We start from the raw sequence: 57,671 nt of genomic DNA, 5'->3' as shown, positions 1-57,671 counted from the left end.
CGGCCCATAAAGATAAGGTGCCCAGAAGCTTGCTGCCGGGAGATAATCAGCTAGGTAGCTTTAAGGTAAAGGTTTAATAGAGAGCCCAGATCATGAGCGATGAAAATAAGGTAGATAATTCAGCTGAGCAGGCACCGCTACAGGCGGCGGCCTTAAGTTATAACGGCGCCGATGCTCCCATATTAACCGCCAAAGGGGAAGCCTTGCTGGCAGAGGAGATAGTCTCGCTGGCCAAAGAAGCGGGGATCTATATTCATAAAGATCCCAATTTAAGTCATTTCCTGCAAAAACTGGAGTTAGGCGAAGCGATCCCCAAAGAACTCTACCTGTTGATCGCCGAATTGATCGCCTTTGTCTATATGCTCGATGGTAAGTTCCCCGAGCGCTGGGATAATATACACCAGAAAATTATCGAAGAGGCCTAGGCTTTTAGCTTCAGCCGTTTAGCTATATGCGTTTAGTTTTAGCCGCTTAGCCTTTACTGTGTAGCCTTAACAGCAGCTCAGCCTCCGCCTTAGGCAGCTCACACTCACGAATAAGCTCATCAACATTGGCGCCCAACTCTACCATTTTCATCGCTCGGGTATACAGGCGCGCCTGAGGCTCCTGCTGACTGGCTTCATCGATACGCGCTTCCTGTTTAGCCAGTTGTTTCTCTAAAGCCTGCATACGCCGGCCAACGCCTATGGTGCCGGTACGAAGTTCTTGTAACTCATGCTTTAGCCCTTCCCTTTGGCTTGCATCGTCTTCGAGCGCAGAGGAGAGTTCATCGATTCTGGCTTTTAACTTAGCCATCTGTTTTTGCTGATATAACACCAAAGCTAAGCAGGCAATTATATACAATAACGCCGCGATCAAAATGTCATCGCCAATCATAATAAACCTTCACCTAAGCCATAACCCCAAAATCATAGTCAGAAGCCAAGCTTCTAGAGCATTGAGAGCTCACTCCATTCATCATCGGACAGGAGTTTATCCAGATCCACTAAGATCAGCAGCTCATTCTCCCTGTTACTCACGCCCTGAATAAACTTGGCGCTCTCCTCTGTGCCCACATTCGGCGCGTTGTCGATATCTGAGCTGTGCAGGTACACCACCTCGGCGACACTGTCGACCAAAATACCAATCACCTGCTTTTCCGCCTCTATGATAACGATGCGGGTTGCGTCATTAATGTCGGCGCTGCCCAATCCAAAGCGTGAGCGCGTGTCGATAACAGTGACTACATTACCACGTAAATTAATGATGCCTAATACATAATCAGGTGCACCAGGGACAGGGGCTATCTCGGTATAACGTAAGACTTCCTGCACCTGCATCACATTAATGCCGTAGGTTTCATTGTCTAAACGAAATGTCACCCATTGCAATACCTGATCATCTTTACTTGCAGCTACCGCCGCTGCGTTTCTTGCGTCTGCCATAACAACCTCAGTCGATGGGATCCTGACTACCCAGTCCCGAATTTAATCTTGCAATGAGTGCAGGCACATTCAAGATGCCGCACATCTGCTGTTTCACTATCCCTGCAAGCCAGGGACGCTTACCCGCTTTACTGCGCCAATTCACCTGTGACTTCTCCATTTTGACCGAATTGACCAAAGATTCACAGGCTAGGCCCCAATTACTGCCCTCTAACATCACAATATATTGATAATCAATAGATTCTGCTAGCTCATCATTATATTTTTCTGGCATCACCCAGGCACAAGTATTGACAATATTGAGCTGAGAATCCCTGTGGGTCTGCACCCCATGGAACCACTTAGGCCGCCCCATAATGTAATTCACTCGCTCTATCTGCACTATGCCGCCCAGACTCACCAAGGGCACAGCCAGAGTCAGACCGGCCACCTTGAAAAACAGCACCTGAAAGGTCTCATCCAGCTCATCATAAACACTGGTAATTGGCGCTGATGCCTCAGCTTCAAGCACAGCAGCGAGGCCAGTCTCCGGCTGCTCAACTGGCGCTGGATCGTCAACATTTTCAGGCTCAACTTTCCGTGGTTCCAGTATTTGCGGCGTTACTATTTCTGGCACGACTTCTTCTGGCACTGCTATTTTTTGTGTTTCTGCTTTTGGCGTTTCTGCTTTTGGAAACGCTACAGCGGCCTGCGACTGCATTTCTGCGACGGGGGCCAGTAACTGTGCCAGCGCCGCTTGCTGCAAACCGTTCGCGCCAGGTGCAGTGTGGAGCAGTTCTGGGCGAGCCTCCGGCTGCACCTCTTTCTCCTCGGCGAGCAAGAGGGAGAAATAATCATAGATAGCCGCATCAACCGAATTTGACATGATCAAACTCCTTTGACAGCAGATCATCCAACAGACGCTCGTAGGCCTTCACCCCACGGGAGTATGGCGCAAAATGGGACACAGGCAGGTGCGCTAAACTGGCGTCTCTGAATTTGGTGTCTACCGGGATCACATCGGGCCAAAGCAGCCTACCATAGGTTTGCGCCAAGCTGGTCAGCGCCATAGGCGACGCCTTAGTTCGCTTATCGAACATGGTCGGCACTATGGTGTAGCTATATTTCAGCTTCTTCGAGTGACCCATCATATTCATGGTTTTCACCATTCTATCCAGCCCTTTTATGGCTAAAAACTCGGTCTGCACCGGAATAACAATATGCTGACTCGCCGCCAAGGAATTAACCATCAAGACCCCAAGCACAGGCGGACAATCTATGAGGGCGACATCATACTGCCCTTCAAGCAGGGTCAAGATCCGCTTTAATACCAGACCCATCCCCTCTTTGCCCGCCAAGGTGCGATCCAGTGTCGCCAGAGCCATGGTGGCGGGCAGAAGATCTATGCCTTCGATCTTGGTCGGCACTATATGGGCAAGAATGCTGTTCAGCGTCAAACTCTGATGCTGTATAAAAAGGTCATACAGGGAGCCGGGCACCTGCTCAGAATCTATCCCTAAGTAATAACCTAATGAGGCATGGGGATCTGTGTCTATCATCAGCACCCGCTTATTACGCTGAGCCAATAGCCCGGCGAGACTGACCACTGTCGTCGTCTTTCCGACTCCCCCTTTCTGATTGGCTATGGTCCAGATCTTCACCCTAACATCCTCAAAAATGTGCACTTACCTCTCAAGGTAACTGCACTGCTAATTCATTAATTTGGAAAACAATTTTCAACAAACTGGATTCAACAAACTGGATTCAACAAAACTGTATTAACAAAACTGGGGGCAACAAAATGGCGCGTCAGATTATTGAACATCCCGGGTCGTCACAAGCACGCCGCCATTGGCAAGACGGATGATTTTTACTCCCATCTCATCTTCCGATATCGTCACGCTGCTGAGATCTTTATCGGCCGCTTCTGGATTTACTGCACCTTTGGATGACGCAATGCGATTATCCCCTGATGGACTGCTGCCTTTTGTGCTGTCTGGATCGATCACAACCTTTGTCTGTCTACCGGGTTTAGCCTGTTTTATCAGGTTGGCCGCCGCCTCAGGGTGAGCTTCTAACCAGCTGGCTAGCGCCTTTGCCTGTTCATCGGGCACCATCAAGAGCACCTGACTACTCTGCAATTTGCTAACCTTCTCCTTAAGCACACTGACCTCATGTCGCTGCTCAAGATAGAGCAGACCTGTGGACACAGAACAGAGCAATAAAAAGAAGATAGTCAGCATTACTATTGTGCTGCTGCCGGTCTGCCTTTTCGTTACTGTGCTAACCACGGCCACTCTCTTTGATTATCGATTCGGCCATCTCCCCTAAGGCAATCGAGTGGCTGGACAATCCCGCCGATGTCACGGCCTGGGGCATGCCATACACCACACTGCTGGCTTCATCTTGTGCCCAAATCGTTGCACCGGCATTTTTCAGCATGCGCGCGCCCTCTCGTCCATCGGCGCCCATTCCCGTGAGCACCACGGCCAAGGCATCACCGCCAACCAATTTCGAGGCGGAGGCAAAGGTGATATCGACACAGGGTTTGTAATTCATATCGCTGCTACCGGCGATCACCTTGATGCGACCATGGCTGCCGCCACGCTCCAGCATCATCTGCATTCCGCCCGGTGCCAGGTAAGCACAGCCTGGGCGCAATAGATCACCATGTTGCGCCTCTTTCACTTCGATGGCGCATAGACTATTCAGGCGGGAAGCAAATGCCGGCGTAAATGCGGCAGGCATGTGCTGAATTAGCAAAATCGGCAGAGGATAGTTAGCTGGCAGCTCGGTCAAAATCCGCTGCAATGCCACTGGTCCCCCAGTGGATGTGCCAATCAGCAGCAATTTATAGTGTTTGCCGCTCGCTCGGCGCGGCGCGCTCGAGCCAACACTTGCAGCGGAGCCCTCTACTCTGGATAGGCTCACCTTTCTCTCCTGAGCTGCACGTGTACTCAAACTGCAGGCATCGGGTCTCACTCCAGGGGCATCGGGCCGGGCTCTGGGGGCGATCGAGCGAAACACTCGCCTGTGGCCTAAGGCTTTAACCCTTTGCTGCAACAGCAAGATAGCGTCATCTTTATTGGTGGCAATATCCTCAAAGCGTTTGGGCAGAAAATCCAACGCGCCCGCTTCCAAGGCATCGAGTGTCGCCCTGGCGCCGTCGTGGGTTAATGAGGAGAACATCAGAATAGGCACAGGCGAGTTAGCCATGATTTGGCGCACAGCCGTGATCCCATCCATCACTGGCATCTCTATATCCATGGTGATCACCTGGGGCTTAAGCTCTGCCGCCAGTTTCACTGCCTCCATGCCATTAACGGCCGTAGCCACCACTTCCAGATCCGGATCAGCATTAATGATTTCACTGACTCTGCGACGAAAAAAACTTGAGTCATCAACAACTAAAACTTTAATTCCCATTCACATTCCTATCGCAGCACTGCAAATTACGCTGCCATCGCTTCCCTGCTAGCGTTTGTTTTTCGCGTATTGTTTGTTTTTTGCATAGTGTTTTAACAGACCCGGTACATCCAAAATCAATGCAATACCGCCATCTGAGGTGATAGTCGCCCCCGCCATACCCGGCGTGCCATGGAGCAAGGTGCCCAGCGGCTTTATCACCACTTCCTCTTGCCCAATCAGCGCGTCCACCACAAAACCTATGTGCATGGTGCCAAGCTGCACTATCACCACATGACCCTGTTTCTTCTCACTAGTCTCAACAGAGGAGCGACCGCGACTCAGCCAACGCTCCAGATAGAAGAGTGGCACCGCTTTTTCGCGCACTATGACAGTTAATTGGCCATCGACCACATTGGTCTTGGTCAAATCGAGGTTGAAGATCTCATTGACGCAGGACAAAGGCAGCGCAAACACTTGACTGGCCACTTCCACCATCAGAGTCGGCATAATCGCCAGTGTCAGCGGCACCTTGATCTCCAGCCGGGTTCCACGCCCAAGCTCAGAGTCAATATGTATGCTACCGTTAAGTTGAGTAATACGGGTTTTCACCACATCCATACCCACACCACGACCCGAGATATCTGAGATCTCCACCTTAGTGGAGAAACCGGGCGCGAAAATAAGGTTATAGGCATCTTCATCGGCCATACGCGCCGCCGCATCCTCATCGAGCACGCCTCGGCTAATGGCGATTTTTTTAAGTTTTTCAGGATCCATACCCGCACCATCGTCCTCGATGATCAGCAGAATATGATCCCCTTCCTGGCTGGCCGACAGAGTAATAGTGCCGCTGGGCGACTTGCCCTTGGCCTCACGCTCGCCGGGCAGCTCGATACCATGGTCCACCGAGTTACGCACCAGATGCACTAAGGGATCGGCAAGGGCCTCGACCAGATTTTTATCGAGATCCGTCTCTTCGCCTATCATGCGCAGTTCTATCTCTTTGTTCAGACTGCGGGCAAGATCGCGAACCACACGCGGGAAACGGCCAAACACCTTTTTAATCGGCTGCATGCGGGTCTTCATCACGGCGCCCTGTAGATCCGCCGTTACCAGATCCAGGTTCGCCAATGCCTTGGACATATCCTCATCATCGCGGGAGATCCCAAGACTGAGTAGACGATTACGCACTAATACCAGCTCGCCCACCATGTTCATTATCTGATCCAGACGCGCCGTATCCACCCGAACTGTGGTTTCCCCCTGTGGCATGCTGTTTCCAGTGCTCTTAGTGGCTAGGTTCGGCTTCGCCTCTGGGGCGACACTGAGCTTTACGGCTTCAGGCTTTGAGGCTGGCTTTGACTCAGCAGGCTGTGATTCGACGGGCTTTAATGCAAGCGGCTGCGCCGTTTGTGCCTTACCCGGCCCGACGCCTGTTCCATGAAGCTCATCGAGCAGCTGCTCGAATTCATCGTCAGTTATCTCATCGCTGTCGGCACTTGGCTTATTTGATTTAGTTGACTTAGTTGCCGTATTTTGTGTATTTGCCGTGTTTTGTGTATTTGACATATTTAGCTGCTGAGCCGAAACCGCATCGCTCGCCGCAGGCTGCTGCGCCGCTGAGGCAGATGAATTAAAGCTGCCCACGCCGTGTAGTTCATCGAGCAGGGACTCAAACTCATCGTCTGTAATATCATCACTACCGGCGTTTGTGGATGAAGCACCAGAGGCTGTCGCTTTCTTATCGCCAGCAGGACTATTGGCAACAGTGTGTTTAAAGGCGCCTACCCCATGAAGTTCATCAAGCAGGGATTCAAACTCATCATCACTGATCTCATCCCCCCCATCATTACTGGCGCTATCGGCCGCGAAGGCTTGGGTCTGATAACCCGCAGAAGGCCCTTTACCCGCGCCGTGCAGTGCATCTAACAGGGCTTCAAATTCGACCTGGTCAATTTCATCGATATCTCCCTCTTTAGGCTCTGAAACGGGCGCGATATCTGACGGAGAAGCTCCGATTTCAGGCAGATTATCTATGCTGTTGACAGAAGCAATGTCGTCGGCAAAAGCCGATGAAGGCGAAACACTACTCTCGCTTGCTGAGGCTAACGGCGCACCAGAGCTGAGTAATTTGAGATTAGCTAACAGCGCATCATCTGCGGAACTCTGCTCCTGACCACTCTGGGTCTGAGCAAACATAGAGTTAACCGCATCCACAGCTTGTAAGATGATATCCATCAATTCGGCGGTCACATGGCGTTTACCCGTGCGTAGCAGGTCGAAGGTATTTTCTGCCTCGTGGCAGACGTCCACCATGGGGCTCAGACCTAAGAAACCAGCGCCGCCTTTTACCGTATGAAAGCCGCGGAAAATAGCATTCAGCAGATCGCTGTTATCTGGATCATTCTCCAGCATCACCAGCTGTTCTGACAACTGTTCGAGGATTTCCCCCGCTTCAATCAAAAAGTCCTGCAGTATCTCTTCATCAAGATCAAACGACATTAACTTGACTCCTTCCTAGAAACCCAGACTCGAGAGCAAATCATCGACTTCATCCTGACCTGTGACGACGTCATTACGCTGACTTGGATTTAAAATGGGCCCCTCAGCCATGAGTGTCTTATTAGGGTCGAAGGCATTTTCTGCTTCCGTTTGCTCGCCAAACATTGTCAGCATGGAGACTAGGCTGGTTTCGACCTCACGCACCAGCTCGATGACGCGGCGGATCATCTGCCCGGTAAGATCCTGAAAATCCTGCGCCAGTAAGATGTTACTGAGCAGCTCTTTCAAGCGGTTGGAATCGGCTTCGCTGCGCTCGATAAACTGCTGCATATCGTGGCAAAGCACCTTAAATTCATCTAACTGAATATCGCGGCGCATCAACCTGTCCCAGGCGGGTTTGACCGCTAGGATATTGTTGGTTAAGGCATCGGCAAGGGGAAGGGATTCTTCGACGGCATCCATGGTTTTATTGGCTGCCTGCTCTGTCATGTCGATCACATAATTGAGGCGTTCCTTCGCATCTGGAAGTTCGCTGCTCGTCAGCTCAATAAGGCGCTCATCCACCTGAAAGTCCACTATGGCGCTGTGAAGCTGACGGGTTAGGCGCCCAACCTCATCAAACAGCTCTGTCTGGATTGGACTGGATATTTCTCTTATTATTTCATCAGCTTGGGACTGTTGATTATCTTCGAGTAAGGCCACCAATTGTTTGGCCTGCGCTAAACTGATCAGTCCTGAAGTTTCTGCCTGCATAGCCCAACCTTAATTTAACCGAGACGCTCGAAGATTTTGTCTAATTTCTCTTTTAGTGTCGCTGCTGTAAAAGGTTTGACGACATAGCCATTTACGCCAGCCTGGGCCGCGGCAATGATCTGTTCTCTCTTCGCCTCTGCAGTCACCATAAGTACCGGGATATGTTTCAGCTTCTCGTCTGCGCGAATCGCCTTTAACAGATCTATCCCCTGCATACCTGGCATATTCCAGTCGGTAACAACAAAATCAAAATCGCCTTTTTGCAACATGGGCAAGGCCGTTGTGCCGTCATCGGCTTCCTGGGTGTTGTTAAACCCTAAGTCTCTTAACAAGTTCTTGATGATACGTCTCATTGTTGAAAAATCATCAACAACAAGAATCTTCATATTCTTGTCCAAGGTTTCCTCCGCGGAGCTATTATTATTCTGCTCATGTGAACGTTATATGCTAGTCCAGTGCTTGAGCTTGCCTTTCAGTCTCAGCATCGCCTGACTCAATATCTGGCTGACACGTGACTCGCTCACCTCAAGCACCGCCCCTATCTCTTTTAAATTCAACCCTTCGTCATAATACAATGACAGCACCAAGCTATCCCTCTCGGGCAACAACTTGATGGCTTCAACCAAAGCGAGCTGAAACTCATCTTCGGCTAGGGACTCAAAAGCATCATCCTGATGCTCGCCCTCCTGACTCAATGTATCGGCCGATACACCAAGATCTTCAATACCAATTACCTTACCCACGGCGATATCATTCAGTATGTGATAATACTCATCCAATGAAACCTCTAGACGCGCGGCAATTTCATGATCTTTTGCATCCCGACCTAAGGCTTGTTCCAACTCATCGATCACTTCCGCCACGCGTCTCTGATTGCGATGCACAGAGCGCGGCACCCAATCGCCACGGCGGATCTCATCTAACATGGACCCGCGAATGCGAATGCCGGCAAAGGTCTCAAACTTGGCCCCTTTGCTGCCATCGAATTTACTTGAAGCTTCGAGTAACCCCATCATGCCCGCCTGGATAAGATCATCCAGCTGAACAGAGGCGGGTAAGCGGGCTAACAGATGATGAGCGATCCTTTTTACCAGCGGTGCATACTGTTCTACGATAGACGTCTTATTATCTAAACAGGTATAGGCCGCGGCTTTATTCACTCGAACGCTCCTGTGAAGGACGCTGCACCAAACGCTCGACGAAAAACTCTAAATGCCCGCCGGGCTGCTGCGGAATGGGCCAGCTGATGATTTTATTGGCTAATCCATGATAAGCGATTGAGGCCGGTGACTTAGGGAAAGCCTCGACGATAAGCTTTTGTTTACGCACTGACTTTCTTAAGTTTTCGTCAAATGGAATGGTGGCAACCAGTTCCAATGCCACATCGAGGAATCTGTCCGTCACCTTGCTCAGTTTGGCAAACAGTTCCATCCCTTCGCGCAGGCTTCTGACCATGTTGGCCACAATTTTAAAGCGGAACACCCCATGGTCGCGGCTTAAGATTTTAATCAGGGCATAGGCGTCTGTGATAGAAGTCGGCTCGTCACACACCACAATAAGCACATCCTGAGACGCACGGGAGAAGCTCAGCACCATATCGGAAATGCCCGCCGCCGTATCGACAATCAGTACATCGAACTGGGTACGCATCTCGCTAAATGCCCGGATAAGACCCGCATGCTGCGCCTGGGTCAACTCAACCATGGCCTGAGTACCAGATGTCGCCGGAATAATGCCTATCCCTTTTGGACCTCTGACAATAATATCGTCAAGCTCAGACTCGCCCGAGAGCAAGTGTGACAAGTTGCGCTCGGCGCGAATGCCCAGCATCACATCCACGTTAGCCAAACCCAGATCCGCATCGAGTACCAGCACTCGCTTGCCCTTCTCTGCCAGTGATACAGCCGTGTTGATCGACACACTCGTCTTACCCACACCGCCTTTACCACCTGTAACGGCTATGACTTTGACTTTTTCATTATTTGGTTGATTCATCATACGTAAACCACTTGCTTGATCGCGACTCATTACTTTACTCAAAATGCGTAGGCCTGCTCACGAGGCGCTGTGTTATTTATTGTTGGCGTTTTCTTTTCGAGTACCGACAGTGCCTGATTGGCTAACGCAAGCGTATCTGCGACCTGCATATCTTCAGGCACCCTTTGTCCATCTGTGATGTAGCTGAGCGGTAATCCATTTTCGATTAACACACTCAATGCTGGCGCAAGTGCGACAGACTCATCTAATTTAGTTAAAATCGCCCCGGATAATGGGATGCGGGTGAATTGTTTAACCGTATCTTCCAGTACGCGTCTTTGACTCGTTGCAGACAGTACCAGATAACTGCGAATAGGTAATCTGCTATTTGCAGTCAAATCATCTAATTGCTTAAACAGTCGCATATCGCGCTGTCCCATACCTGCGGTATCGATTAAGACCAGTTTGCGGTTGCGAAGCTGATATAAAACCTGCTCCAACTCTTCAAAATCATTAGCTTGCTTAACAGGACATCCCATTATTTTGCCATAGGTAGCCAACTGCTCATAGGCTCCAATGCGATAATGGTCGGTTGTAATGAGCGCAACTTGATCTGAACCATGATAAGCGACAAATCGCGCCGCTAATTTGGCAATACTGGTGGTTTTTCCAACACCTGTGGGACCGACAAAGGCAACCACGCCGCCCTGACGCACTATGTCATCGCCCTGATTGTCCAGCAAATTGGCCAGACTCTGGGGCAATGTCTTAACCAGCTCGGCAGGCGAATACTGTTCGCTGAGCCCGGATAAACGGCTGGCGATTTCAGGCGAAAACTCCGCCTCAAGCAGACGACTCTCCAGCATGGCGCCGATAGGATCCAGACGCGACTTCTGATCTGTGATTAACGAGGTTAACTGATGGGTCAGCAGGTCGCGCAAGGACGAGAGCTCTTCACGCATCGAGTCCAGTTCGCTGCTTAGCTGAGGCGCTTTGTCGCGCTTGTTGATGCTGGGTGTCATAGACTCGACACTCGCAGGTCTGCTCCCAGATGATGCAGGCGATGCTGGTGACGATGCTGGAGCTTGGAGCCCTTTGGCCCATTCGGGCATCTCCAGCTCGTCGTTGCCACGACCTATCTGCTGGTTGATGCGATTTTGTTGACGCTCCAGTAGCGCCTGCAGCGAGTCGGCAGCTGGCGGCGCCGCTTTTTTTGACTCTGTTTTTATCGGCTCTTTCTTTACCGGCTTTTGCCCCAAGGAGACCTGTTCATCGGCCAGATCCAAAAAGTGAGTTACGCCGTTATTGCTTGTTGCTTGCTCCGGCTTTTTGGGCTCGTCATAGTCGATAGCCGCCACAATTTCGATGCCGCCTGTCACCTTTTTATTAGACATGATCACAGCATCATTGCCTAAGGTTTCTTTCACCTGGGCCAGTGCTGAGCGCATATCCTTGGCTAAAAAACGTTTAATTTTCAAACTAATACCCCTACTGACCCACTGCCGATACTATGCGGATCTGTTTTTCATCAGGCACTTCCTGATATGAGATCACCCGTAAACTTGGAATGGTATGCTTAACGAAACGCGACAGCGTCGAACGTAGCATGCCTGATGTCAACAAGATGGCGGGTTGACCGACCATCTCCTGACGCTGTGATGCTTCAATCAGTGACTTTTGCATCCTCTCGGCAAGGCTAGGTTCGATATTCGGCCCCTCACCTCCCGTTGCCTGCATAGACTGATGCAACATCTGTTCCAGTTCTGGCGCCAAAGTTATGACAGGGATTTCTGCCTCTGGACCGCTGATCTCCTGAACTATCATGCGCTTGAGCGCGATACGTACTGCAGCGGTCAAGACTTCGGTATCATTACTCTTGGGCCCATATTCCAGCAGAGTCTGGACTATGGTCTTAAGATCGCGAATAGACACGCCTTCGTTTAGCAGGTTCTGCATCACTTTCACCACAGTGCCAAGTGACATCACATCTGGAATAAAGCCTGCCACCAGCTTAGGCGAGTGTTTCTCCAGCATATCCATCAGCTGCTGCACCTCTTCATAACCCAGCAGCTTAGAGGCGTTATTGGTCAGGAGTTGGCTCAGGTGGGTCGCCACCACAGTCGCGGCGTCCACCACTGTATAACCTAAGGTCTGGGCATGTTCGCGCATCTCGGGCGCAATCCACACAGCTTCGAGCCCGAAGGCGGGGTCTTTGGTCTCTATGCCATCGAGCTTGCCATAGACCTGACCCGGGTTTATCGCCAGTTCACAGTCATGGCGGATCTCTGCCTCACCGGAGGAGACCCCCATCAGGGAGATGCGGTAGCTGTTGGGAGAGAGATCCAAGTTGTCGCGGATATGTACTGCGGGCACCAAAAACCCCAGCTCCTGAGATAACTTCTTACGCACCCCTTTAATACGGCTGAGCAGTTCACCGCCCTGGCCTTTATCCACCAGCGGAATGAGTCGATAGCCCACCTCAAGACCGATAGTGTCAACATGCTGCACATCGTCCCAGCTCAGCTCTTTTGGCTTAGCCTCTTCAGGTGTCACTGGGGAATGGGTCGCCGCTTCAAGGGCGCGCTGACGGTCTTTCTCTTTCTTATGGTGGATATAGTAAGCGCCACCGGCTGTGATAAGACCAAAGGTTAAGAAGGCAAAATGGGGCATGCCGGGGACTATGCCCATGATAAGCAGCACACCGGCAGCAATAGTGAGGGATTTAGGACTGCTGAACATCTGGGTCATCACCATCTGACCCATGTCGCCCGATTCGTTCTGTCTGGTCACCATCAGAGCAGCGGCGATAGAGAGCAAGAGCCCAGGAATTTGCGCCACTAAACCGTCACCTATGGTCAGCAGGGTATAGATCTCAACGGCCGAGGAAAAGCTCAAACCATGCTGCACCATGCCTATGACAAAACCGCCCAGGATATTAATAACCAAGATCATGATCCCGGCGATAGCATCCCCTTTCACAAATTTCGAGGCACCGTCCATCGCGCCATAAAAGTCGGCTTCACGGGTCACTTCGGCGCGCCGGGCTCTGGCTTGATCCTGATTGAGCACCCCGGCATTGAGATCGGCATCGATGGCCATCTGTTTACCCGGCATGGCATCTAAGGTAAAGCGAGCACTCACCTCTGAGATACGCCCAGCCCCCTTGGTCACCACGGCAAAGTTAATGATGATCAGGATTAAAAACACCACTAAACCGACGGCGTAGTTACCGCCAATCACCACAGAGCCGAAAGCTTCAATCACCTTACCGGCAGCGTCGCCGCCATTATGACCTTCGAGTAACACGATCCGGGTCGAGGCGACATTCAGTGCCAGCCGCAGCAGAGTCGCCACCAGTAGCACAGTCGGAAAAGCCGCAAAATCCAGGGGACGATCCGAGTAGATAGCGACCAAGAGCACCACTAAAGCCAGGGCAATATTGAAAGAGAACAGAATATCCAGCAGGAAGGCCGGCATAGGCAGCACTATCATGGCTAGCGCCGCCAGTACCAGAATAGGCGTGCCTATCCCTTTAAAACTGCCTGGTTTTATCTGCTTAAATTGACCTAAGCTTGCTTTTACATCCATCAATACACACGCCTGAACTTTGACATCTGCAGGCTCAAAAGCAAAAGCCAGGCCAACCTAGGAACACCAAGGTTTAGCTGATGATTTTTACAGCAAATTTGCAGTAAAACTTAATGTTTTAACTCGTCAGGAATGGGCTGATTAACAGGAATTGGCGTTGGGCGCTTACCACCCTTCTTCTGATATTGGCGCAGCTGGAACACATAAGCCAGCACCTGAGCCACGGCGGTAAACAGCCCTTCGGGGATCTCTTGTTCTATCTTGGTAGTATGATAAATCGCACGAGCAAGTGGCGGCGCCGAGACGATGGCGACATCGTGCTCTCGGGCTGTCTCACGGATCTTAAAGGCGACCTCATCCACCCCTTTTGCCACCACATAGGGGGCCGCCGCCTTAGTGACATCATATTTTACCGCTACGGCGTAATGTTCTGGGTTTACCACTATCACATCGGCGTTGGGCACTTCGCTCATCATGCGCCGCTGGGCCATCTCACGCTGCATCTGGCGCACCCTGCCTTTTACCTCGGGCTGCCCCTCGGTATCTTTATATTCATCCTTGATCTCCTGCTTGGTCATACGCAGCTGTTTGTTGTGGTTCCAGATCTGATAGGGCACATCGATAACGACTATCACCACAGTCGATGAGCAGAGAATAATGAACATCCAGATCAGGAGATCCAAGGCGTTATAGACATTACCCGGCAGATGCCCAGCCGACAGGGTTAAAATATCAGTAAAGTAGAAGCTCAGCAGCAGGTAGGCCATAATCGCCACCACAGAAAACTTGGCAATCCCCTTGGTCAGTTCCACCAGTGCCTGCACACCAAACATTCGCTTAAAACCACTCTTGGGGCTCATCTTGCTGGCCTTAGGCATAAAAGCCTTGGTGGAGAAGGCGATCCCCCCTATGACGATATTGCCAAGAAACGCCACCAGAGCCAAAAATCCCACCAGACTGAGGATCGGCAGCGCCAGCTCGCTAAGCACCAGCCACCACACATTGAGTAGCGAGTTGGTATCGAAAATGGCCGCCCTGTCCTGGGTGAACATTCGGGTCATCACATCGATAAGGGCGCGACCAATATCAGGACCGATAAGGGCAAATCCGATCGCCGATGACATAAGCACAGCCGAGGTACCCAGCTCTTTTGAGCGAGCCACCTGCCCCTTTTCACGCGCCTGTTCCTGTCGCCTGGGGGTGGCCTCTTCTGTCTTCTCCTGACTGCTCTCGTTTTCAGCCATTGGATGCTCCCATCGGCATTAAACCAAAACAGTCTCGACGACTGTCACACTTAACTGTCATCAGAAGCTCCCATCGGCACGACATTGCAACTGAGCTATGTCGCAGAGCAGCAATTGCGCCGAACGCCAGACCTCATCGAAATGGGCCATGATAGGGGTCAGGGTCAGCCAAAGAATGATCAGGCCACTGACCATGGTCACAGGAAAGCCGATGGCAAAGATGTTCAGCTGAGGTGCGGCGCGGGTCATCACCCCAAAGGAGAGGTTAATCAAGAGTAAAGCGACTATGGCAGAGATAGACATGGTCAGCGCGGCGCCAAACATATAGGCGCCCCATTCGGCCAGGGTGCGATAACTGGCAATCGCCAGCCCCTGACTGGACACAGGAATGGTCTCGAAACTCGCCACCAGCATGCGGATCAACACCAGATGGCCATCCACCGCCAAGAAGATCATAGTGGTCAGCAGCAGAAAGAAGTTACCCACCACAGGTGTTTGCTGGCCTGAGGCGGGGTCCACCATGGAGGCAAAACCTAAGCTGGTCTGCATACCAATTATCTGCCCCGTCAGCACGAAGGTTTGCATGACAAGCAAAGTGACAAAGCCCATGGCGGCCCCTATCACCACCTGCTGAGCCGTCACAAACACGGCGGCAAAAGAGAAGAGCTCAGTATCAGTATTGACAGGCAGTACGGGAGCGATGGCGACAGTGATGGCAACCGACAGCAGCAGGCGCACCCGGGTCGGTGTGGTGGTGGCGCCAAACACCGCCATCACCATCAGCATGCTAGAGACGCGAAACAGCGGCCACAGGTAGGCCGAGAGCGTCTGCATCAGGGTCGACATCAGGATCTCCATCTGGCTTTAGCCTGCCTTTAGCCTACGACCGAGGGGATCAAATTTACCATCTCCATGAAAAACTCCATCATGGTCTGCACCAACAGATGCCCTAAAAACATCAAGGCCAGCAAGGTAGTCAACAGGCGTGGCAGAAAGCTTAAGGTCTGCTCGTTAATCGAGGTCGCCGCCTGAAATACTGCCACGATAAGGCCGACCACCAGACCGGGCACGATTATCATAGACACTATAGTGACTATGACTGTCAGGGCATTACGGAAAATATCGACTAGGGCTTCGGGAGACATAGGCTAACTCCCGAAACTGTTAGCCAGGGTGCCCATGACCAGAGTCCAGCCATCCACCAGCACGAACAACATGATCTTAAAGGGAAGCGAGACAATCATGGGCGAGAGCATCATCATACCCATGGCCATCAGGATACTGGCGATCACCAAATCCAGCACCAGAAATGGCACAAACAGCATAAAACCTATCTGAAACGCGGTTTTCAGCTCGCTGGTGATAAAGGCGGGAATAAGCACTTGCATAGGCGCCGCCTCGGGGGAGGGAATATTGTCATAGCCAGCGATATCGATAAAGGTTTGCAGATCCGTGATCCGCGTCTGAGCCAGCATAAATGCCTTTAACGGCTCCTTCCCCACCTCATAGGCCTGCTCTATGGTCAAGCCATCATTCATATAGGGCTGGACCGCGCTATCGTAGATCTTGGTGAACACAGGCGACATGATGAAGAAGGTCATAAACATACTCAGACCAATCAACACCTGATTCGAGGGTGTCTGCTGCAGACCTATGGCCTGACGCAGAATCGACAACACCACGATAATACGGGTAAAGGAGGTGAGCATGATCACCATGGCTGGCAGGAAACTCAACGCCGTCATCAGCAGCAAGATCTGCATGGTGACCGAATACTGGGTTTCGCCATCCGGACCTGTGGTGACTGTGACCGCAGGTAAGATCCCATCTTGCGCCCAGGCAAGCTCTGGCAGCATGGTACAGAAGATCAAGCCAATTAAGGCGAATGGAATGTTTATCTTCATGATTTATTTTTCGTCGCCGCGCAAAGCTTCGGCTCTATCTTCTGAAGGATTCAGGGTGGGCTCGATTTGGGTTCGAGTATTTCTTTCCGGTTGAGAATAGGCCTGTTGAGGCGCTGCCTGTTGAGAACGGGCCTGCTGCAACCGGCTGGCAAAGGCACTGGATTCCACATTAACCGGGATATCTAGCTTATCGATCAGATTTACCTGCTGCGCGGTCACCCCAAGCAGATACTGCTGATCGCCCACTTGCGCCAGCACCAGTTTCTCCTTCTGTCCAAGGGGAGTCACAGCTAATGTTTTCAGCACGCTGTGATTGTTCTGCACTAGCTTTAGCCGTTTTAGCAGATAGGCCAGCAGGAAGATCAGCGCCAGGACGACAATCAAGCCGCCCAGCATATTGGACATAGTGCTCAACGCCGAACCTTGTTCGGCCGCAGTTTGTAGCTGTGCCGTTGAACCCTGTGTCGTTAAGCTCTGAGTCGTTGAGCTCTGAGTGAGTGTGTCACTGCTCAAGCTGGCCGTTGCCGGTGCCGTTGCTAGTGATATCAAGGCTGAAATCGCCATCAATAAGGCTCCCTATTTCAGCTTCTTGATCCGTTCGGTCTGGCTGATCACATCCGTCAGACGAATACCAAACTTATCGTTAACCACGACCACTTCACCGTGGGCAATCAGAGTGCCATTGACCATCACATCCAAAGGTTCACCGGCCACCCTGTCCAGCTCTACCACAGAGCCCTGGTTGAGTTGCAGCAGGTTACGAATATTGATAAAGCTGCGCCCTACTTCCATAGAGATGGTCACAGGAATATCCATGATAGTGTCAAGCTTGGCCGCCTCATCAGCGCTTAAGGGCGTTGAACTGTCTTTAAGTTCATCCAGCTCGACCGCGTGGGCCTCTTCTAACGCCTGTTCGGCCATGGCCGCAGCCCAATCATCACCTAAATCTTCTGTGCTCATCGTTTTACCTTTCACACTCAATTAAATTAAATATTGCTAAATTCGCGGGCCTTGCCCTTGCGGCGTACTAATTGCAACTCGGTTTTCACCGTTTCGGGTCTGGGGATCTTCTCCCGCACATTCAGCGCCAGGTTATCGCCGCTGCGACCCAATTTACATCTGTAGGTGGGCAGATCTTCCACCCTCAGCACTATGTGCTCTGGCATCTCCACCGGAATAATATCCCCAGCCTTTAATGCCATTACCTCTTTTAGAGAAACCTGTTTTTCCACCACAGTCACATCTAGGCCAACCTCGACATCCATGATCTCATCCCTCAGAGCCTGAGACCAACGCATGTCGGTATCCTGTGTGTCGCTCTGCACACCAGCGTCGAGCAGTTCACGAATGGGCTCAATCATGGAGTAAGGCAGTGTGATATGGAAATCCCCGCCGCCGCCATCAACTTCGATATGGAAAGAGCAGACCACCACCACCTCAGTGGGGCTGACTATGTTGGCCATGGCTGGGTTCACCTCAGAGTCGATATAGTCAAACTCGACATCCATCACGGGTGACCAGGCTTCTTTGTAATCTTCAAAAATGATCTTCAGCAGCAGCTGTATAATGCGACGCTCAGTTGGGGTAAATTCACGGCCTTCAATTTTGGCGTGAAAGCGTCCGTCACCCCCGAAGAAGTTGTCCACCAAGATAAACACCAAGCGGGCTTCCATGGTGATCAGTGCCGTGCCTTTTAACGGACTAAAACGCACCATATTCAGGCTGGTTGGCACAAACAGGGTATGGACATATTCGCCAAACTTAAGCATCTGCACGCCGTTGATCGACACCTCGGCGCTGCGGCGCATCATGTTAAACATGCTAATTCGCAGATGACGGGCGAAACGCTCATTGACAATTTCCAGCGTCGGCATGCGTCCACGGACGATACGATCCTGAGAAGAGAAATCATAGGCGCGCGCATCTAAGCTGCTACCTATCTCTTCCTCTTCAACATCATCGACGCCATGCAGCAGCGCATCAATTTCGTCTTGGCTTAATAGATCACTCACAATATCGCCCTATCTGCTAAATAATGAGATGCCATCATTGCATCACAAATCCGGTAAATAACACTTTCTCAACCACTCTTCTGCCAGTCACAGACTGCAGCGTATTTTGCACGCTCAGCAGAGCCAAATGCCTTAGCTCATCCTTGCCCGCCAAAGAGCTTAACGCCTGAACATTCGCGCCACTAAAGGTGGTTAACAGGCTATCTTCGATAAGCGGAATATGCTTTTTAATCAGCACATCATCATCGCTTCCGCGCACCATTAACTGCACCCGTATCTCCACTAATCGCGAGCGATCGGCGCCAGGCAGGTTAAACAGAAAGGGTCTTGGCATTCCCACATAGAAGGCTTCGCGGCTATCATTGACCTTAGCGTCTTGCGCCTGGGTAGCTGCTCGAGCCGCTTTACGCTCATCTGCATCATTTCCCAAAAAGAACCATAGACCGACAGCGATGCAAGAAAGCACGGCAAATGCGATACCGATAAAGATGATTAAGACTTTGCGGCTCTTTGCCACCTTGGTTTCTTCTAATAATAATGCGGGTTCTACTGCCATATCTCTTTCCTATCATGACTCGTGCTCATGATGATGCGCAATTCTGTTTTCAGAGCCTGTTTTCAAGGCCTATTTTCAGGCTATGTTTCAGCCCTAAGCCAAAGTGCCCCATAGGGTACCTGCTTATGCGTAATAATCTATACCCGAGCGGTAACTTGTTGCCTGATCCGACATAATTAAAGGCTCTTCTGCCGATATTTCATCCAGCTCTCTGTCACCAAGCCCAGCTAAGGTGTTTGTACCAGCCTCATCGCCGTTGGCGTTTGCCTCTCCGTGACCGCCATGGGATACATGACTGTCACTCAGTTGCAATCCCTGCTCACTTAACATCTCCCGCAATCTGGGCATGGCCTGCTCAACCAAGTCCCGGGTCTGATGTTGAGTCACATGAAACTGCACCTGAGTCTGATCTCCCTGTACCTGAATGCGTACCATCATCTGCCCAAGCTCGGGCGGGTCGAGCCGGATCTCAGCATGCTGCACCCCTTGATTCACCATGGTGATCAGCTGCTGGCGCATCACAGGAGAGAACTTGTGGATCATCTCCTGCATCTGTAGCGCCGCTTCCCCCTGAGGCTTTAACGACAACTGATATTGTGCTGGCGCCTCGTTACGGATAAGGGTCAAACCGCCGACACTTTGGCCCGCTTTATGGGTGTTATCCCCAAGCTCAGCGCCAGATTCACCGCCACGGAGTTCAGCTACATTGTTTAGCGCCACACTCAGTCTGGCATCGCTGAGATTAACCTTTTGCTGCAGCTCGGCCTTATTGAGCTGGGTATCCAGGTTAGCGTTAGAGGCTATCTTGTGACTAACACCAGTCTGTTCATCGCCTGGCTGACCATCGCCTCTCTGTATATTGCCTGACTGACCATTGCCAGCCTGGGACACCATCTTTTGCAGCCCTGACTTGTCCAGTGCTATCTTGTCCTGCACTATTTTTTCATGAGAGTTAGCCCCATCGACTAACTGAGATGCTGCCGCTTTTTCGATACTGCCTCTGTCGCTCTTGCTCGTCATCGGATGCTGATTTAACCAGGCCTCGGCAAGCTGAATTAAGTTAACCAGCTCATCGGTTACCTCACCTGTTTGAGTCAGATTGTCAGCATCACTAAAAAACGCCCCGGCTTCACTTAACAGCGCCTCAAGCATCTCTGCTGGCAAGGCATTCAGCTGCTCAGTTTGCAATCCAGAGAGGTTAACCAAGGAGTCAATCTCTTCGGGTGTTAATTGGGCTAATAGGCTGTGAGAAGAGGCGTGTTTACTATTTAGTTCGGCATGGACTAGCTCGAAATGGACTAGCTCGGCATTGACTTGGTCCACATGAGCTTGGTCGGCCTGGGCTTGGTCGAGATGAGCTTGGTTGGAGTGAGCTAGCTCGTCATTAAGCGGCAACTCCTCGCCGCCTGCGGCAAACTCCTGTTTATCACCTTGCTGTTCCTGATGTAACTGATTGGCGAAGTTGATTTGTTGCAGCACATAAGCGACTTCCTGTTCGCTCTTTGCCTGTTCGCCCTCAATCTGAGCATTATCGTTAGTAAGAAGGCGAGTATTGACCTCTGAGTCCTGCTCGATAGCGGGCTTTTCAGATGACCCATTTTGATTTGCAGCTGGCTTATCCGCTGAAGATAACTTATCCGCTGAAGATAGCTGTGCCAAGGCAGAGGAAAACGCCGAGCCGTTAGAAGCCCCTGTTTCCTTTGCGCTCAGTTCAGAACCCCCCTTTTGATGGGCTCCCATTTTCACCTTATCGCTGCCTGTTTCCATGACAGGTAACAACACTGAATTCATTTGCGCCATACTTCTCCCGACACAAAACAAGGCCATGGCAGGCGTTGTCAGCGTCAATTATTCGCTGTCTCATTGAGATAATCTTGTTTACAGCAAATAAAATGCCAAGTATGAACAAACTGACTATGAACAAATCATGCAACCAGATGAGATTGTTTGCCAGAAGAGAAAAATGATGGACAAAGCGATGATGGACTTTAACCAAGGCAGGAAAAATTAAGATAGATTTATCCTGCCTTGAATACAGCGACAAACAGATTCAAATATGACTGAATATTAGGGCGTGTTTATCTTTGCTGTTTAATTTTTGTTCGAGACAAAAGTATTTTAATCGCGGCATGAGCTATGGCGCCTAGTCATCTAAGCAAATCAGCTCATAACAAAGAGTAAAATGCTTTTAACCGAACCCGCAGGGCAGCGTTTGTTGTCATTTCTACGGCGTTAGCACTTTTTCATGTGGAATAACCACACATCAAAAGTGCTTGCTTGTATAAATTTCCAACAAACTGCTGCAAAAACAAACTTGAAAGATAAACACGCCCTACTTGTATTACCCTATTTCGGATGTTTAGTGTTCGTTGCATTTACCGATATGAACTCGCCATCAAAATAGGAGAACACCAGAGTAAGAGTGACATACTCGGTAAGGGTTTCAAATGTAGATGAACGTGTTTCGGAGCAACCGCCCGTCTGACAAGGCGCAGGAGGGACATCTGCATATTTCATTTCCTGAGTCACAGGATCGATTGTTATCGCTTCTCTGTTTTCTTGTGCTACTGTTTGATGAGCCTCATCCGCAGCATGTGTGATTGTGAAAAGTGAACTGAAAGCAAGCCCTACCATGGCAGTCAATATTAGATTAGTTAGCTTCATATAAATCCCTTATGAGTTTATTAAAATTCGATTAATCCATTAAATTACAAAATGTAACCCATTAAAGATATCCAATTCCTTTTACATGTCAATCTTGTGCGTCAGTGACGAGACAGCCACACCTTAACGCCCTGGCTTTCTAAAAAACTGCTGCATGGCAAACTCATCGATCAGCTTTTGTTCCTGCTTCATCTCGCGTAACTGACGCTTATGCGCCTTCTTCTCCAGCAAGAGTTCAACCGCTTTACGCTTTTGCTGCTTATCTTGCCAACGCTTCTGAGCGATGTGACGCTGCTTATCTGTCTCGGTCACGGCAAAATGCTGTTTGGTGATGGCTTCATCAATCTGGCGGATAAACTGGTGAAACTGATGATAATTGCTGGCGCTGATCACCTGTCCCTGTTTTTGCTCCATCTGCTTCATATAGTCAAGACGATACTGCTGCAGGGCATTGAGCTGATCTTGACACTTCTGATAGGTCAGCTGCGCCGATCTAAGCTGCAAGGATGCCTGCTCTTCGGCGTCGAGGGTGAGTTTTAACACTGTATCTAAGGGATCGCTTTTCGCCATTTTCCCGGCATTCTCCACTACTAACTTAAACGCCAGTTATCCAAAACTAGCATCAATCATGACACTGGGCGCTGAGCTGCCCTAGCATCAGTGCGCTGGAATCGAAACTCACCGACTCTTTGGTAGTTTGGCGCAGGAAGGCACTCATGGCAGGTTGCAGGCGGATGGCATTATCGATGCGCGGATCGCTGCCCTGACTGTAAGCTCCAATGGAGATAAGATCTTTATTCTGCTGATACAAGGCGTACATCTGTTTCACCCGACGGCTCGCCTCAAGATGTGCAGGGGAAATCACCATAGGTGCCACACGGCTGATGGAAGCTTCGATATCGATCGCCGGATAATGGCCACTGTCGGCCAGCGAGCGGGACAAAACGATGTGACCATCTAAAATCGCTCGCGCCGCATCGGCGATGGGGTCTTGCAAATCGTCCCCTTCGGTGAGCACAGTATAAAATGCGGTGATCGAACCCTGGCCCGCACCACCATTACCGGCCCTTTCCACCAGCTTAGGCAGCTTGGCAAACACTGAGGGCGGATACCCCTTGGTCGCTGGCGGCTCACCGACGGCAAGGGCAATCTCCCGCTGAGCCTGGGCATAACGGGTAAGACTGTCCATCAGCAACAGGACGTTATAGCCAAGATCGCGAAAATATTCGGCGATTCGGGTCGAGGTTTCACAGGCGCGAAGGCGCATCAGGGGTGAAGTATCGGCTGGTGCTGCCACTACTACAGAGCGAGCGCGCCCCTGTTCACCTAAAATCTCCTCGATAAACTCTTTTACCTCGCGGCCACGCTCACCCACCAGGCCCACCACGATAATGTCGGCGGTCGTGCCGCGGGTCATCATCCCTAGCAGTACACTCTTACCCACGCCCGAACCGGCAAACAGTCCCATACGCTGCCCTTTACCTACTGTCAGCATGGAGTTTATTGCCCGCACCCCGACATCCAACGGCTCGCTGATCGCCCGCCGCGCCAGAGGGTTGAGCATGGCACTGTGGCGCGATGCCTTTTGTTCCGTATTCAGGTGCCCCAAACCATCCAGGGGCACACCATTACCATCGAGTACTCGGCCCAGAAGTCCCAGCCCCACATTGATCCCCGCCTGCTCTCCCAGCGGCGTCACTTTGGCGCCGGGCATTACCCCTTTTAGCTCTTCGATGGGCATCAAATAAAGGAGTTTGTCATCGAACCCCACCACCTCGGCGATCAGTTCTCCGGCCATGGTCTCTATGCTGCAGAGGCTACCCACGGGAGCACGACATCCGGTGGCTTCCAGGGTCAAGCCCACCACACGCACCAACTGTCCACTGGCATCGGCAACAAAAGCGGAAGTTTGCTTGATATGACGTTTAAATTTACTCAGCAGCTGCTGTTGACGGCTCTGCATTATGCTGACCTGTTTGCTGGTTTTTTTGCTGGTTTATTGTGTGAGTTTCTGGTTGCGCTTCTTGTTGAAATGGCAGGTCGTTTTCACTCTCGTCCGCTATTTCGGCATCGAGCTGCGCCGCTTGTTCTGCGGCCTCCTGCTCAGCCCTTTGCTGTCGCTGGCGCGCGGTTTCTTGCTGAGCGGCGATCTCTTTCTGCCTCAGCTGTTCAAGCTGGGCATCGGTTTGTCTCAGCCCGGCAAACACAGTATTGATTCTATGCTCCAGGGCCATATCCACAGTGCTGCGATGGTTAGTCACAAGACACTCGCCCCGTTGCAGACTGGGGTCGACTTCAAGTTGCCAGTGGTTTCTCTCTAACTGCGCGCTGCCATAAAGCTGTTCGACAAGCGCCCTATCCTCAGGATGCAGACGCACATTGGCGCCCAGCTCCTTCAGCGGCAAGGCATCTATGCCCTGACGCAGGGCGGTAAGAATATGTTCAGGATGGGTTGTTAGCTCATGACCTATGACCGCCTTGGCCAGTGTCATGGCGAGCGTCACCAGGCTCTGCTCTATCTCTATGTCCACCAGCGCGAGAGGCTCGGTCAGTTGCTGCATCAGGTGTTCAAACTGTTCGACCTGCTGCTTGGCATCATTCAGTCCCTGTTGCAGCCCTTGCTCAAGCCCCTGAGAAAACCCTTCATTATGCCCCTGCTCTAAGCCAGTTAGGCGCCCTTTTTCCAAGCCGTCCTGATAGCCCTGCTGATGTCCCTGTTCACGCCCTTCTGCCTCAGCTTCGGCACGTATGGTTTCTATCTCTTCGAGCGTGGGCGGCAAGATGGCCTCTTCGACCTCTTGCGGTGCACGTTTTGGCGACATGCGGCCAAAGATGTTTTCCTTAGGCGCCTGCTCGACTATGGTCATATCCGGCAGCTGCCAGTGACTAAAATCCTTCTCAGCCCTTCCTAGATTTTGGGCTTCATTTTGCTTTGTCATTAGAGGAACTCTTCTCCGGCGCCGCCGCCAAGGATAATTTCACCGGCATCGCTCAGACGTCTGGCAATTGATAAGATCTCTTTTTGTGCCAGTTCCACTTCACTTATCCTGATGGGTCCCATGGCTTCCAAGTCATCCCTTAACAACTCGGCCGCACGTTTGGACATGTTACGCAGGATTTTCTCTTTCAGCTGATCATCGGCGCCTTTCATCGCCTTCATCAGCACATCCTGCTGCACTTCACGCAGCAGGGTCTGCATCCCTATATCGTCAACATCGACCAGGTTCTCAAACACGAACATCAGATCCTGGATCTGTTGTGCCATCTCCTCATCGGCATCACGCAGCGTCTCCATCAAATGACTCTCCACTGCTGTGTCCAGATAGTTCATTATGTTCGCCGCCGCTTTCAGGCCGCCCATCTTGGCAGCCTGGGAGCCCCCTTGACCGGCAAACTGTTTCTCCATGATATCGTTCAGTTCCTGCAGGGCCGCAGGTTGCACCTCTTCGAGGTTAGCGATACGCATCATCAAGTCTAAACGGGTGTTTTCCGGTGCCTGGGCGAAGATCTCTGCCGCCTGATCTGGCTCTAAATAGGAGAGTACAATCGTCTGAATTTGCGGATGTTCGTTTTGAATGATAGAGGCCACCTGTCTGGCGTCCATCCATTTCAAGGAATCGAGTCCCTTAGCACCGCTACCCAGCACTATCTGCTCGATAAGGTTACCCGCCTTATCTTCGCCCAGCGCAGCGGTCAGCGCCTTGCGTACAAACTCTTCACTGTTAAAACCTATGGCCGAATATTTCTGCACCTCTTCGAGGAACAGCTTGTGTACGCCAATGACCTTGTTTTGGCCAAAATCTTTCATGGCCGCCATCGCCATCCCCACCTTCTGCACTTGCTTAGGCTCCAGGTGTTTAAGGATTGAGGCGGCATCGGACTCACTGAGACTCAGTAACAAGATGGCAGTCTTGTCGATACCCGACATCTCTCTAACATTGAAATCCCGAGACTCGCCCACGGCATCGATATTCGTTCTATCGTTCATTTTCTTGTAACCAACCTTTGACCACTTGGGTTGAGAGTTCCGGCTCATTAGCCACTAAGGCACGGATAGCCTTGATCATATCATCGTCTTTGTGCAGATCTGGGATCAATATTGAACCATCATCGTTATAACTGTATTCGCTATTGGGCCTGTTAAGCATGCCTAAGGTGTCTGTGGCAAATTGATCTTCAATATCGGCAAGTTCATCTCCCAGTGAGGGCACTTCGGGCATGCTAGTGCTTTCGGGATTGATAAGACGTTTCAGCATGGGACGCACTACAAAAAGGATCAATGCCAGAATAATGATGCCGCCTAACACTAACTTCACCGCGCGCCAGAACCAAGGCTCTTGCCACATCTCAAGTGGTGGTGCTGATTCGATAAGCTGATCCATAAATGGGACACTCACCACCTCAATCACATCGCCGCGCTGGGTGTTGAATCCCACGGCGCCTTCCAGTAGACGGCGAATATTCGACAGTTCCTGCTCGGTGCGCTCCACCCGGGTAACCTGACCATTCTCGCCGATTGCACCAGTTTTAAAGTCAACCGCAACTGAGACACTCACACGCTGGATCACGCCAATCTGCTGACGGGTATGGCTGATGGTGGTATCCAGCTCAAAATTGCGGGTTTCCTCTTTATGGCTTGAGCCGGGCACTGTGGATGTCCCCTGGGTCTCGGACACGTTTTGAGGGATATTCGACTCCATCGGCGGCTGATTACTCAAGGCGCCGGGAATGCCGCCCGTCGTGCCGCCATTGGAGAGATTTTCCACCTTCATCTCGCTGCGCACGGCATTCTGATCAGGATTAAAACGCTTGGCGGTTTGCTCAACGGCGGTGAAATCCATGTTGACATCCACCTGAGCGGTAAAGTTTTCCGGCCCAAGTACAGGCATTAAGATCGCATCTATCTTGTTGCGATACTCGGCCTCTTTTTGCTGTACCAGCTCAAGCTCGCGGCGGGCGCGAGATGAGGTGGCATCCTGACTGCCGGAGTTAAGCAAACGGCCACTGGCATCTGTCACTGTGACCCGAGAAGGCTCTAGGCCATGTACCGCCGAGGCCACGATATCGACTATGGAGTCGACCTCCTCCTGGCTCAGTCCGGCGCGGCGGGTACTCACCACTACAGTCGCGCTGGGGTTAGAACGGCTGCGGGCAAACACATTCTCTTTGGGAATCGCCAAAATCACCTTGGCACGACTCACGCTATTCAGTTCTTCTATAGTGCGCGCCAGATTCTGCTCCTGACTGTGTTTCAGACGCGCCTGCTCCATGCGCTGACTCACGCCAAAACCACTGTCCTGTGCCAGATAATCGCTCTCACTCGCCTTAGTGTCTAAGCCTGAGCGGCTGAGCATCATCTTTACCTCTTGATATTGATCTTCAGCCACCTTGACCACATCAACATCAATCTGATACTTCACCTTGTTCTTATCCAGCACATCCAGAACCTGCACCATCTCCTGGGTACTCATCTTACCTAGGGGGCGATATTCAGGTTCCTGAGCCCACAGCATCACAAATACGGCTAACGCCAGACAGATGGCCAATGCCAGGATCATAGTCACCTGACGCAGCATCTCGACGTTACCGAACATGCCATCGCTGGACTTACGCTCTTCCTGGATCCCGCTGGTCTGAGTATTCACTGTCCCGGTGGAATTGCTTCCCACCACCATCTCTGTGCTCACTATCGCTACCTACCGCTTATTATTGTTTCTATTGATAAGAGAAGTTGTTGATGCCCTAGACCGGCATGCTCATGATCTCTTTATAGGCTTCCACCAGCTTATTACGCACCTGCACTGTGGCCTCGAAAGCCACGCTGGCTTTTTCACGGGCGATCACTGTATCTGAAAGGGAAACACGGGTATCGCCCATGTCCAATCGGCTCTGAAGTTGAGAAGAGTTAGCCTGCAAGGCATTCACACTGCCAACGGCCTGAGATAAAAGCTGACCAAAATCGCTGCCACTGGTATTGGCGATCTGTTGAGTCATGCTGGGAGCTATGGTGCCCGGCTTAATCTCGGCTGACAGCGATTGCATCTCTTGTAGTAATGAATTGGCGCCTATCTGCATACTAACCTCTGTGTCGTCGTGAAATTGACGATAAAACCCTGTTAGCCAAGACACTGCAAAATATTTGCCAACAATAGAAAAGCGCGGGAGATGGTTAAGGAAGAAAATAAAAATAAAAGGTGAAAGCTAAAGTTAACAAACAAAAACACGGGAATGATCCCGTGTTTCTACCTAATACTAAATGCGGCTATTCAGATTTTCGAATTAGGCGGGGATCTGAATACCGGCGTCACGCATACGCGCCATCTTATAACGCAGGGTGCGGGCGCTTATTCCAAGCTTCTCAGCCACCAGCTTACGACTGCCGTTACACTGAGACAAGGTTTCTAAGATGATCACATGCTCCTGCGCCTTTAACTCATCCCCCAGGCCATCGAGCCCGGCCTCTTTACTGCTGGCATCGAAATCCGGTTCGGGAAAGCTCACTACATCCTGATTATCGATAATAATATCGCCCGCACCTATAGTGTCGCCACAGTGCAAGATTAAGGCGCGTTGAATCACATTATCCAGCTCACGCACATTACCCGGCCACCTGTGAGTCAACAATCTGCGACTAGCCGCCTCATCCAGCTTAGGCGGTAAAGCAAGGCCAGATTGCTTGGCATGACGCTGCACCAGGTGACGCGCCAGAGGCAAAATATCGGCGGGGCGCTGAGCCAGCGCCGGCCAAGTTAAGGGAAACACATTGATGCGATAGTAGAGATCTTCCCTAAACTCCCCCTTGGCCACAGTGGCTTTAAGGTCCCGGTTAGAGGTCGCCAGCACGCGCACATCGAGCTTAATGGTCTTACGGCCACCAAGACGCTCGACTTCGCGCTCTTGCAGCACCCGCAGTAGCTTGGCCTGCAGTCCTAATTCCATCTCTGAGATCTCATCGAGCAGCAGAGTGCCGCCCTGAGCCTGCTCAAACTTACCCGGACAGGCCTGATAGGCTCCGGTAAAGGCCCCTTTCTCGTAGCCAAACAGGGTGGCTTCCAACATATTTTCTGGGATCGCGGCGCAGTTAATCGCCACAAATGGCGCGTCCACTCTGGGACTGTGCTGATGAATATAACGCGCCAGCACCTCTTTGCCCGAGCCGCTCGGCCCCATTATCATCACAGAGGCATCTGAGTTGGCCACCTTCTGCGCCAGATCCAACAGCGCCAGACTCTTTTCGTCGGCCACCACGGGCTGGTTTTCAACCAGCGCAGGCTTTAAGTAACGAGACACCTGATTGAGTAACACCTCAGGTGCAAAAGGTTTCGCCAGATAATCCACCGCGCCGAGCTTAATGGCGTTAACCGCATTATCTATGGTGGCAAAGGCTGTCATCAAGAGCAGCGGGATCTGGCTGTTATTCTGTTGCAGAAAGTTAAGCAGCCCAAGACCGCCTATCCCTTCCATCTGTACGTCACTGATCACCATATCGAAGCGTTGTGACTTAAGGGCGATGATCGCCTCCTCTGCCGAGCCCACATCGACACACTGATATTGGGCTAACATCAGGGTATCGACCAAAGCTTCTCTCAGGGCGTTGTCATCTTCCACCAACAAGATGCTGACATCAGCCATAGTGACGTTCCTCCAAGGATTCTGCTGCGACCGGCTGCTGTTTTAATGCCGGTAACTGAAACGATGCGCGGCAGCCCTTGCCTTGTTCACAATCGAGGGTTAAACGACCTTGGTGATTCCCTACCACAGTCTGTACGACGGCCAGCCCAAGTCCAGTGCCCTGTGCCTTAGTCGTAAAAAAGGGTTCCAGTGCCTGTTGCTGCATCGACTTGTCCAGGCCTTTACCGTTATCGACCACTTCAAAGTGGATCTGTTTGTCTTTATCCAGCGCCCGCAGCCAGACTTGGCTTGCCCCCGCCTCGATACTGTTGATCACTAAGTTATTTATCGCCGAACTAAGCGCAGATTTGTTCGCCTGAAAGGTTAACTGAGATTGAATATCCAGCTGCAGTTGACACTGTTTACGCTCGGCAATAGGCTCACAATTGGCGACCACCGCCTCGATAACCTCTTCCATGCTTGTGACATCGGTTAACTCCTGCTGACGTCCTTTGGCCATCAGCAACATGTCATCCACCTGCTGAGAAAGTTCATTAAGCCGGTCGATAAGCTTACCCTGAAAACGGGCGCGAGAGAGTTGATCCAGTTTGGGACTGGCGAGATTAGACGCATAGAGCAGCGCAGCCGACAAGGGCGTTCGGACCTGATGCGCCAGACTGGCCACCATCTTTCCCAGAGCCGAGAGGCGTTGCAGATGGGAAATATTCTTTTGCAATAGACGGGTTTCAGTCAGGTCGGTCAAGACTATCAATTGCCCTGGCTCTGGGGTGAGCGGCGTGATGGCCAGCTTCACACGGCGACCATTTTTCAGTGAGACCTCATGGCCATCATCATCTTTTGGCGAGAAGGCGCGGTTGATGATCTGCAGCCATTTCATTCCCATTAAAGGGGCACCCAGTAGCTGCACTGCCACAGGATTAGCCTCTGTGACTATCCCATCCCCATTGATGATCACCACACCCGAAGGCATGGCCTGAAGTATATGCTCCATAGTGCTGGATCGCGTGTCATTGGCGACCACACTCGGCGCCGGACTCCCTGGCTGAGCATCATTGGAAAGATCGATTTTAGGGCTAGCGGTCATTACCACTCCGTCAAAAAATTGCAGCTGTCGGATTTTATGCAGGTTTAATGCAGATTTTATGCCAATAAAAGATCATCTAAAACAACGGCTAACACAAGCTGCATTCCATCCGTCTTTTGACTTATAAATGTAGGCGTTTTTACGAAAAAATCGAATAAGCAGGCTAAAAAATGCGTATCTTGAATAACTTAACCTAAAAAACCTAGACAGAGCCGTGCTAGCACAGCCTAAACAGCAAATGAATGTGCAAATGAATGTGCAAATGAATTTGAAAGTGACAGTAAAAGGAAAAAGTGGCAAGGAAAACTGAAAGCAAAAACCAGAAAGCTAAAGTAGAAAAGATAAAGCAGAAAAGAGAAAGGCCCTATAACTGGGCCTTTATCTAAGCTCGAGGATCTAAGCTAGTGTATCTAAGCATTGGCAACCAGAGTCTTAATCCTACTCTTTGCTCATACCGTATTTACGCATCTTCTCCACTAAGGTAGTACGGCGGATCCCAAGCATCTCTGCAGCCCGTGCCACTACGTTATCCTGCTGATCCAGCGCCTGCCTTATCATATCGATTTCAAGCTCGGCCAGAAGATCTTTGAGGTTCACCCCTTCAGGCGGCAGCTCGCTTGGGAATCGGGTCTCTGGAATATCGACCTCTATATCGTCACTAAAGATAGACGCTAAGGCATCACGCTCCAGCTCCTCTTCGCTCATCTGGATCTGGTATTCGGGTACATCGATATGACGATACTTGATTGGCAAGTCGTTCACATCCACCAATCCGCCCGGATAGAGAATGGTCAGACGCTCTACAAGATTGGAGAGTTCACGCACGTTACCTGACCAGGCGTGCTCCTTTAATGATTCAATAGCGCGTTGTGTAAAACGCACCTTTCCACGTCCCTCGTTATAGACACGGCTGACCAACTCCTGCAAGAGCAAGGGAATATCATCTTTGCGCTCACTTAGAGATGGCATTTCAATGGGAAATACATTCAGGCGATAGAAGAGATCTTCGCGGAACTCACCATCAGCAATCATCTGCTCCAGATCGCGGTGAGTCGCGGCAACTACGCGCACATTCGCGCTGATGGGCTTACTGCCACCGACGCGTTCAAATACCCGCTCCTGTAGCACACGCAGCAACTTTACCTGCATCTGCAGTGGCATATCGCCAATCTCATCGAGGAACAGGGTGCCGCCTTCGGCCAATTCAAAGCGTCCCTTACGGGCACTGATGGCTCCGGTAAACGAACCTTTTTCATGGCCGAAAAGTTCACTCTCTAACAGTTCTGGCGGAATGGCACCACAGTTAACCGGAATAAAGGGGGCGTCACGGCGATCGGAAATATAGTGAACATTACGCGCCACCACCTCTTTACCCGTCCCCGATGGGCCCAAAACCAAGACTGTAGCGTCAGAAGAGGCAACCTGATTGATAAGATGGCGCACATTGGCAATCCCCTCACTGCGTCCGACCAGGCTTCGAAACAATTTGGTTTGATTACCGCTGGTTGGCACATCTGGCCGCTTGCACTGCATGAAAACCTGACAAAAATGCAGAAGTTCAGTCAGTTGAGGATAACTAAGCGGCTCTTCGATACATCCCAGAAGATTAGAGGCTGTGAAATTGGCAGCTTGTCCTAGCAGCAGGATAGGCTGCCAGGGTAATGCTGAAGCAACGGACTGTAATAACTCTGTTGAGTGCCCATCGTTGATAATCACAACAGCTCGATAGCGTGTTTTCAATACGCGCTCTTCGAGTTTATCAATAACAAGTAGTTCTACCTGTTCACCCAAAAACTCAAAAATACACGATAAGCGATTGACCCGTTCGGACTGATTACCGACCAGAAGAATTCGTTGATCTGTTTGCATCATTTAAGAAAGCCATGAAGCGAAGCGCTTTGTATTCATTCGCATTAATTATTAGTGTTCGTTGCTTAAAAAACGGGGATAGCAATCCCACCCACTACAGATAAAAAAACCTTAAGCCAGAATAGTGTATTATCAGCATCACATTAGCAAGTGCCAGATTCACTTTCTGGCTGTCTCATCCAGTTTTCGCGCAAATAATCTGCATTGAATAAGTCAAACGCCAATGCATTGACGTTTGACAAAAAAGCAACGAAACAGATCAAGCTAAAGCCGCCTGTGAAGCGATATGGTGCTCGCTCTGAGGAATAGCATCCCACCCCTCTTTAATGGTTTTTAAAATGGCGACAACATCATCGATTGCTTGAGGATCGTTGTTAATATTGGCCTGTGACATACGATTTAACATGTAATCATATAGTTGGGTCAGGTTGTTCGCCACGTCCCCCTCGGTATCCATATTTAAGCTGGCATTTAATCCCGCCACTATGCCTATGGCTTTACCCAGTAGTTCACCACGTAAGGGGACATTGCCCTGTTCGATGGCACACTTGGCCTGCGCCAATCGCTCTAATGCACCGGCAAGCAGCATCTGGATCACTCTATGGGGAGAGGCTACGGCTAAATCACTTTCAACAGACACTTTACGATATGATTGCATTGAACCACGCATATTTAATCCTACCTATTTGATTCTATTGCTTTATAAGCGTTTATTTGGCGATTGGTATTCTGCTGACCTTGTAACAAAGACTGACACTCATCCATGACTTTCCTTGCTTGCGCGATAAAGGTTTGGCTCAGTTGATACTGCTCAGATAAAAAGTCAGCATCCAGATCCCTTCCCTCATCGATTAAGGTCTGTAAATACGTTTCACGTTGATCTATATGGGTTAGCAATTCTGATACCAAAACAGAAAAATCTTCGCTACCTGGCGAAGATATAGACATTTTTTGCATTACTAACGCTATCTTGTGATTAATATCGCGTATTTGTTGACTGATATCCTTCAATTCACTCTCCGACTGCTGCAGATTTCTTTTCTGCCTGCCAAAATTTCGACCCTGCTGCTGGTTATTCAGATTGGGGAATTGCTACAGCAAGGCTCAATCTATTTAGACTTGCCGCCAAACCCTGGCAGACTATCCAGGCTACCCAGCAACATGCTTGACTGGCTATTAAGATTGCCGATTATGGCGTCCATGGCATTAAACTGGGCATAGAGGCGGTCACTATAGGCCTGCATCCTGGCATCCAGTTGTTCCCGACTGGTGGCGATTCTATCGAGCTGCTGATCTAGGGTCTCATCACGGCTGTCGATGACTCCGCCAGTTTGCACATAAACATCGACCAGATTACCCAACTTCACCGCAAGGCCTGTGTCTTCATTTGAAAACATCTCAGTCAATGCCGCCTGATTATTCTCAATTGATTCAGTCAGTTTGGTGGAATCTATCTCAAGCAAGCCTTCCCTTGTGGTTGTTACACCAAAGGTCGCCAACATCTGGCTGCCCTCGGAAGTATCGAAACTGCCCGATAGCATGCCGCGTAGCTGACTCTGGATACTGCGGGGTAAACTATCACCTTGCAAAATACCCGCCGCCTTGGTATCGGCGTTATAGCCGGTGAGATCTTTGATTGTGCCCATGAGGCTATTGTAGGACTCAACAAAACCCTCAATCGCGGTCTTGGTTTTGTCGCTGTCCTGACTCACAGTGATGGTAGTGGTTTTATTGATATCGGCATCTTTAAGACTTAAAGAGACGCCGGTTATCGCCTCCTCTATCTCATTAGACTGAGACTCCACTTTCACACCGTCAATATAGGCGATGGCATTTTTCGCCGCCGTCAGTTCAGTCATGGTAAAGGTATCGGACAAACCTGTACCCGCGCCGCTATCTGTCGCCGTTACCGAGATAAGATTATCTTCACCGGTTTTTTTAGAGCCCAACACCAGTTGTGGCCCAGCCGCACCATTGACTATGGTCGCAGTCACATCGCTGTTATCCTCGGCATCGTTGATTTTCTCCATGATGTCGCTGAGAGAGTCGGTATCCGATACCTGAATATCAAAAGCGCTGCCCGAGCCCACGGCGATAGAGAGCGTGCCCTCGCCAATGGGCGATCTGCTATCGGCCACGACTGCAGAGCCAACTTTCTGACTCTGAGCAAGCTGCTCAACTTTAACCTGATAGCTACCGCTAACCGCAGTTTTATCTACAGTGGCACTCAGATAGTCTTTAGTTGAAGTGGTCACTTTCTGGCTACCGAAGGTCTCGGCTTCTGTCAGGGTTTTCAGCTTGTCATAAAACTCAGACATGGCACTTTTTAATGCCCCTATGCCGGAAATTTTTGCATTGATCTTGCCTTCATTCACATCAAAGCGCGCTATTTTTCCTGCGCTTTCGGCATTCACCATAGCGGTAACAATACCGCCAATATCGATACCCGATGAAATACCTACAGATGTAATTGTGCCCATAACAACCTCAACTCTCTCATTTTCAGCGCCAAACAACCAAAAGGTTAAACCTCAGTTTTTAGCAACAAGCCTGTGACTTCATTTAATTTTTTAGCAATTTCCAGCGCTTCTTCATTGGGGATCTGCCGGATCAACTCCCCTGTGGTGACATCAATCACTTTCACCACTTGCTCGCCCGAATCCTCATCCACATTGAAAGCTAATCCCTTCTGGATAAGGTTCATATTATCGGCAATGTTGTCCATCGCCTCCTGCAGCGCTTTCACATCAAACGTTGCAGTTTGTTGGCGCTTTTGCGCCTCAGTCAGCGATGACTCAGACTCAATTTTATTGCCTATCTGCCCATTATTCTCCTGTGGAATGTTGGCAATATTTTTCTCGGTTAACGTCGATACTCCATCCCTACTCGACATCGAAGCCGCGCTATTTGCGATATTCACATCCATGACACACCTCTGCAAATTCAACCAAAAATAAAAGCAATATACATACCAGACTCAAGGAATAATCAGCTTGTGTAGCTGATTTCTTTAGCCTGATTAATTAACTGCCTAATAAACAGACAAACGATTAAAACAACAAAGGGAGAATCGTTGCCGACTCTCCCTATCAATACCACTCACTTTTGCTGAAATGTCCTGTTATAGAAGAGACAGCGCAGTTTGTGGGATTTGGTTAGCTTGTGCCAACATAGCCGATGAGGTTTGCGACAGGATCTGCTGCTTAGTCAGCTCGGCAGTTTCCTTAGCAAAGTCCACATCCTGAATACGGCTACGGGCGTCAGTCACGTTAGACTGAATGTTGTTCAGGTTGTTGATGGTGAAGTTCATACGGTTCTGCACCGCGCCTAAGTCTGCACGATTGCTGTCAATCATACCAATTGCGCCATCAATAGCAGCCAATGCACTTTGTGCGCCTGACGCTGTTGAGATATCGATTGCCTCGATAGTCGCTAGACCAGTATCATCACCGCCTAAAGTTAGAGCTGCTGCTGCAGTCATACCAGCACCACCATCGTCAGTCAAAGTCATAGATAGGCTAGCACCATTAGTTGCCGCTCCCCCGAAAGTGATACCTGTACCATCTGAGGTTGCAGTAATCCCTGTACTAACAGAAGCGCCTGCTAATGCAGTATTGATGGCTGCCGCCATTTCATCAGCAGTGGTCACTCCTGTAATATCAACGGCTAATGTTTCTGCACTGCCACCCGCAGGGGTAAAACTGAAACTAACAGCACCACTTCCGGTGCCACCAGTAGTAATGCTAGTAATCTCCGCAGCAGCGATCCCCCCAGCCACTGATTGAGCCGATGCACCCAATTGATCAGCACTCACGTCAGATAAAGTCAGAGAAATAGTTTCATTGGCATTTGAGCCCACTTGGAACGACTGGGTACCATAAGAACCATCAAGCAGTTTCTGACCACCGAAAGAGGTCGTTTCAGCAATACGAGTCAGTTCGCTTTGTAGTGAGCTAATCTCTTTTTGCATTGCAGCACGGTCATCTGCAGAGTTAGAACCGTTAGCCGATTGCAAAGACAGATCACGCATACGCTGCAGAATGTTAGTGGATTCTTGCATAGCACCTTCGGCAGTTTGTGCAATCGAGATACCGTCGTTAGCGTTACGTGCCGCAATACCTAAACCATTAATTTGACTGGTTAGACGGTTAGAGATCTGCAGACCCGCTGCATCGTCTTTCGCGCTGTTAATACGCAGACCAGAAGAGAGACGCTCCATCGAAGTCTTCAGACTGTTACCGGCACCATTTAAGTTGTTTTGTGCCTTCATCGATGTGACGTTAGTGTTTACTGAAATAGCCATAATTTATTGCCCTCAACCTAACTTTAATAGTGCCTGTCCATTCAGTCAGGCGGAATTTATTTTCTACAAACACTGTAACGGCAAGGCAAAATGGAACTTTAGAAAAAATTATAAAAAATGGGCAAAAAATTGACTCTCACGCGAACAAACAAAATTTAATCAAATAAAAACAACAGATTAACCACCAGCAGCAAGGGCAAATGTAAACTCAACATAAGCGCCGAGGAGCCGGGAGCGAGGTGCGAGGTGCGAGGTGCAAAACAAGGCGCAAAACAAAAATGCCTTCCCATCAATTTAGATAAGAAGGCATTTATATCGCTTTATGTATAAGTCTATGATGATTATGGGGCAGCTTCTTACATCTAACCCACAATGACAGACTATTTTAGATTAACATTACCGCCTGTGGTGTAAGTGAACTCACGGGTTTTATCGTCTTTACCGGTTAAGATACCTGATCCCATATTATCGACTAGCATACCAGTGCCATTATCAAAGTGAAAATTATCCTTGGTTTGACCGTAGAAGAGGGCATCATCTGGCTGATCGGCAATAAAGTTGCTTGGGCCCATGGACACCTGCCACACGGTGCTCGTGCCCGAGCTTAAAACTTGTTGTTCCAAAGACATCGAACTCTGGGTTTTAAGATCCACCTGAAACTTCATGCCACCACTGTCGATATCAACAAAGGTATCGGTACTGGTAACTACATAATTAACTGTACCTGTAGATGTGTTAGGCGTAGCTACCACTTTCAGCTCACCTGAAAGGCCAGACACAACATGATCATATTCACCTGTACCACAACCCGGGTTATCACCACAGACGAGTGCCGCCTGTGCAATTAGCTCTAAACTCTTAACCACCATTTCGGCAGCAGTAGTTGCTTCGCCATCGTCATTGACATCGATACCCGCATTATCTACAAAAAAATCTTCCACATCATCAGAACCACAACCTGCCAGCACACCGAAAACAACCGCTGCTAGCGCAATTTTTGAAAATTTATTCATAATCATTACCTACCTTTAAGATGAAACACTCAGAGTGTCAGTGACTTTTAAGCAGGAAGCTGACAGATATCAGAAACAGATCTAAATCAATCTTATCAAAAATATCGCAGGACATCCCCATCCCGTACTATCAAGCTGGCACTTCAACAGCTGTGTATCACAGCAGGTATAATTATAGGTGAATCTCAATATTGCGCGAATCAAGGAATATAAAAAAACTATATAAGACAAGTATATTAGGCTAATACTTCATTAAAAAATGCCAGTCAAAAAGACTGGCATCTTATTTGATTAGCTTACTTCCCTAAGGTTGAGAAATCGCTAAAACCATTAGCCTAATAGCGACAGGGCTGTCTGCGGGATCTGGTTCGCCTGCGCGAGCATTGCTGAAGAAGTTTGCGACAGGATCTGCTGCTTAGTCAGCTCGGCCGTTTCCTTAGCGAAATCCACATCCTGGATACGGCTGCGAGCATCGGTCACGTTCGACTGAATGTTGTTCAGGTTGTTGATGGTGAAACTCATGCGGTTTTGCACCGCACCAAGGTCTGCACGATTGCTGTCAATCATAGCAATAGCATCATCTATTGCACCGATAGCATATTGAGCACCTGCTGCAGAAGAAATATTGATATCTTGTGCAGTATAACTACCAGTATCATCACCGCCTAAAGCAAAAGGAGAGGAAAGGGTAACTGGTGCTGGAGTCGCCTGATCATCTGTTGCCGTTAGGGTAAGCGTATCTCCATTATTTCCTACGCCCCCAAAATTGATATTGCCAGAATCATCAACAGTGACTAACACTCCAGTATCACTAAGTGCGCTATTTAATTTTGCAGCTAGACTATCGGCATCATCAGCGATCTCTACATCAACATCGATAGTAGTAGCGCTACCGCCTGATGGAGTATAAGAGAAGCTTAAGGTACCTGATACGCCATCAGAGTCATTATCATTTGTCTGTAAAGCTGTAATATTCACTGCACTTAACTGACCATCTACCGATTTACCACCGAAAGTGCCAATAGCAGTCGCAGAAACATCACCCAATGTCATTGAGATAGTTTCATTGGCATTGGAACCTATTTGGAATGACTGAGTTCCATAGCTACCATCAAGCAGTTTCTGACCGCCGAACGAGGTGGTTTCTGCGATACGGGTCAGCTCTGTTTGCAAGGCTGAGAGCTCTTTTTGCAGCGCGGCGCGATCTTCAGCCGAGTTTGAGCCGTTAGCCGATTGCAAAGACAAGTCGCGCATACGCTGCAGAATGTTGGTCGATTCTTGCATCGCACCTTCGGCGGTCTGGGCGATTGAGATACCGTCGTTGGCGTTACGTACAGCAACCCCTAAGCCATTGATCTGACTGGTTAGACGATTAGAGATCTGCAGACCTGCTGCATCATCTTTGGCACTGTTAATACGCAGCCCCGAAGAGAGACGCTCCATCGAAGTCTTAAGACTGTTACCGGCACCATTTAAGTTATTTTGTGCCTTCATCGATGTGACGTTAGTATTTACCGTAATTGCCATTTTACTTTCCCCTTTAAGTAAGAGCATCGCCAAGACTGAGGGTCCGGCCTAAATTAATTGTTTATTTATTAATAAAACTGTTTATAAAATATGTTTCGGCCTCTCGGCCGCGGGTGATTCCCTGTAACCGACTTTTGCGTGAGGTTACAGATAATCAAACAAACTGGTTGAGCCGACTTTAGTGAACACATTGGATACCGCACTCAATGCCAGCTGCTGTTTCTGCAGTTCTGTAATGGCCTCTGCCAGATCCAGATCTTCCAACATAGACAGCGCCGAAGTATTGATCAGCTTCTCTTCCGTGTGCGCACTCTGATAATCCTCTATCTTCTTGAGTTCGTTACCCGCGATGCCGCGATTAATGTCGATCTCTTCCGCGCAGTTATCGATTTGATTCAACAACTGTGCCAATTCTGAATCTCCCTGAGGCGTGCCCATCTTAGAAGGATCATTTAAGATGGTGACTATCTGCTCCATAGTGTCGAATACGTTCACCTCGGTTTGCGGCGTCAGGGTAAAGCTATCCCCCGCCGCCGGTGCTCCGTCGAGACTAACTTCTATGCCGTTAAAGCTCACCGGCTGACTGGGATCGAAATTAGGAAAAACCTGGTTATTGCCAGCAGAATCTGTCACTTGCAGATCCAGCCCTCCGGCGCCGTTATCGCTGAAACTAAAAGTATATTGCTCTGGCGCTATAGCCACATGGCTAGCAGGATCGGCAATTTTTGCGCTGTTAATGTAGAGATCACCCTGCTGTCCCGGCAGATAATTGACGCCAAAGTCACCTAAAGGATTCGGCGCCTTCATAAAGGCATTGTCCCCCGGCAAGTTAGTGCCGATCGTGATGCCAGAGGCAACAATTGCTTGCCTAATGCCGTTATCGCCGCTGTAGACTATCTGGCCTGAGGCATCGAAGGCGAAAGGCGGGCTCGAGGTCTTGTTACCGGCAAAAATATAGTTGCCCGATTCATCGGTAGCATTGGCGATCCCCAAAAGGGCTTCTAAGTTGGCCTTGATATCTGTGGCAATCGCCTGCCTGTCTGTGCCGTCCAGGGCGCCATTCATTGCCGACAGCACCTGCTCTTTCATTGTGCTCACCAGTTCCTGGGCGCCGCCCAGCTTACTCTCGGCCAGAGAGAGACGATAATTGGCATAATCGATATTTTTAATATATTGATCTACCAACGCATTTTTCTTATTCAGGTTATCTATGCCAATAGCGGCGATAGGATCGTCCCCTGCGGTATTCACCTTCTTGCCGCTGGCGATCTGCTCCATGATCTTGCTGGTCGCACTCTGTCTATCCAGTACGCTAGTAATGTTTTTCTGGTACATCTGTGCCGTCGAGATGCGCATCCTTAACTACTCCTATCGCGCCGAACTAAGTAAAGTGTCAAACAGCTCACTGGCCGTGGTCATGATACGAGCCGAGGCCTGATAGGCCTGCTGAAATCGCATCAGATTGGCGGCTTCCTCATCGAGGTTAACCCCCGATTCGCTCTGCACCCTGTTATAGGCCTGGGCATAAACCGCTGAGGCGGAACTTAAGATCACCTCGGCGCTCTTGGCCTTGCTGCCGACCTCAAGCTTAGTGTTTTCAAACACGTCATTCAGGGTCGAGCTGCCACCCTGCATGATCTTGGCTTCATTTAAACCTGCCATGGCGATGGCATTGCTGTTATCCCCTTCGGCATAGGTGAGATCGAAGGTAAAGCTATCCCCTGTTGCCGCTGCCAAGCTTTCCACATCGAAGCGGATGCCAAAAGCATCTACGCTCGGCGGCGTATAACTGCCTGTGCCTAAAGAGTTACCCGCGCTGTCGAACGCCTCATAGGTGTTAGTGCTGGTATCGAGCTGAAAGGTAATTTGCGAGCCCACGCCGGGAAACGCGGCATTGCTGGCATCCATCCCCTTAAGGGCGACAGAGGTATTGCCCGAGTTGGCACTGTCCGAGGTGATTTTCACCCCGGCGGCCGCCAGCCCCTTGGGATCTGTCATCACTACCTTGATACCCGCCGCCGCACCGGATGTGGGACGGATCTCAAACTTATCGCCCGATGCCATAGCGCCGGCATCGATATTGATACTAAAACCATTGCCGCCGGTAAGCTGAGTACCGCTCAGTGTCAGCGGCGTCACAGCGCCCGTCTCTTTATCTTTTAACTCATAGGTCGAGGGCGCGGTGAAGCTCAGCTCATAGCTGCCGCCTGTGAGTGCACCGACATCGTCGATATTAACCCGCAGCGCTGCATTGCCTGTGTTATTGCCAAAGGCGGCAACCCGGCCCGCCGACATGGCGGCATCGTTGATATCTAAAAACAGATCGCTGCCCACATTGCCGTGCAGATCGAACCCCTGAGACTGGGCCTGATTAAAACTGTCGGCTACGCCCAAGGCTAGCTGACCCAGATCCAGCTGCGCCGGTACTAGGGTCTCATCGCGAAACGCAAACAGCGCCCCCAGGGTGCCGCCCAGTTTGCTGGCATCGATCTTCAGGCTCTGATTGCCCGAAGTCGCGGTAATGTCCAGCTCGGCCGGATAGGGATCGCCCTTGATCGAGCCCATCTGCATGGAGAGCTCACCAGACACCAACATCACAGAGCCGCCCAGCATGATGCTCTTGGCGCCCGAATCTAAGGGGATCACATTGACCTGAGCATATTCGCTCAGCTCCTGAATAAGGGCTTCCTGCTTATCGAGCAGAGTATGATCATTGCCCGAGGACTTCATCAGCTCGCGGTTGATATTGCCCAGCTCCTTGCTGATATCATTAATTCTGTCGGTCACCGCCGAGATCTGATCGTTAGTCTGCTTCATCTGACCATCGAGCTGGGACTGCATCTTATTGAGCGCCGCCGCCAGTTGCGAGGCATTGCCCAGCACGCCGCTGCGCACGCCAATATCTTTGCTCATATCCGCCAGGCTGTTCAGGCCGGAGAAGAGTTCGGTCAGGCTACTGGGCACCGCCTTACCTATCTGGGAAAACAGCTGATCCAGCTCGCTGAGTTTAGTCTGCGCCGTCTGCGCCTCGCTGAAAGTGGTTTGGCCGATGCGCAGTTCGCGGGCGGCATATTCGTTATAGATGCGCTTCACATCGGAAATATAGGTACCAGAGCCATAGAAATTGCTGCCGAGACGATTCGCGCCTAAGGTCGATTGCTCGGCGACCTGACGATGGTAGCCCTGGGTATTAGCATTGGCGATATTATTACTGGTCACAGATAACTGAGACTGGGATGCCAACACACCGCTACGGGCAATATTGAGAATGTCCATCGACATTAGCTGTTACCTCTTAATTGATCAGCTGCGCTGTTAATGTTCATTGGGCCACCTTAGAGATGACTGAGCCGAAAGATTGAGTCACTGATTGCATCACGCGCAGCACCTTGTCGGCATAATTGGGGTCGGTTGCGTAGCCAGCATCCTGCAGCCCCTGAATAAATGCACCAGGGTCGGCCGCCTTATCGATTGCATCCTGATACCGGTCGCCCTGGGAGATAAAAGCAACGAAGTCATCGAAGCTCTGTTTAATATCGCCATAGACGCGGAAATCGGCGCGCTGTCTGACGGCGACTCCTTGTTCAAACTCCAGAGTGCTCACACCGGCTTTATCGCCCTGCCAGCGACTGTCGGCCTTGATATTGAACAGGTTATTGCTCGGTTCACCATTGGCCTGACGCACTATCTTCTGTCCCCAGCCCGTCTCTAAGGCCGACTGAGCAATAAGCACCTCGGGTGTGGTGCCAAGCGTCTTAGCCGCCTGCTGGGCATAGGGATAGAGCGCCGTCACAAACTCATCCTGACTGTTAAAGCCATTCATAGGCGCCGATGATGGCAAGAGTTTGCCGCTGAGCAGTGAGTCCACAAGGGCAACGCCGCCCTTAGATGGTGTCACGTTCGTCTGACCTGTTTCTGCCGAAGAGGCTTGAACCGTCTGCGCCGCCTGAGTTCGCAAGCGAGCAAAATCTGTATGCCCGAGGGCAACTTGATTGCTCTCACCACGCAGTACCGAGGCGGGCGTCATAGCGCTGTTTTGCGGGTCAAGCTGCTGCACCATCAGATCCGCCAGCCCAAGCACCCCTTTATCCGAGAGGTTGACCGACAGCTGTTGGTCATACATCTGCTCATAAAACTTGGTGTACTGGCTGTTCATAGGACTGTCGGATTCAAATATCGCATTGGCATCGCGCATGCTTTTCATCAGCATCTGCACGAAGATCCCCTCAAACTGCTGGGCGACCTCTTTCAAGGCTGCCTTATCATCTTTTTGTGCCTTGGCCCTGAGGGAATCGAGTCCCCCAAGGTCAAGAAAATGCGATGAATTTGACAGCTTTTCCATATTCAATCCGACAAAATTTAGATGATGATAAGCTCACCATGCAAAGCACCTGCCACTTTTAGTGCTTCGAGGATAGCCAATACATCCGATGGCGCCGCGCCCACCATATTCACCGCTCGCACCAACTCATCTAACGAGGTGCCAGGGTCAAACAAGAACATGCGGTTATCCCGCTCAGACACATCGATAGTGCTGTTGCTGGTCACCACAGTATCTCCCTGAGACAGCGGATTGGGCTGAGACACCTGAGTCGCCTCGGCGATAGTCACAGTCAAACCGCCATGGGTCACGGCCGCAGGCAGCAGGCGCACATCTTTACCCACAACAATAGTGCCGGTGCGTGAATTGACTATCACCTTGGCGGCCTCATCGGCAGGCTCAACCTCTATGTTTTCTAAGGTTGCAAGAAACGAGACCCGCTGAGACACATCACGGGGCGCACTCACCTGAACCGACGCCGCATCCAGCGCTCTTGCCATATCGGGGCCAAGCAGCTCATTAATGGCATCGGCCAGACGTTTAGCCGTCGAGAAATCGGCGCGTCTTAGGTTAAATGTAAGGTGATCGCCCGTAGAAAAGGGCGTTGCCACTGTGCGCTCGACTATGGCGCCATTAGGAATACGCCCCACGGTCGGGGTATTTTGGATCACCTTGGAGCCATCGAGTCCCTCGGCGCTGAAACCGCTAACCACCATGCTGCCCTGGGCGATGGCATACACATTGCCGTCTACCCCTTTAAGGAAAGTTTGCAGCAAAGTACCGCCGCGCAGGCTCTTGGCCTCACCCAGGCTTGAAACTGTCACATCCAGGCTTTGGCCGGGTTTGATAAAGGCCGGCATACTGGCACTGACCGCCACCACGGCGACATTCTTGATTTTGGGCCTGAAATTATCCGGCATATTGATGCCAAAATTTTTCAGCATGGTTTTAAAGGTCTGCTCTGTGTAGCGGGTCTTCTCACCTGTGCCGGGCAAACCGACGACCAAACCATAACCGATAAGCTGGTTATCACGCACCCCTTGCACGTTGGCGATATCCTTGATGCGATCGGCATGGCTGAGGCCTGAAAAAAGCAGACAGAAAAAGGTTAGAAAGAGTCTAAATTGCATGCTACTACTCCTAGAAAGGCCACCAATCGCTCAGGAAAAACTGTCCCAGCCAGCCCACTTTTTGCGCATCGGCAAAGGTGCCAGTGCCGCTGTACTGAATACGGGCGTTGGCCACTCGCTGAGAGGCGATTGTGTTATCCGGTCCGATATCCTGAGAGCGCACTATGCCAGTGACCCGCACAAACTCATCGCCGTTATTGATGGTGATCCACTTCTCGCCGCGGATCACCAGATTACCGTTGGGCAATACCTGCATCACGTTAGCCGAGATGCTGCCCGATAAGCTGTTGCTCTGATCCGCATCTGACTCACGCTTGGTATTCATGCTGTCGCCATAGCGCAGATCGATAGGGCTGCCCTTAATGGTCACATTGCCGCCACCGGCATAGATGGGGTCGAGTGACACGTCTGAGCCCTTCTTGATCTCATTGCCGGCACTCTTCTTCGCCTGGGTCGACTCCTGCAGAATGACGGTAATGATATCGCCCACTTTCAATGCCTTGATATCGGAATAGAGGCTGGCCGCCTGACTGTCCAGATACATAGATCCTGTGGGTTCCACCTTGGTCGGCGGCGCTTCTGGGTAGACGGGTGCATAGAAAGGGTCATCGGCGATCGGCTTCTGATGTGCCGGGCTGCTGCAACCAATTAAGAACAGGTTTGCCCCTAACAGACTCACGACCAATAAGCGGGATTTAATCATAGCCAGCCTCTAGAGATTCTGATTCACGTAGGACAACATCTGATCCACAGCAGAGATCACCTTGGAGTTCATCTCGTAAATACGCTGACTCTCGATAAGGTTTACCAGCTCTTCGGTAACGTTAACGTTGGAGGTCTCCAGAGCGCCTTGACGTACCGCTCCCATGCCATCGAGCGAGGCCGTGCCCTGAATAGGCGTGCCGCTGGCGCCGGTTTCGGTATAGAGATTCTGACCGATTGGGTCTAAGCCGCTTGGATTGATGAAATCTGTCATGGTCAGCTGACCGACAATCTGGTTCTCGGCGGCATCGTTGGTCTTGACCGACACTTCACCCTCGGCAGAAACCGTAATACTGGTGGCATTTTCCGGAATGGTGATAGAAGGCTGCACCACATAGCCTGAGCCTGAAGTCACCAGCTGACCTGTGTCATCTAAGGAGAACTGACCGTTACGGGTATAGGCGCTGGTGCCATCGGGCATCTGCACCTCGAAAAAGCCTGGGCCTTCAATCATCAGATCCAGCGAGTTATCTGTCGTCACCATGTTGCCTTGGGTAAACAGCTTCTGGGTTGCCACCACCTTGGTACCGGCACCGACATTTAAGCCATTGGGCAGCTTAGTATTCTGCGCGCTAACACCACCAGCCTGATTGACGGTCTGATACAGAAGATCTTCAAATACCGCCCGGCTCTTCTTGTAACCGACCGTACTGGCGTTGGCCACATTGTTAGAGATGACAGAGATATCTGTCTGCTGGGCATCAAGACCTGTTTTACTAATCCATAACGCGGGATGCATATACTCTCTCCTAACTAATGCGCATTAATGACGAAGAGGACTGATCCATCTCTTCGGCGGTTTTCATCATTTTGACTTGCATCTCAAACTGACGCTGCAGGTCGATCAAGGCAACCATTTCACTCACGGCGTTGACATTGCTGCCCTCAATCGCGCCGCGCTCAACAAAAACGTTGGCATCGGCAGGGGCGGCCACGCCTGACATCTGGCGAAACAGACCATCTTCGCCGCGCATCAGATTCTGGTTACCAGGGTTAACCAGTTTGATACGCCCTACCTCTTCAAACACTTCAGCTGTCGCGCCGAGGGGGCGCACCGAGATGATGCCATCCTGGGCTATTTCAATTTTTTCAATGGGTAGCGGTAGTACTATGGGACCAGCATCGCCCATGATGGGGTTATTTCTGTCGTTAAGCAGTAAGCCAGTTTCGTCATAACGCAGGCTACCAGATCGGGTATAAGCCTCGCTGCCATCGGCGGCCTGTACGGCAATCCAGCCATCCCCCTTGATGGCAATATCCAGATCCCGTCCTGTGGTCTGCAGCGGTCCACTGGCAAAGTTAGCCGATGGGCTCTCTGTCATGGAAAATACCCGGGTCGGCAAGCCCTCACCGAAGGCCTGCATCGAGCGCGCATGTTCTAAATCTGACTTAAAACCGTCGGTATTGGCATTGGCAAGGTTGTTCGCCCGCACGGCAAGCGAATTCATATTCTGCTTGGCCCCACTCATGGCGACATAAAGTAATTTGTCCACTTGCTGCTCCGTCAATGTTTTAGCTTAAAACGCGAATGACAACTAAAAAGCAAAAGCCATGCCAAAACAAAGACAAAATGAACAAACAAAAATCAAATAGATAGCGGGATTTAATGATGAAAAAAACGACAGCGGAAAGGGAAGCGGAAGTGTGTTGCCAGGGCGGCAACACACTTGGTCAAACTGAGTCTCGCTTAATCAAGATTGAGTCAAGACTGAGTTAGCGGATCTGCAGTACCGTTTGTTGCAAGGTATTGTTGATCTCAAGGGTGCGTGAGTTGGCCTGGAAGTTACGCTGCGCCGAGATCAGATCCACCAGCTCAGTGGTCAGATCCACGTTAGACTGCTCCAGCGCAGAGGAACTGATGCTACCAAAGGTGCCGCTATTGGCTTCACCGGCCAGCGCCACGCCCGAGGCGATACTGGCTTTCCAAGAAGTGTTCCCCACCTGAGTCAGCCCTTGCTCGTTAGAGAAACGCGCTAAGGCCACACGGGCAAGTGGCACAGTCGTACCATTACTGTAACTGGCGTTGATCAAGCCATCTTCACCGATCTCAACATTGGTCAGACGCCCAACAGTGGTACCGTCCTGGCTTAATTGAGTCACCTCAAAGGCCGATGCATACTGAGTCGGATTATTAAAGGCGATAGTAATAGCCTGAGTACCGTCTGTACCGGCGCCCAGTACGTTGGCACCGCCCACACCCAGCTGCTCTGTGGTGATCACACCAGGATCGCTGCTGACATAGGCACCGGTATCGTTAAAGGTCAGTACCGAACCTTTCCAGCCGCCTGATGTCACAGCTGTGCCTGTCGAGTCAGCGTTACCATCACCCGTGGTATCAGTACCATAAGTACCGGCGGTGCCGCCCAAATCGACAGGATTACCATCTACCGCATAGAAAGCCACCCAGTTACTCGAACCTGTATAGGCACCATCGTTGGGACGCACAAAATAGGTGGTCAACACGTGGGGCTCACCTAGGGAGTCATAGATGGTTACTGAGGTCGAGTTGTTAAAAGTGCTTGGATCGTTTGGATCGAAGGCGGCAGGATCTAAAGTGCCACCACCCGCGTCCAGATTCAGCTGAATACCCACATTATTGGTCTTCTGTGGACTACCGGCCGTGTCTGGGATCTTCACCGGCTGGGTAGTGGTCAGACTCACTGAGGTCGAAGTCCCTGCTGTGTCTACAGGGAAAGTCATCAAATAGTCACCCGCCGAGTTGACCAGATAGTTGCCAGCATTGACTTTAAACTCACCGGCACGGGTGTAAGAGAGATCTTTAGAATCCACCCCCGAGGAGGTTACGAAGAAACCGCTGCCTCGGATCGCCATATCCAAGGCATTGTTGGTCGAGGCTAAACTGCCCTGATGAAATTGCTGCGCGACCTGCGCGGTATTGACACCGCCACCCACTGCAGTTTTGCCACTGGTGAAAATCGAGTTGGCGTAAACATCGGCAAATTCGGCCCGTGACTCTTTAAAGCCTGTGGTGTTCACGTTGGCAATGTTGTTCGCCGTCGTGTTGAGATCTTTTTGTGCTGCAGCGATACCACTCAGTGCAATATTAAATGACATAAATCACCTCTTAAAAAATAAAAACCGGTATTGGACTTCGGACCTAGTGTCCTGACTTACCTTCTATTAGCTTTCTGATACGGCCAGCACATCGGTAAGTAAGATGCCACCTATGCCTCTAAGGTTTAAAATTGCGCCAGAGCCGCCAGCTCCCAGAGAAACACTGGTTACATGGGCATAGCTGGAGACGGTTAAATCCTGACTTTCACCACTCACACGCCCACTGGCACTGATGGTATAATTACCACTCTTGACCGGCTCACCATCGCTGTCTAGGCCATCCCATTCCACATCGATATTGCCGCCGGCACTGCCATCGACGGTGAAAGTCTTAATCAACTGGCCGTTCTCATCTTCCACCCGAACCGTGATTTTATCGATAGGCTCAGGAGTACTGACCACAGCCTTAATACTTGGCGACTCATCCGAGATATGCCCCACGCCCGATGGGATCAAGACTTTCTGGCCAACCAGACCAGAAGCTTGCAGTGCCTGACTCGAGGTCATGACCGCATTAAGATTGACAATCTGGTCATTGAGCTTGCCGATACCATCGACGGTAGAGAAGGACGCCATCTGGGCGATCATCTGATCGTTATCCACCGGCTTGAATGGATCTTGCATCGACAACTGCTGACTCAACAGGGAGAAGAAATCCTCCTGGGTCAGCTCATTGCTCTTGGCTTCAGGCACCTTAGAGGTCTGAGTCGCGCGCAGGCTATCGAGATAGCCGTTTGAGGTTGAAATGACGCTCATGACTTATCTCCTAAGAATTACTGCCGATACGCAGCGTCTGTTGCAACATAGACTTAGCCGCATCGGCCACCTGCACATTCATCTGATAGGAACGTGATGCCGAGATCATATTGGCCATCTCCTCCATCACATTGACATTGGGCTTATAGATAAAGCCATCGGTATCGGCCAGAGGGTGATCCGGAGAATACTCTTTTAGCAGCGGCTTATCGCTTTCCACTATCCCAGCCACTTTGACGCTAGCACTGCCCTGCTGTTGCTGACTGGCCTTGGCCATCTCGGCCTCAAACACAGGGTGACGGGCACGGTAGGTAGTATCGACACTGCTGGATACCGAATCGGCATTGGCAATATTACTGGCTGTGGTATTTAAGCGTACCGATTGGGCCGACATGCCCGAACCCGCCACATTAAAGATATTAAAGAGGCTCATCATTAACTTCCTCTGATGGCTTTTTTCAAGCCAGAAAACTTACTGTCTAAGAAACCCAGTGACATCTGATATTCGAGGGCGTTTTGCATAAATGCCGATTTTTCCTGCTGAACATCTACCGTATTGCCATCTCCCGTATCCGGCTGATTTGGGATGCGGTAGCTCACATGCTCCTGGCTCAGCGCCTTTAAATCGAAGTGCTTTTCATTACTTCTCGTCATGGCAAGGCCACCCTGAGCGCTGGTTGCCGCCTGTAGCGCCTTGTCAAAATCGAGATCTTTTGCCTTGTAATGGGGAGTATCTGCGTTAGCGATATTGGAGGAGATCACCTCGGCACGGGCCGCACGTATTCCTAAGGTGTACTGGTGAACCCCTAATGCCTTATCAAAACTAATCGCCATAAAATTGCCTCCCTTGAGTCATGCCCAATAGAAAAGCAATTCTTATGCCAAAAACTTTATTAAAAGAGAGGGGTTAGGTGAAACATAATGAAATACCGGCAATCAACCGACATTTCCGATGGAAGTAAACCTGTCGAAAACCAAGCAAGATATTGAAATAGTAAAGGTTTAACCTATGATTCTGAAGTGAATACCATTAACCTGCCATGGGGCGCACAGCCATATTCACCCTAGCTGCGCTTCTGATAATAGATACCCGGATTACAACGAACCATCTCAAACTCATCGCCCAGGCCCGCCAACGACTCGGAGGCACCGAGAAACAAGATCCCTTTCGGATTGAGGGCGGCAGCAAATTGCCGCAGAATCTTCAGCTTTGCCTCCGGCGAAAAATAGATAAGCACATTACGACAGAAGATGATGTCGAACTTGCCGAGCAAGGTATAACTGTCGAGCAGGTTATGGGCCCTGAAGTTCACCAGCGACTTAACATTAGTTTTAAGCCGCATCGCACCATTGGTGGTAGGTTCAAAAAACTGACGTTTGCGCGCATCAGACAAGCCTCGCCCCAAAGCCAAAGTGTCATATTCGGCAAGTTTACACCGCTCAAGCATACTGGGAGAGAGATCGGTCGCGAGAATAGAGGCACTGCCAGGCAGGCCGCCCGGTTTGTGCTGCTGATATTCTAAAATACTCATGGCCAGGGAATAGGGTTCCTGACCCGATGAGCAGGCGGCAGACCAGATTTTCAGCGGCCGACCTAGGCGGGAGTATTGCGGCAGGATATTCTGTGTCAGCAGTTCGAAGGGATAAGTATCACGAAACCAGAGGGTTTCGTTGGTCGTCATGGCATCGATCACTTCCGAGCGCAAATGGCGCTCGCTGGGGATCATAGACTGCTTGAGCACCGCCGACAGAGAGGGAAGATTATACTTCCCCAACAGAGGGGCCAGTCGACTACGAACGAGATACTGCTTATTTTGTCCCAGCACTATACCGCTGTGCTGTTCTAAAAATAATCTAAATTGATTGTATTCGACTTCCGCGAGTGTTTTATCCAGCACCTTGATATCCCATATATCAAACAAAAAACAAGCTAGCGCAATATAATAACAAGGATCAGTACCTGATAATATTTCCCATTAGCAAACGCTATTATAGCGATATAACGCCATGAGAGTGAGCTATTTATATGATAGCCATCAAACTATATGCTTAAATATTTATTCACGGCGCCAGCGAGTTCATCTGGATTAAATTTGGCAATAAAATCATCGGCTCCCACCTTTTCCACCATGGCCTGATTAAACACGCCACTCAAAGATGTGTGCAGCACCACCTTGATATCTTTGAGTTTTGGGTTATCGCGGATCGCCGCAGTCAGGGTGTAACCATCCATCTCTGGCATCTCGATATCTGAGATGATAAGCGGGATCTCATCGGCGACATTGTCCAGCTCCATGGCCATATTGTTGAGCTTAAGCAGCGCTTCTTTGCCATCTTGCGCCGTATCTATCTGCAGATTAAGCGACTCTAAGGCGCGAATAATCTGCTTTCTCGCCACAGTGGAGTCATCGATCACCATGATATGAAAATGGCGCTCACGATCTATGGTTAACCTGGCATCGAGATCGGCACTGATATGGGAGCGTATCGGAGAGATCTCATCGAGGATCTTCTCTACATCCAGAATCTCCACCAGCTCATCTTCGATTTCGGTCACAGCTGTAAGGTAAGAGAAACGCCCCGCGCCCTTTGGCGGCGGCATGATGGCTTCCCAGTTCATATTCATGATGCGCTCAACCGAGCTCACCAAAAAACCCTGCACGCTGCGATTATATTCGGCAATGATAACGAAACTATTGCGTATATCCTGGATGGGGCGACCACCAATCGCGGCGCTCAGATCGATAACCGATATAGTTTGGCCACGAATATGCGCCACGCCTCGTATATGGGGGTTAAGTTTAGGCAGGCTGGTTAATGGCGGGCATTGCAGCACCTCTTTCACCTTAAAGACGTTGATCCCAAACCGCTGGCGGCCGTTTAACTTAAACATCAACAACTCTAGACGATTTTGCCCAACCAACTGGGTACGTTTATTAACTGACTCAAGAATACTCGACATATTGCCTTGCCTTAACTGTCGGGTGAATGCCACACCATCCCATAAATAGTGGGATAGGCATATTAATTGCTTTAAATCATTTTCATGAAGAGCGACTGGTCATTCTGTCAAATATATGACGAGTAATGCCATCCATTTTTCAGTCACTTGCTCAAACGCTTATAGGATCACACAGACGAGGCTTCTCGCCCTGACACTATGAAAACGATTTTTTGGTTCTGCCTACTCTCATTGCTCAGCATAGGGTTTCCCCTTAGGGCGCAAACAGCAGTTGCTCCCTCTGTATCGGCCATTTCCGATTTAGCTATAGCCACAATCCAGGAAAAATTAACCCTGCCGGACAATGCCAGGGTGAATATCAGTCCCCAGAGCCTGGACTCACGTCTTGCTATCCCCCGCTGCAGTTCACCACTCACAGCTGAGCTAGCCAGTGACAGGGAGATAAGCCGAAATAATACCTTAAAAATCAGTTGTCAAAGCCCTGATTTACCCTATCCGTGGCAGATATTTATCTCAGTGCGGGTCGATATTCTCTATCCTGTAGTCGTGGCACTGCAGCCGCTTAGCCCCGGCGATATTATCTCGACCGATTCGGTAAAACTTGAGTATGTGGAACAGACCAACCTGCGCGGCCAGCAATTTGATGCCATTAACCAGGTCGAGGGTACCCGGGTTAAACGCCGAATCGCCCCCAATCAAGCCATCTACAACACTAACCTCTGCTTCGTCTGTAAGGGTGATATTGTTTCCATCTATGCAAGAACCCCAAGCTTCACCATAAAAACCACAGGCGAAGCCTTAAGTGATGGCAATTTCGGTGATAGAATTCAAGTAAGAAACAGCAAATCATCTAAGATGATTGAAGCCAATGTCATGGGCACGGGCGAGGTTGAGGTTCGCATGTAGTAGATAACATAGCCACTTGGCATAGTCAGTTAGCATAGCCACCTCGCGCTACGCCACAAATGTTACCGCCAATGGACCACAGAAAAATATAAGATTTTTCTGTTTAATTGACTAAAGCTTCACGAGATCAAGCCGATACACAAGTATGTTGATCTTATTTTAAATGTTGGACAAATCATGGCTATAGATATAAAGCAAGTAAATACAAACACTAACAACAGGGCAAGCTCGCTTTCCAATGGAAAGTCTGCCGCGATTAACTCAGGTTCGGCTAAGGCAACACCTGCAGCCGATACTGTAAAAAGTGATTCTGTATCCCTGACATCGGATGCACAAAAAGTGCAGGATATCCAGACTAAGCTCAGTGCTATCCCCGAAATCGATGCCCAGAAAGTGGCCGAAATCAAAGCCGCTATCGCCGAAGGACGCTATAAAGTCGACCCAGAAAAACTGGCCAGTAACATTGCTCAGTTTGAGCATGAACTTAAGGATCTCAATTAATCATCCATGACAGCCATCAATAACATTATTACGCATCAACATACGTTATTAACTGATTTAAAAGCCGTTATTACTGCTGAGAAGGCTGCCTTGATCGCACAAAATGCCGATCAACTCTTGTCGCTGGCCAAAGATAAATCACGGCTTCTTGATGAGATAAAGGCCACTGACGAGCAACTCTCCAGCCATGAAGAGAGTCAGCGGCTCACTACAGAAGCCGATCTTATCGAGCAGGTAGCGAGCATCAAACATGCCCTGGCCGAGTGTAAACAGCTTAATGCACTCAATGCCGATTTAATCGAGCACAGCATAGCCAGTGTGAACCGCTTTACCCAGGCTCTGCAGGTCAGCCGTAACGCCTCGAGTCTGACCTATGATGATAAAGGGCGCACCTCGACCATCTCCACACTAGGCAGCAACCTTAAGGCCTAAAACTTAACTGTTTCTCACGCGTCAAAGGTCCAGCCGAAAACATCACCCAAAAAAGGCCTCTGCGAAAGAGGCCTTCTTGTATCTCTATCTATCTAGCAATTAGAAATACATTACCTGTTTGACCCGCTGAGTGGGATTTTGCTGTTGATACAGTGCCCACACCTGAGCAAAATCCAGCTCCAGCTCAGTAACATAATGATCGCCAGCCGGATAGCTTTTCACCACCCTAGCCCCGCGGATCACCCCGGAAACCGACGCCTGAATGCTGTCGTCAGATAACAGCCAATCACGCACCTGACTTGATGCCGTCAACTGCTGACCATAAACCTGTTCGGCCAGTTCACGGTAGGCGGCAATTTTCGAAGCCTGCATCGCCATCAAGACTTTTTGCGACTGCTGCTTGGCTGGCTGAGACTCCAGCGGCGCGTAGCCTACCGCTTTGAGTGTGGGAAAAGACTCAGGAGTCTCGGTTTGCCATTGCACATACCGATCGTGACTCACACAGGCTGACAGCATGACTAACAGGGGCAAGGTCACCAACCATCTCATTGTTCTCATTGTACTTCTCCAACTAACTGAACTGTTCCCTGGCCCGGCAGCTCATTGCGATACAACAAACCGTCGACGGCCACAACAGACTCTGAAACTTGCAGATAACCGGGGAGATCGGCCGTCTTAACACTGGCAGAGGCCACAGAAACCACCCGATTATTAGTCACATTGACGATACGGCTGTTGATGATCAATTCATCCCGAGAGCGACTCATGGTCGAGACCAGTACATGCTCTACCGGCAACTGAGAGGGCAGCTTGCGCCAATCCCGGCTTAGCAGAAAATCACCGTTTTCAGTCACCCTCACCTGCTCAGCCACATTAATATCCAGCAGATTAAATTGATGATCATGCATGGCGGCGATCAAGCCTTGCTGGATCTGCCGCCCCAAGGCATTGCTGTCTGACAACTTAGTTAACCACACAGGCGTCACGACCAATAGCGGCTGTTTGGCATTGAATTGATTATTCTGTCTGACCAGTTCATTGCCCAGCTGCTTGGTCAGATTTAGCACGGCTGACTGTGCCGGTAATTGATTACCGCTCTCTAACCTGGTCTGCGTCACAGGTTGCGCACAAGCCCCAAGCAGTAGCACGGATGCAAATACCGCTCCCTTGCCTGCGCTTTGATATCCCCTAACCCACTTACTCATAAGCCTCTTCCCAAAACACAGTCGTATTTACGATTGATGAATGCTCATACTCTACCAATACAAAGCCACAGCAAATTACAGGCCAATCCCACAGCTGCACTATGGGTAAAATAGGCTGTGGATGACGGCATCTAGCATATTCTCTGTTTATGTATCTACTTGCAGAGACTATCGGCCGAACGGCCAAAAACTTTAGTCGATACCGAGCCTCTAAGGCAGGCACAGTTATTGCTTAATCCTGTCTGAGTTGCTGCTTATCTATTTTCTGCAGCCAAATGGAGATAAACCAGAGCAAAAACCTGATATAAAGTGTCATCAATTTGGCACCGAACTCAACATCCGCTCTTGTCACCATCCAAGATCAGAGATGCTAAACCCGAAAAGCTAAACCAGAGAAACCCTATGATGAAACGACTGTACCTCTTGCTTCTACTCGCCAGCGTGACTTCCATGAGTACATTTGCTCAATGGGTGGAAACCCAGGGTGAAGCCAGGATCATGGATGGCAATGTCAATCGAGCCAGAGAGGCAGCGATTGAGCAGGCGCTCAAATACCTCAGCCTTAACGATGGCGGACAATTTATCAGCGAGCAACAAACGGAAAATGGTCGCCTTATCAAAGACAGTCTCTCCTTGGTGAAAAATAATCAGCTAGGTCGGGTCGAACTGGTCAATGAAACCATAGATCAGCAACGGCTCAGGGTAACCTTAAGGGTCGATCTGCTGCAAAGTGAGGCTCAGCAATGCCAGACTCACGCCTTAAAAGCCGCGCTGCTTATTCCTCAGGCCATGATAGATGACAGAAGCCAGCTTAACTATGGCAATCTGGGAAACTTGCCTCAGGCACTCTCGACGCGACTGGGTAAAATACTGGGGCAGCAGAGCCAAACCAGCTTTTCACTTGTACATGCCACAGAACGTTTAGATCTGCCCGGCTCAATAGCAAGCAGACAAGGCCAGCGTATGCCAACTTGGTTAAACGAGCTCAACAACAGCCAATACCTGTTATTGCCAGAGATCATGGACATCACCACAGAACCGGTTCAAAGCCACCTCTTTGGTCTGTGGACCGACACGCCACAGCGACAATTTCAGCTCAGGCTATCTCTCTATCATGGGATCAGTGGCGAGCTGATCTGGCGCCAGAACTACGCCTCTGCCGCCCAGTGGCAATTTGAACGGCAAGAGACAGTCTCCAGCCAAAGCCAACGTTTCTGGGATTCGAGTTATGGCAAGAACATAGATACCCTACTCACCCAGGCCAGCAGTGACATAGATAAAGTACTTCAGTGTCGCCCCTTACTCGGGCAGATAATCGCAAAACAAAGTGATCGCATCATGATCAACTTAGGCCGCAACAACGGCATCAGTGTCGGGGATAAATTCCAGCTGGTGCTACAGCAAAATATTCCTGACAGACTGGATAATATGCGTGCTATCGCCACCCAAAGCCGCGCCACTATCACCATAGATCAGGTCAGCCAGCAGACCGCCAGCGCGAAACTGGCCGATACCAACCCAGCCTTGAACATCCAGATAAACGATCTGGCGATTAAGATGTAAGGTGAGGGTCGGGGGGCGAGGTGCGAGGTGCGAGGTGCGGGGGGCGAGGTTTGAGGTGCGAGCAGCCTGTCATTGGCCAAAGTGTAAAATCTCAGACTCAAAGATTGAATACTAAATAAGCAACTAAACTTGAAGCCTTTTCATCCCAGCGAAAACCAGTATAATCACCAGCGTCTCCCTATAGCTCAACAGGATAGAGCAGTCGCCTCCTAAGCGACCGATCGGGGTTCGAGTCCCTGTGGGGAGACCAGTTAGACCTTTTTACAGATAAAATTCAATAACTTGAAATTTTATGAATCTCTGGTGCCGCCCATGTGTCACCATACGCCCCTGTGTCACCCCTGCGTTACTATAAAAGCACACGTTTAGCATCTTCTGTTTTACATCCAGTTAATAGTTATACATTCTCTTAGTCGTTATACATCCTCTTCTTATTAGCCAGATAACTTTCATTTCTCTGCGTTAACCTCAAACCAAAACCAATACCGAAACTGTAGTGGCATAGTGAATTTGGCCACCTGAATAGACGAAGTGATAGACTCACTTCCGGAAAAAAGGTGGTAGAAATGAAGAACACAAGACCGACATTCAGTGCAGAGTTCAAATTAGAAGCTGCGCA

59 protein-coding genes, 1 tRNA gene and 1 pseudogene (1 of these 61 running past the window's edge) are annotated in these 57,671 nt (G+C 50.3%); 7 read left to right on the top strand and 54 right to left on the bottom strand.

What is annotated here, in order from left to right:
• Nucleotides 1–77: the final stretch of a hypothetical protein gene (locus LZP69_RS12820; protein WP_234201064.1), read on the top strand. 1,771 nt of this gene lie to the left of the window's left edge; the window shows 77 of its 1,848 coding nt (coding positions 1,772–1,848); the start codon falls outside the window, past its left edge; it ends in the stop codon at nucleotides 75–77.
• A gap of 15 nt (nucleotides 78–92) precedes the next feature.
• The gene (locus LZP69_RS12815; RefSeq protein WP_234201063.1) at nucleotides 93–425 is read left to right on the top strand and encodes an EscU/YscU/HrcU family type III secretion system export apparatus switch protein; all 333 of its coding nucleotides are present in this window, start codon (nucleotides 93–95) and stop codon (nucleotides 423–425) included.
• A gap of 46 nt (nucleotides 426–471) precedes the next feature.
• Here the strand turns inward: LZP69_RS12815 and LZP69_RS12810 are convergent, their stop codons facing one another.
• The 52 genes and pseudogenes from LZP69_RS12810 to LZP69_RS12555 form a co-directional block, all read right to left on the bottom strand.
• The gene (locus LZP69_RS12810) at nucleotides 472–876 is read right to left on the bottom strand and encodes a DUF2802 domain-containing protein (protein WP_234201062.1); all 405 of its coding nucleotides are present in this window, start codon (nucleotides 874–876) and stop codon (nucleotides 472–474) included.
• Between the two features lie 53 nt (nucleotides 877–929).
• Nucleotides 930–1,424 (bottom strand): chemotaxis protein CheW, encoded by a 495-nt coding sequence (locus LZP69_RS12805; RefSeq protein ID WP_234201059.1) that lies wholly within the window; start codon nucleotides 1,422–1,424, stop codon nucleotides 930–932.
• Between the two features lie 7 nt (nucleotides 1,425–1,431).
• Nucleotides 1,432–2,289 carry a chemotaxis protein CheW gene (locus tag LZP69_RS12800; RefSeq protein ID WP_234201058.1) on the bottom strand — a complete coding sequence of 286 codons (858 nt, stop codon included), beginning with the start codon at nucleotides 2,287–2,289 and terminating at the stop codon, nucleotides 1,432–1,434.
• Nucleotides 2,273–3,064 carry a ParA family protein gene (locus LZP69_RS12795; RefSeq protein ID WP_234201056.1) on the bottom strand — a complete coding sequence of 264 codons (792 nt, stop codon included), beginning with the start codon at nucleotides 3,062–3,064 and terminating at the stop codon, nucleotides 2,273–2,275. Before LZP69_RS12795 ends, LZP69_RS12800 begins: the two co-directional genes overlap by 17 nt.
• 153 nt (nucleotides 3,065–3,217) lie before the next feature.
• Nucleotides 3,218–3,694, bottom strand: a complete 477-nt coding sequence (locus tag LZP69_RS12790) for a membrane anchored protein in chemotaxis locus (RefSeq protein ID WP_234201054.1) — start codon at nucleotides 3,692–3,694, stop codon at nucleotides 3,218–3,220.
• A complete protein-coding gene (locus LZP69_RS12785) occupies nucleotides 3,687–4,829 on the bottom strand; it encodes a protein-glutamate methylesterase/protein-glutamine glutaminase (RefSeq protein ID WP_234201052.1) in 1,143 nt (380 codons plus the stop codon). Before LZP69_RS12785 ends, LZP69_RS12790 begins: the two co-directional genes overlap by 8 nt.
• Nucleotides 4,830–4,877: 48 nt before the next feature.
• Nucleotides 4,878–7,313: a chemotaxis protein CheA gene (locus LZP69_RS12780; protein ID WP_234201050.1), complete on the bottom strand. Its 2,436-nt coding sequence runs from the start codon at nucleotides 7,311–7,313 to the stop codon at nucleotides 4,878–4,880.
• Between the two features lie 15 nt (nucleotides 7,314–7,328).
• On the bottom strand, nucleotides 7,329–8,066 hold the full coding sequence (locus LZP69_RS12775; protein WP_234201048.1) for a protein phosphatase CheZ: 738 nt from the start codon (nucleotides 8,064–8,066) through the stop codon (nucleotides 7,329–7,331).
• Nucleotides 8,067–8,080: 14 nt separating this feature from the next.
• Nucleotides 8,081–8,464 (bottom strand): chemotaxis response regulator CheY, encoded by a 384-nt coding sequence (gene cheY / locus LZP69_RS12770; RefSeq protein ID WP_234201046.1) that lies wholly within the window; start codon nucleotides 8,462–8,464, stop codon nucleotides 8,081–8,083.
• Nucleotides 8,465–8,506: 42 nt separating this feature from the next.
• Nucleotides 8,507–9,226: an RNA polymerase sigma factor FliA gene (locus LZP69_RS12765; RefSeq protein ID WP_234201044.1), complete on the bottom strand. Its 720-nt coding sequence runs from the start codon at nucleotides 9,224–9,226 to the stop codon at nucleotides 8,507–8,509.
• A complete protein-coding gene (locus LZP69_RS12760) occupies nucleotides 9,219–10,094 on the bottom strand; it encodes a MinD/ParA family protein (protein WP_326490267.1) in 876 nt (291 codons plus the stop codon). Before LZP69_RS12760 ends, LZP69_RS12765 begins: the two co-directional genes overlap by 8 nt.
• Before the next feature lie 8 nt (nucleotides 10,095–10,102).
• Nucleotides 10,103–11,521, bottom strand: a complete 1,419-nt coding sequence (gene flhF / locus LZP69_RS12755) for a flagellar biosynthesis protein FlhF (RefSeq protein ID WP_234201043.1) — start codon at nucleotides 11,519–11,521, stop codon at nucleotides 10,103–10,105.
• A 10-nt stretch (nucleotides 11,522–11,531) separates the two neighbouring features.
• A complete protein-coding gene (gene flhA / locus LZP69_RS12750) occupies nucleotides 11,532–13,631 on the bottom strand; it encodes a flagellar biosynthesis protein FlhA (protein WP_234201042.1) in 2,100 nt (699 codons plus the stop codon).
• A gap of 110 nt (nucleotides 13,632–13,741) precedes the next feature.
• Complete coding sequence (gene flhB, locus LZP69_RS12745; protein WP_234201041.1) at nucleotides 13,742–14,875, bottom strand: flagellar biosynthesis protein FlhB; 1,134 nt, start codon at nucleotides 14,873–14,875, stop codon at nucleotides 13,742–13,744.
• 60 nt (nucleotides 14,876–14,935) lie between these two features.
• Nucleotides 14,936–15,733, bottom strand: coding sequence for a flagellar biosynthetic protein FliR (gene fliR / locus LZP69_RS12740; protein ID WP_234201040.1), 798 nt, complete (start codon nucleotides 15,731–15,733; stop codon nucleotides 14,936–14,938).
• 17 nt (nucleotides 15,734–15,750) lie between these two features.
• A complete protein-coding gene (gene fliQ / locus LZP69_RS12735; protein ID WP_234201039.1) occupies nucleotides 15,751–16,020 on the bottom strand; it encodes a flagellar biosynthesis protein FliQ in 270 nt (89 codons plus the stop codon).
• Between the two features lie 3 nt (nucleotides 16,021–16,023).
• Nucleotides 16,024–16,731 (bottom strand): flagellar type III secretion system pore protein FliP, encoded by a 708-nt coding sequence (gene fliP, locus LZP69_RS12730; protein WP_326490268.1) that lies wholly within the window; start codon nucleotides 16,729–16,731, stop codon nucleotides 16,024–16,026.
• A 165-nt stretch (nucleotides 16,732–16,896) separates the two neighbouring features.
• Nucleotides 16,897–17,343, bottom strand: a pseudogene (gene fliO / locus LZP69_RS12725) (flagellar biosynthetic protein FliO); the annotation flags it as partial.
• A gap of 12 nt (nucleotides 17,344–17,355) precedes the next feature.
• Nucleotides 17,356–17,739, bottom strand: a complete 384-nt coding sequence (gene fliN, locus LZP69_RS12720; RefSeq protein WP_234201037.1) for a flagellar motor switch protein FliN — start codon at nucleotides 17,737–17,739, stop codon at nucleotides 17,356–17,358.
• Nucleotides 17,740–17,765: 26 nt separating this feature from the next.
• Nucleotides 17,766–18,791 carry a flagellar motor switch protein FliM gene (fliM, locus tag LZP69_RS12715; protein WP_234201036.1) on the bottom strand — a complete coding sequence of 342 codons (1,026 nt, stop codon included), beginning with the start codon at nucleotides 18,789–18,791 and terminating at the stop codon, nucleotides 17,766–17,768.
• 34 nt (nucleotides 18,792–18,825) lie between these two features.
• A complete protein-coding gene (gene fliL / locus LZP69_RS12710; RefSeq protein ID WP_234201035.1) occupies nucleotides 18,826–19,347 on the bottom strand; it encodes a flagellar basal body-associated protein FliL in 522 nt (173 codons plus the stop codon).
• Nucleotides 19,348–19,470: 123 nt separating this feature from the next.
• Nucleotides 19,471–21,147: a flagellar hook-length control protein FliK gene (locus tag LZP69_RS12705; RefSeq protein WP_234201034.1), complete on the bottom strand. Its 1,677-nt coding sequence runs from the start codon at nucleotides 21,145–21,147 to the stop codon at nucleotides 19,471–19,473.
• A gap of 546 nt (nucleotides 21,148–21,693) precedes the next feature.
• Entirely contained in the window at nucleotides 21,694–22,011 is a 318-nt protein-coding gene (locus LZP69_RS12700) for a hypothetical protein (protein WP_234201033.1), read from the bottom strand.
• Nucleotides 22,012–22,134: 123 nt separating this feature from the next.
• Nucleotides 22,135–22,581: a flagellar export protein FliJ gene (gene fliJ / locus LZP69_RS12695; RefSeq protein WP_234201032.1), complete on the bottom strand. Its 447-nt coding sequence runs from the start codon at nucleotides 22,579–22,581 to the stop codon at nucleotides 22,135–22,137.
• A gap of 52 nt (nucleotides 22,582–22,633) precedes the next feature.
• Nucleotides 22,634–23,974, bottom strand: coding sequence for a flagellar protein export ATPase FliI (fliI, locus tag LZP69_RS12690; RefSeq protein ID WP_234201031.1), 1,341 nt, complete (start codon nucleotides 23,972–23,974; stop codon nucleotides 22,634–22,636).
• Nucleotides 23,943–24,950: a flagellar assembly protein FliH gene (gene fliH, locus LZP69_RS12685; protein ID WP_234201030.1), complete on the bottom strand. Its 1,008-nt coding sequence runs from the start codon at nucleotides 24,948–24,950 to the stop codon at nucleotides 23,943–23,945. Before fliH ends, fliI begins: the two co-directional genes overlap by 32 nt.
• Entirely contained in the window at nucleotides 24,950–25,939 is a 990-nt protein-coding gene (fliG, locus tag LZP69_RS12680) for a flagellar motor switch protein FliG (RefSeq protein WP_442800685.1), read from the bottom strand. The genes fliH and fliG overlap by 1 nt, the downstream gene beginning before the upstream one ends.
• 49 nt (nucleotides 25,940–25,988) lie before the next feature.
• Entirely contained in the window at nucleotides 25,989–27,686 is a 1,698-nt protein-coding gene (gene fliF, locus LZP69_RS12675) for a flagellar basal-body MS-ring/collar protein FliF (protein ID WP_234201148.1), read from the bottom strand.
• A gap of 67 nt (nucleotides 27,687–27,753) precedes the next feature.
• Nucleotides 27,754–28,086 carry a flagellar hook-basal body complex protein FliE gene (gene fliE / locus LZP69_RS12670; RefSeq protein WP_234201028.1) on the bottom strand — a complete coding sequence of 111 codons (333 nt, stop codon included), beginning with the start codon at nucleotides 28,084–28,086 and terminating at the stop codon, nucleotides 27,754–27,756.
• 204 nt (nucleotides 28,087–28,290) lie between these two features.
• Nucleotides 28,291–29,643, bottom strand: a complete 1,353-nt coding sequence (locus LZP69_RS12665; RefSeq protein WP_234201027.1) for a sigma-54-dependent transcriptional regulator — start codon at nucleotides 29,641–29,643, stop codon at nucleotides 28,291–28,293.
• Nucleotides 29,636–30,727 carry a sensor histidine kinase gene (locus tag LZP69_RS12660; protein ID WP_234201026.1) on the bottom strand — a complete coding sequence of 364 codons (1,092 nt, stop codon included), beginning with the start codon at nucleotides 30,725–30,727 and terminating at the stop codon, nucleotides 29,636–29,638. The genes LZP69_RS12665 and LZP69_RS12660 overlap by 8 nt, the downstream gene beginning before the upstream one ends.
• 438 nt (nucleotides 30,728–31,165) lie before the next feature.
• Complete coding sequence (locus tag LZP69_RS12655; RefSeq protein WP_326490266.1) at nucleotides 31,166–32,599, bottom strand: sigma-54 dependent transcriptional regulator; 1,434 nt, start codon at nucleotides 32,597–32,599, stop codon at nucleotides 31,166–31,168.
• 256 nt (nucleotides 32,600–32,855) lie between these two features.
• Entirely contained in the window at nucleotides 32,856–33,266 is a 411-nt protein-coding gene (gene fliS, locus LZP69_RS12650; protein WP_234201025.1) for a flagellar export chaperone FliS, read from the bottom strand.
• 8 nt (nucleotides 33,267–33,274) lie between these two features.
• A complete protein-coding gene (locus tag LZP69_RS12645) occupies nucleotides 33,275–33,607 on the bottom strand; it encodes a hypothetical protein (RefSeq protein WP_234201024.1) in 333 nt (110 codons plus the stop codon).
• A 98-nt stretch (nucleotides 33,608–33,705) separates the two neighbouring features.
• A complete protein-coding gene (gene fliD / locus LZP69_RS12640; protein WP_234201021.1) occupies nucleotides 33,706–35,076 on the bottom strand; it encodes a flagellar filament capping protein FliD in 1,371 nt (456 codons plus the stop codon).
• 44 nt (nucleotides 35,077–35,120) lie between these two features.
• Complete coding sequence (locus LZP69_RS12635; protein WP_234201020.1) at nucleotides 35,121–35,489, bottom strand: flagellar protein FlaG; 369 nt, start codon at nucleotides 35,487–35,489, stop codon at nucleotides 35,121–35,123.
• 228 nt (nucleotides 35,490–35,717) lie between these two features.
• A complete protein-coding gene (locus LZP69_RS12630) occupies nucleotides 35,718–36,899 on the bottom strand; it encodes a flagellin (protein WP_234201018.1) in 1,182 nt (393 codons plus the stop codon).
• Between the two features lie 380 nt (nucleotides 36,900–37,279).
• Entirely contained in the window at nucleotides 37,280–37,912 is a 633-nt protein-coding gene (locus LZP69_RS12625; RefSeq protein ID WP_234201017.1) for a hypothetical protein, read from the bottom strand.
• 330 nt (nucleotides 37,913–38,242) lie between these two features.
• Nucleotides 38,243–39,439, bottom strand: coding sequence for a flagellin (locus LZP69_RS12620; RefSeq protein WP_234201016.1), 1,197 nt, complete (start codon nucleotides 39,437–39,439; stop codon nucleotides 38,243–38,245).
• Nucleotides 39,440–39,583: 144 nt separating this feature from the next.
• Nucleotides 39,584–40,795 carry a flagellar hook-associated protein FlgL gene (gene flgL, locus LZP69_RS12615; RefSeq protein WP_234201015.1) on the bottom strand — a complete coding sequence of 404 codons (1,212 nt, stop codon included), beginning with the start codon at nucleotides 40,793–40,795 and terminating at the stop codon, nucleotides 39,584–39,586.
• A gap of 12 nt (nucleotides 40,796–40,807) precedes the next feature.
• Complete coding sequence (gene flgK, locus LZP69_RS12610) at nucleotides 40,808–42,721, bottom strand: flagellar hook-associated protein FlgK (protein ID WP_234201014.1); 1,914 nt, start codon at nucleotides 42,719–42,721, stop codon at nucleotides 40,808–40,810.
• A 40-nt stretch (nucleotides 42,722–42,761) separates the two neighbouring features.
• Nucleotides 42,762–43,781, bottom strand: coding sequence for a flagellar assembly peptidoglycan hydrolase FlgJ (gene flgJ, locus LZP69_RS12605; RefSeq protein WP_234201013.1), 1,020 nt, complete (start codon nucleotides 43,779–43,781; stop codon nucleotides 42,762–42,764).
• A 17-nt stretch (nucleotides 43,782–43,798) separates the two neighbouring features.
• Nucleotides 43,799–44,890, bottom strand: a complete 1,092-nt coding sequence (locus tag LZP69_RS12600; protein WP_234201012.1) for a flagellar basal body P-ring protein FlgI — start codon at nucleotides 44,888–44,890, stop codon at nucleotides 43,799–43,801.
• 10 nt (nucleotides 44,891–44,900) lie between these two features.
• Nucleotides 44,901–45,593 (bottom strand): flagellar basal body L-ring protein FlgH, encoded by a 693-nt coding sequence (gene flgH, locus LZP69_RS12595; RefSeq protein ID WP_234201011.1) that lies wholly within the window; start codon nucleotides 45,591–45,593, stop codon nucleotides 44,901–44,903.
• 9 nt (nucleotides 45,594–45,602) lie between these two features.
• Nucleotides 45,603–46,391 (bottom strand): flagellar basal-body rod protein FlgG, encoded by a 789-nt coding sequence (gene flgG, locus LZP69_RS12590; protein WP_234201009.1) that lies wholly within the window; start codon nucleotides 46,389–46,391, stop codon nucleotides 45,603–45,605.
• A 10-nt stretch (nucleotides 46,392–46,401) separates the two neighbouring features.
• A complete protein-coding gene (gene flgF, locus LZP69_RS12585; RefSeq protein ID WP_234201008.1) occupies nucleotides 46,402–47,145 on the bottom strand; it encodes a flagellar basal-body rod protein FlgF in 744 nt (247 codons plus the stop codon).
• Nucleotides 47,146–47,365: 220 nt separating this feature from the next.
• Nucleotides 47,366–48,727: a flagellar hook protein FlgE gene (gene flgE, locus LZP69_RS12580; RefSeq protein ID WP_234201007.1), complete on the bottom strand. Its 1,362-nt coding sequence runs from the start codon at nucleotides 48,725–48,727 to the stop codon at nucleotides 47,366–47,368.
• Nucleotides 48,728–48,793: 66 nt separating this feature from the next.
• Nucleotides 48,794–49,483, bottom strand: coding sequence for a flagellar hook assembly protein FlgD (gene flgD / locus LZP69_RS12575; RefSeq protein WP_234201006.1), 690 nt, complete (start codon nucleotides 49,481–49,483; stop codon nucleotides 48,794–48,796).
• Nucleotides 49,484–49,493: 10 nt separating this feature from the next.
• Nucleotides 49,494–49,916, bottom strand: a complete 423-nt coding sequence (gene flgC / locus LZP69_RS12570) for a flagellar basal body rod protein FlgC (protein ID WP_234201145.1) — start codon at nucleotides 49,914–49,916, stop codon at nucleotides 49,494–49,496.
• Between the two features lie 2 nt (nucleotides 49,917–49,918).
• Nucleotides 49,919–50,317: a flagellar basal body rod protein FlgB gene (flgB, locus tag LZP69_RS12565; RefSeq protein ID WP_234201005.1), complete on the bottom strand. Its 399-nt coding sequence runs from the start codon at nucleotides 50,315–50,317 to the stop codon at nucleotides 49,919–49,921.
• 230 nt (nucleotides 50,318–50,547) lie between these two features.
• A complete protein-coding gene (locus LZP69_RS12560) occupies nucleotides 50,548–51,387 on the bottom strand; it encodes a CheR family methyltransferase (protein WP_234201143.1) in 840 nt (279 codons plus the stop codon).
• Nucleotides 51,388–51,524: 137 nt separating this feature from the next.
• Nucleotides 51,525–52,445 (bottom strand): chemotaxis protein CheV, encoded by a 921-nt coding sequence (locus tag LZP69_RS12555; RefSeq protein WP_234201004.1) that lies wholly within the window; start codon nucleotides 52,443–52,445, stop codon nucleotides 51,525–51,527.
• Between the two features lie 198 nt (nucleotides 52,446–52,643).
• Here LZP69_RS12555 and flgA point away from each other — a divergent pair, with 198 nt between their 5' ends.
• The 3 genes from flgA to LZP69_RS12540 all read left to right on the top strand — a co-directional run bounded on the left by flgA (nucleotide 52,644) and on the right by LZP69_RS12540 (nucleotide 54,284).
• The gene (flgA, locus tag LZP69_RS12550) at nucleotides 52,644–53,351 is read left to right on the top strand and encodes a flagellar basal body P-ring formation chaperone FlgA (protein WP_234201003.1); all 708 of its coding nucleotides are present in this window, start codon (nucleotides 52,644–52,646) and stop codon (nucleotides 53,349–53,351) included.
• 177 nt (nucleotides 53,352–53,528) lie between these two features.
• Complete coding sequence (gene flgM, locus LZP69_RS12545; protein ID WP_234201001.1) at nucleotides 53,529–53,852, top strand: flagellar biosynthesis anti-sigma factor FlgM; 324 nt, start codon at nucleotides 53,529–53,531, stop codon at nucleotides 53,850–53,852.
• Between the two features lie 6 nt (nucleotides 53,853–53,858).
• Nucleotides 53,859–54,284, top strand: coding sequence for a flagella synthesis protein FlgN (locus LZP69_RS12540; protein ID WP_234201000.1), 426 nt, complete (start codon nucleotides 53,859–53,861; stop codon nucleotides 54,282–54,284).
• Between the two features lie 99 nt (nucleotides 54,285–54,383).
• Here LZP69_RS12540 and LZP69_RS12535 read toward each other — a convergent pair whose 3' ends face one another.
• Entirely contained in the window at nucleotides 54,384–54,833 is a 450-nt protein-coding gene (locus LZP69_RS12535; RefSeq protein WP_234201141.1) for an LPP20 family lipoprotein, read from the bottom strand.
• A 5-nt stretch (nucleotides 54,834–54,838) separates the two neighbouring features.
• Nucleotides 54,839–55,489 (bottom strand): FlgO family outer membrane protein, encoded by a 651-nt coding sequence (locus LZP69_RS12530; protein ID WP_234200999.1) that lies wholly within the window; start codon nucleotides 55,487–55,489, stop codon nucleotides 54,839–54,841.
• Between the two features lie 405 nt (nucleotides 55,490–55,894).
• Between LZP69_RS12530 and LZP69_RS12525 the strand changes: the two genes are divergently transcribed.
• Complete coding sequence (locus LZP69_RS12525; RefSeq protein WP_234201139.1) at nucleotides 55,895–57,052, top strand: flagellar assembly protein T N-terminal domain-containing protein; 1,158 nt, start codon at nucleotides 55,895–55,897, stop codon at nucleotides 57,050–57,052.
• A gap of 174 nt (nucleotides 57,053–57,226) precedes the next feature.
• Nucleotides 57,227–57,302: transfer RNA gene (locus tag LZP69_RS12520), tRNA-Arg, on the top strand.
• The last annotated feature ends 369 nt before the right edge of the window (nucleotides 57,303–57,671 follow it).

Source organism: Shewanella sp. AS1, from assembly GCF_021412565.1.
Lineage (GTDB): Bacteria > Pseudomonadota > Gammaproteobacteria > Enterobacterales > Shewanellaceae > Shewanella.
The sequence above is the reverse complement of the archived record's forward strand: the minus strand, read 5'-3'. Positions and strand labels throughout refer to the sequence as shown.

Bases quoted from the DNA above. Each gene is read 5' to 3' on its own strand.
- LZP69_RS12815 (WP_234201063.1), top strand. From the start codon at position 93: ATGAGCGATGAAAATAAGGTAGATAATTCAGCTGAGCAGGCACCGCTA.
- LZP69_RS12810 (WP_234201062.1), bottom strand. From the start codon at position 876: ATGATTGGCGATGACATTTTGATCGCGGCGTTATTGTATATAATTGCC.
- LZP69_RS12805 (WP_234201059.1), bottom strand. From the start codon at position 1,424: ATGGCAGACGCAAGAAACGCAGCGGCGGTAGCTGCAAGTAAAGATGAT.
- LZP69_RS12800 (WP_234201058.1), bottom strand. From the start codon at position 2,289: ATGTCAAATTCGGTTGATGCGGCTATCTATGATTATTTCTCCCTCTTG.
- LZP69_RS12785 (WP_234201052.1), bottom strand. From the start codon at position 4,829: ATGGGAATTAAAGTTTTAGTTGTTGATGACTCAAGTTTTTTTCGTCGC.
- LZP69_RS12780 (WP_234201050.1), bottom strand. From the start codon at position 7,313: ATGTCGTTTGATCTTGATGAAGAGATACTGCAGGACTTTTTGATTGAA.
- LZP69_RS12775 (WP_234201048.1), bottom strand. From the start codon at position 8,066: ATGCAGGCAGAAACTTCAGGACTGATCAGTTTAGCGCAGGCCAAACAA.
- LZP69_RS12760 (WP_326490267.1), bottom strand. From the start codon at position 10,094: ATGAGTCGCGATCAAGCAAGTGGTTTACGTATGATGAATCAACCAAAT.
- flhA (WP_234201042.1), bottom strand. From the start codon at position 13,631: ATGGATGTAAAAGCAAGCTTAGGTCAATTTAAGCAGATAAAACCAGGC.
- flhB (WP_234201041.1), bottom strand. From the start codon at position 14,875: ATGGCTGAAAACGAGAGCAGTCAGGAGAAGACAGAAGAGGCCACCCCC.
- fliR (WP_234201040.1), bottom strand. From the start codon at position 15,733: ATGGAGATCCTGATGTCGACCCTGATGCAGACGCTCTCGGCCTACCTG.
- fliQ (WP_234201039.1), bottom strand. From the start codon at position 16,020: ATGTCTCCCGAAGCCCTAGTCGATATTTTCCGTAATGCCCTGACAGTC.
- fliP (WP_326490268.1), bottom strand. From the start codon at position 16,731: ATGCTGCCAGAGCTTGCCTGGGCGCAAGATGGGATCTTACCTGCGGTC.
- fliN (WP_234201037.1), bottom strand. From the start codon at position 17,739: ATGAGCACAGAAGATTTAGGTGATGATTGGGCTGCGGCCATGGCCGAA.
- fliL (WP_234201035.1), bottom strand. From the start codon at position 19,347: ATGGCAGTAGAACCCGCATTATTATTAGAAGAAACCAAGGTGGCAAAG.
- LZP69_RS12705 (WP_234201034.1), bottom strand. From the start codon at position 21,147: ATGGCGCAAATGAATTCAGTGTTGTTACCTGTCATGGAAACAGGCAGC.
- LZP69_RS12700 (WP_234201033.1), bottom strand. From the start codon at position 22,011: ATGAAGCTAACTAATCTAATATTGACTGCCATGGTAGGGCTTGCTTTC.
- fliJ (WP_234201032.1), bottom strand. From the start codon at position 22,581: ATGGCGAAAAGCGATCCCTTAGATACAGTGTTAAAACTCACCCTCGAC.
- fliI (WP_234201031.1), bottom strand. From the start codon at position 23,974: ATGCAGAGCCGTCAACAGCAGCTGCTGAGTAAATTTAAACGTCATATC.
- fliH (WP_234201030.1), bottom strand. From the start codon at position 24,950: ATGACAAAGCAAAATGAAGCCCAAAATCTAGGAAGGGCTGAGAAGGAT.
- fliG (WP_442800685.1), bottom strand. From the start codon at position 25,939: ATGTCGGGTATCGACAAGACTGCCATCTTGTTACTGAGTCTCAGTGAG.
- fliF (WP_234201148.1), bottom strand. From the start codon at position 27,686: ATGGTGGTGGGAAGCAATTCCACCGGGACAGTGAATACTCAGACCAGC.
- fliE (WP_234201028.1), bottom strand. From the start codon at position 28,086: ATGCAGATAGGCGCCAATTCATTACTACAAGAGATGCAATCGCTGTCA.
- LZP69_RS12665 (WP_234201027.1), bottom strand. From the start codon at position 29,643: ATGGCTGATGTCAGCATCTTGTTGGTGGAAGATGACAACGCCCTGAGA.
- LZP69_RS12660 (WP_234201026.1), bottom strand. From the start codon at position 30,727: ATGACCGCTAGCCCTAAAATCGATCTTTCCAATGATGCTCAGCCAGGG.
- LZP69_RS12655 (WP_326490266.1), bottom strand. From the start codon at position 32,599: ATGATGCAAACAGATCAACGAATTCTTCTGGTCGGTAATCAGTCCGAA.
- fliS (WP_234201025.1), bottom strand. From the start codon at position 33,266: ATGCGTGGTTCAATGCAATCATATCGTAAAGTGTCTGTTGAAAGTGAT.
- fliD (WP_234201021.1), bottom strand. From the start codon at position 35,076: ATGGGCACAATTACATCTGTAGGTATTTCATCGGGTATCGATATTGGC.
- LZP69_RS12635 (WP_234201020.1), bottom strand. From the start codon at position 35,489: ATGTCGAGTAGGGATGGAGTATCGACGTTAACCGAGAAAAATATTGCC.
- LZP69_RS12630 (WP_234201018.1), bottom strand. From the start codon at position 36,899: ATGGCTATTTCAGTAAACACTAACGTCACATCGATGAAGGCACAAAAC.
- LZP69_RS12625 (WP_234201017.1), bottom strand. From the start codon at position 37,912: ATGAATAAATTTTCAAAAATTGCGCTAGCAGCGGTTGTTTTCGGTGTG.
- LZP69_RS12620 (WP_234201016.1), bottom strand. From the start codon at position 39,439: ATGGCAATTACGGTAAATACTAACGTCACATCGATGAAGGCACAAAAT.
- flgL (WP_234201015.1), bottom strand. From the start codon at position 40,795: ATGCGCATCTCGACGGCACAGATGTACCAGAAAAACATTACTAGCGTA.
- flgK (WP_234201014.1), bottom strand. From the start codon at position 42,721: ATGTCGATGGACATTCTCAATATTGCCCGTAGCGGTGTGTTGGCATCC.
- flgJ (WP_234201013.1), bottom strand. From the start codon at position 43,781: ATGGAAAAGCTGTCAAATTCATCGCATTTTCTTGACCTTGGGGGACTC.
- LZP69_RS12600 (WP_234201012.1), bottom strand. From the start codon at position 44,890: ATGCAATTTAGACTCTTTCTAACCTTTTTCTGTCTGCTTTTTTCAGGC.
- flgH (WP_234201011.1), bottom strand. From the start codon at position 45,593: ATGATTAAATCCCGCTTATTGGTCGTGAGTCTGTTAGGGGCAAACCTG.
- flgG (WP_234201009.1), bottom strand. From the start codon at position 46,391: ATGCATCCCGCGTTATGGATTAGTAAAACAGGTCTTGATGCCCAGCAG.
- flgE (WP_234201007.1), bottom strand. From the start codon at position 48,727: ATGTCATTTAATATTGCACTGAGTGGTATCGCTGCAGCACAAAAAGAT.
- flgD (WP_234201006.1), bottom strand. From the start codon at position 49,483: ATGAGCGTCATTTCAACCTCAAACGGCTATCTCGATAGCCTGCGCGCG.
- flgC (WP_234201145.1), bottom strand. From the start codon at position 49,916: ATGAGCCTCTTTAATATCTTTAATGTGGCGGGTTCGGGCATGTCGGCC.
- flgB (WP_234201005.1), bottom strand. From the start codon at position 50,317: ATGGCGATTAGTTTTGATAAGGCATTAGGGGTTCACCAGTACACCTTA.
- LZP69_RS12555 (WP_234201004.1), bottom strand. From the start codon at position 52,445: ATGTCGAGTATTCTTGAGTCAGTTAATAAACGTACCCAGTTGGTTGGG.
- flgA (WP_234201003.1), top strand. From the start codon at position 52,644: ATGAAAACGATTTTTTGGTTCTGCCTACTCTCATTGCTCAGCATAGGG.
- flgM (WP_234201001.1), top strand. From the start codon at position 53,529: ATGGCTATAGATATAAAGCAAGTAAATACAAACACTAACAACAGGGCA.
- LZP69_RS12540 (WP_234201000.1), top strand. From the start codon at position 53,859: ATGACAGCCATCAATAACATTATTACGCATCAACATACGTTATTAACT.
- LZP69_RS12535 (WP_234201141.1), bottom strand. From the start codon at position 54,833: ATGAGATGGTTGGTGACCTTGCCCCTGTTAGTCATGCTGTCAGCCTGT.
- LZP69_RS12530 (WP_234200999.1), bottom strand. From the start codon at position 55,489: ATGAGTAAGTGGGTTAGGGGATATCAAAGCGCAGGCAAGGGAGCGGTA.
- LZP69_RS12525 (WP_234201139.1), top strand. From the start codon at position 55,895: ATGAAACGACTGTACCTCTTGCTTCTACTCGCCAGCGTGACTTCCATG.